We start from the raw sequence: 43,971 nt of genomic DNA, 5'->3' as shown, positions 1-43,971 counted from the left end.
GGGGGGGTTATCCCTTCTTCTCCCCTTCCAGCAGGCCGGGGCCCAGACGCCGGGAGCGCTCATAGCTCTGCTCTATCTCCCAGTCCTTGATTTTGGCTTCGTTGCCGCTGAGCAGGATGTCGGGCACACGCCAGCCTTTGTATTCTGCCGGCCGTGTATAGATAGGCGCTGAGAGCATGTCGTCCTGGAAACAGTCCGACAGAGCGCTCTGCTCGTCGCCCACCACGCCCGGCACGATGCGTACCACGGCATCCGAGATGATGGCAGCAGCCAGTTCGCCACCGGTGAGCACGTAGTCGCCCACCGAGATTTCGCGGGTGATGAGGTGGTCGCGCACGCGCTGGTCTATACCCTTGTAGTGGCCACACAGGATGATGAGGTTCTGCTTGAGCGACAGGTCGTTGGCCACATGCTGGTCAAATTGCTCGCCGTCGGGGGTGGTAAAGATTACCTCGTCATAGTCTCTCTCGGCCTTGAGGGCGCTGATGCAGCGGTCTATGGGCTCTATCTGCATCACCATGCCGGCAAAACCGCCGTAGGGATAGTCGTCCACGCGGCGCCATTTGTCCTTGGTGTAGTCGCGCAGATTGTGCAGATGTATCTCAGCCAGTCCCTTCTTCTGGGCACGTGCCAGGATAGATTCGTGAACAAAGCCCTCGAGCATTTCGGGCAGAACGGTAATGATATCTATTCTCATAGTGTCTATTTCTCTGAATTTCATCTACAAAGTTACGACAATTTTGCCAACCATCTCTTATATTTATGCTCTTTTTCGTACCTTTGCACTATCTTTGGACTATTTTTATAAACATGTATCATATGAAACAGAGATTACTTATGCTTGCAGCCTTCACCGTGGCTGCCGTTTCTGGCTTCGCACAGAATGTCCAGTTGCATTATGATTTGGGTCGCTCGCTTTACAATGACCTTTCCGAGCGTCAGAGTGTAACCACCACTATCGAGTTGTTCAAGCCCGACCGTTGGGGTAGCACCTATTTCTTCACCGACCTCGATTATGAGAGCGACGGAGTGATGGGCGCTTATTGGGAGATTAGCCGCGAGTTCAACCTTTCTGCCAACAAGCAGTGGGCTGCCCATGTAGAGTACGACGGTGGTGTAAGCACCGGCCGTATGGACAACAGTTATTATGGCAACCGTTTCCAGCAGGCGGCTCTCCTTGGTGGTGCGTGGAACTGGCATAGTGCCGACTTCTCCCGCACATTCTCGCTGCAGGCTATGTATAAGTATTATTTCAAGAATGCTCACAAAGACATGCGTGCTTTCAACAGTTTCCAGGCTACAGCAGTTTGGGGCATCAATTTTGCCAAGGGTCTTTGCACCTTCAGCGGTTTTGCCGACCTCTGGTATGACCAGAGCGTGCGGGGTCACTACATTTTCCTGAGCGAACCCCAGTTCTGGGTTAACTTGGACAAGCTCAAGGGATGGGATGATGTCCATCTGAGTCTTGGTAGTGAGGTCGAGCTGTCCAACAACTTCGTGTGGAACAACCAGGGTGAGAACAATAAGTTCTATGCCATCCCCACGGTGGCAGCCAAGTGGACTTTCTAAACTTGGAGACCATATACAGAGAGCGGCTGACGGGTTATATGCCTGTCAGCCGCTCTCTTTTGCTTCATGCAGTGTCTATCCGAAACGCTCGACGAACTCGTCTTCACTGATAATGGGGATGCCCAGCTCCTGGGCTTTCTTGTTCTTGCCCGACTGAGAGGTTACATCGTTGTTGATGAGGTAGTGGGTCGAGCGACTTACGCTACCTGTAACCTTGCCGCCTTGACTCTCGATATAGGCCTTGAGCTCGTTGCGGTTTTTGTAGTGGTGCACATCGCCGGTCACTACGAATGTCATTCCCTCGCAACGGGCGCCGGCTGGCGCGGTGGCATCTGCCTCGATTTCTATCTCGGCGAGCAGACGGGTCACCATCCTGCTGTGCGTGGGATTGTGGAACCACTCCACTACAGCAGCCGATTTCTCGGGGCCTATGCCGTCGATGTGGGCAAAGTGTTCAGGGTTGTCGGTCTGAGAGGACTCGGCTACCAACTCTTCGAAGGTGTATGCGGCGAGTAGACGCTTGCACACGTCGGTGCCGCATAGAGGTATGCTCAGAGCGTATAGCAACTGGCGCGCCTTGATCGTGCGTGCTTTCTCTATGCTGCGCAACAGGTTGCTTACTGACTTGCGCCCGAAGCCTTCCATCATCGACAGCTCCAGCGCATGCTCGTCCATGTGGTAGAGGTCGGCATATTCGCTCACCCAACCCAGGTTGATGAACTTGGCGATGGTCTGTTCGCTCAGTCCGTCGATGTTGGCACCAGCCTTGGAGACAAACCGTGCAAACTTGCGCAGCTGTTTGGCGGCGCAGTCGGCATTGGTACAGTGCAGCGTGCGTGTGCCGCTTGCACTCTCGGTCACCTCGGTGGGTGCGCCGCATACGGGGCAGGTGGCGGGGATGTCGAGTGTGCCCACGGTCTGTATCACCTCTATCACCTTGGGGATAATCTTGTTGGCCTTGATTACCGATAGGGTAGTGCCGGGGCCGCCTATGCCCAGGCGTTCGCACTCGCTGATGTTGCAGAGCGAGGCGCGCTTCACGGTGGTGCCCTCGAGGCTTACGGGAGTGAAGACCGCCACGGGCGAGATGGTCGATGCCGCGCACGACCACTCGATGTGGTCCAGCTGGGCCTGCGCACTCTCGTCCTGCCACTTGAAGGCGTAGCCGGCGCGGGTGGCGTGGTGCCCCGTGACCGAACCGGTAGAGGCATAGACCGTGTCGTCATAGACGATTACCAGGCCGTCTACCGGGAAGGGGCATTCTCCGCTGGTGACCTTGTGGGTCCAGCCATCGATGCTGTGGTCTATGTTGTCGAGGGTGGGCGTGGCTATCAGCTCGCGCTCCACGGTGGTGAAGCCCAATCGGTCCAACAGCACCATGCGGTCGCCCCACGAACCGACAGCCTCGTCGGTATAGACCAGCGTAAAGGCTATCCACTGGATGTGGCGGCGGCTTACCTCGTTGATGTCTTTCAGCGTGAGCGAGCCCGAAGCCAGGTTGCGGGGGTTGGCATACTCTTCGTCGCTCTCCATATTGAATATCTCAAAGTCCTTGTAGGATATTACCGCCTCGCCACGTATCACGAGGTGGCCCTGATGGTCTATGTGCTGGGGGATGCCGCTGATGGCTGGCGCCAGGTGGGTGATGTTGGTGCCGGTATGACCGTTGCCGCGCGTCACGACCTTGCTGAGCAGTCCCTCGTCGTAGGTCACCACGAGGGTGAGGCCGTCGAGTTTCCACGACATCCAGATGGGGCGCTCCTCGGCCCACTTCACCAGGTCGGCAGGACTCTTGGTCTTGGCGAGCGACAGGGCGGCAAACTCATGGTCTTCCTTCTTGCCGGCGATGTTGTCTTCTGACACCTTGGCAGTGGGCGAGCCGTCGAGCGTGATGCCCGTGAGCGTCTCCATAGCCTTGAGCCGGTCGAAGAGAGCATCCCATTCGTAGTCGGTCATCAGCTCTTCCCTGCCATTATAGTAGGCTGCAGACGCCGCATTGAGCTGTTCTATCCACTGGCGCATCTGTGCCACGCGGCTGTCATTATTCTGTTCCATAGTCTTACCTTATTTATATATATAGTAGCTTCCGTCGGTACCGTCGCAGTAGTCGCGCGCCAGCTGGAGGATGTACTCGGCATTGGCGCGCACGTCGGCCTCGCAACCGTCATACCCGTTGATGAGCACCACGAGGTGGGTGGTGTTGTCGTCTATCTTGGTGCGCTCGTTGTCGGAGGTGGGAGTGCCCACGCCACCCACGGCGTCGCGATAGACGGGTAGACCCTCGATGTTGATGGTGCCGCGGCCAATGCCCTCGTAAGGTTCGCCGGCACGGCCCACACCCAGGGTGAGCGTGTCGCCCTCAAACTTGTCGGCGTCGAAACCGCCAATGCTGTAGCCATAGCGTATGCTCGCCAGATTGACAAGGTCTACCAGCGTATTGATTTGGTAGAGCTGCTTGCCTTGGAGGATGCGGCGGATGAGGGCTTCGGCAGCAGGACGGTAGCGCGACGGGTCTTTGCCGCAGGCACGGTAGACCTGTCGGGTGGCTGCTATGCCCGTAATGTCTTTGAGCGTCTCGGTCGTCAGGGTCTGCCTGAACTCCTGGCCCAGTCGGTCTATCTCGCCCCAGAGTCCTGCTGAGTATGGGCTGTTGTGTACGTATATCTCTACATGTGCTCCCACAAACTCGGGGCACACGCTTTCTATCTCGTCAGATACTATTATGCGCATGGTGATACTGTTGGTTACTATGTTGCGAAATTACGAAAAAAATAAGACATAGATGTAATTTGTCGGCAAAAACTTGGCGACATCCCTATGAAGCGGCGCCATCATGGCAGTTGTAGCCAAAGCGCAGGAGCATGAAACGATGTGGAGAACTGTGCCCCACGAAAGCATCGGAATATCCTGATTTCTGCCCGTGATGCAGTGGAAACTGATTGCGAACTGCGAAACGGTAAAATCGAAGTGCGAAATGAAGAAATCATGGTTGGAAATCCAGAAATCAAACCACGCAATTATTTTTAAGTTCATCAGCATGGTTTTCATTCCGCCGACTATCGGTCAGAAGATGCCCCCACGGGAGACCACGTGGGTGAAAAAGGTGGCGTGAATGGCGGCCGATGCAGGCTCGATGTGCTTACAAATCGTAAGTGAAAGGATAAAGTTTGAAAAAAAACGAAGAAAAATGTTTGGAGAATGTGATTATTTATTATATTTGCAGCAATTAATCAATTAAAAACCAATATAATCATGAAAATCGGTATTCCAAAAGAAATCAAGAACAACGAGAACCGAGTGGGTATGACCCCCGATGGCGTGGCCGAACTGGTAAAACACGGGCACGAAGTGTTTGTACAACATACAGCCGGCGATGGCAGTGGCTTTGCCGATGCGGCGTACGAGAAGGTGGGTGCCAAGATACTGCCCACCATCGAAGCGGTGTATGATGTGGCTGAAATGATTATAAAAGTCAAAGAGCCCATCAAGCCCGAATATCCTCTGCTGAAGCATGGACAGTTGGTATTCACCTATTTCCACCTGGCTTGCGATTTGGAATTGACCGAGGCCATGGTCAAGAGCGGTGCGGTGTGTCTGGCCTACGAGACGGTGCAGACAGCAGACAAAAGGTTGCCTCTGCTGGTTCCGATGAGCGAGGTGGCAGGCCGCATGGCGTCAATCAACGGTGCCTACTATCTGCAGAAGACCAAGGGCGGAAAGGGCAAGCTGATGGGTGGTGTGCCCGGCGTGAAGCCCGCCAAGGTGCTGGTACTTGGTGGTGGCATCGTGGGTGAAGCGGCTGCGCGCATGGCTGCCGGAATGGGTGCAGAGGTGTATATCACGGACATCAGTCTGCCTCGTCTGCGCCAGTTGGACGCCGAACTGCCCGCCAATGTGCATACGCTATACTCGACCGAGCACAATATACGCAAGGAGTTGAAGGATGTGGATATCGTAGTAGGTTCGGTACTGGTGCCGGGCGACAAGGCTCCGCACCTCATCACCCGCGACATGCTGAAGGAGATGGAACCTGGAACGGTGCTGGTGGATGTGGCTATAGACCAGGGCGGCTGCTTTGAGACTTCGCATCCCACAACACACAGCGACCCCGTATACGAGGTGGATGGCATCGTACACTATGCCGTGGCAAATATTCCCGGCGCAGTGCCCAATACGTCGACCGCCGCTCTGACCAATGCTACGCTGAAGTATGCCTTGGCTCTGGCAGACAAGGGTTGGAAGAAAGCATGTCGTGAAGACGCGGCTCTGTATAAAGGCCTGAATGTGGTAGAGGGCAAGATAACCTTCAAGGCTGTGGCCGATGTATGGGGTATGCCTTATGAACCGGCTCAGGTAGATTAACTCCTAATGGGTGGCTTGCCACCAAGCAGTCATAGATTTCCGGCCCGCTACGTAACTGTTGGTAGTAGGGTCGGAAATTGTTATTCCGCAGAACGTGGTGACGGGGATGGTGCTTATGCCGCCATTGAACTCGCTCAGGTCGGTATACACGGCATTGGTGTGGGTGTGGTAGGGCACAAGTCGCTTGACCAGATAGTCAAACTGGCTGCGGTCATTGGCATCGCAGAGGTCATCGATGTAGCTCTTCATGTCAAAGAAAATGGTCTGTGCCATACCGTCGAGTTTCTGCAGACGGTCGATATGGGTGGCATCAAAGGTGTAACGGCCGTTGATGTCTTTCATCCACGCAGCCATAGCGTCCATCTGTCGGCAGTCTATCACCGAGAGCGTGCCGTAGGGATAGGTGTGCTGGGTGTAATAGGTATGAAACTCGTTGACAATGGACTGATAATCGGGGCTGTTGGCAGCCAGGTGGCGCCAGATGCGGTAGTAAGGCAGTCCGTCGGCCATAATCTCTGAGGTGGAGGCGATGATATGGTCGGTGGCGTCCTTCAGGTCGTATGCCACTTCGACTCCCGCCATGTAGCAGTCGTCGAAGGCGATGAACTGAAGGGGCATGGCTGCTCGCTTGATGCCTTCGGCAAGGTCGGAGAGCTCGGTCTGATACTTGGCGTCGATTCCGCCAAACGAGCGGCTACGGTAATAGTCCTTGACACCGCTTGGAATCCATCCGTTGCCATGGCATCCGATGACCATGGCATATCGGGGAGCCGGGGCGGCGGTCTTGACATCGCCTAAGAGCGCGGCTATGCCCGAGGCACTGGTGTAGTCGTAGGCATTGTAACGCTTGAGCGTGTCGCGGACGCACTGGTTGCCCTGATACCTGATTTCTACCAATGCAGAGTAGGTAGGCGACTGCGAGATGAAAGTGAGCAGGCGCGTATTGCCCATCCCGCCCTGTTGGCGGATGGCCCTTTCTATATTCTCAATGTTGTTGATAAAGTACGAATATAGATTGCGCTGGTAGGGAGGTTGGCCAGTAGACGACCAAGGGAGGTAAAGAAAAAGCGTTTTCTGGGTCTCTGGCGGTGTCGGAGCATTGTCGTCGCTACAAGCGGTAAACAACAGGGTCACGAAACACACACACAAACCGAGAAAACGCTTCATAATGATTAAGTATTTAATGAGTTCTATTTCTTTCTGAGCTCAGCAATCGACTCCTGGAGTGCTGCAATCTTCTCGAGCGAGTCGCTCTCCTTCTTGCGCTCCATGGCTACGACAGCCTCGGGGGCATTGGCGACGAACTTCTCGTTGGCGAGCTTCTTGCGGATACCCATGAGGAAGCCTTCGAGGTGCTTGAGCTGTGCCTCGGCCTTGGCTATCTCGGCCTCGACGTCGATGAGGTCGCCCAGAGGTACGGCAAACTCGTGAGTGCCCACCATAAAGGCGCTGGCACTGGCATCCTTGTCGCTCACTACATCGATGCTGCTGAGGTTGGCCATCTTGGTGATGACTGCGTTGTAGGCAGCGAAGGCGTTGGTGCCGATGGCCTGCAGAGCCAACTGCTCCTTGGGCGCAATGTTCTTCTGATTGCGTACCATGCGCACACCGCTTACTATCTGCTTCACCTCCTCAATCTGCGAGATGAGGGTAAGTTCGGCCTCGGTGGGAGCGGAAACCTCCAGCGCGTCGCGCATGATGCTCTCGCCATCCTTGCGGTCGTAGATGTGCTGCCACAGCTCTTCGGTGATAAACGGCATGAAGGGGTGCAGCATCTTGAGCAGTGTCTCGAAGAAGCGCAGTGTCTTGTCGTAAGTGGCGCGGTCGATGGGCTGGGCTTCGCCATTGATGTAGGCGGGCTTGACCATCTCGAGGTACCAGCTGGAGAACTCATCCCAGAACAGGCGGTAGATAGCCATCAATGCCTCGGAGATGCGGTACTTGCGGAAGAGGTCGTCGACCTCCTCGTTGGTCTGCTTGAGCTTGGCGTCGAACCACTTGGTGGCTATGCGGCTTGCCTCGGGCTGCTCGCCGTCGGCAACGGTCCATCCCTGAACCAGACGGAAGGCATTCCAAATCTTGTTGTTGAAGTTGCGGCCCTGCTCGCACAGGCTCTCATCGAAGAGGATGTCGTTGCCGGCGGGGGCGGAGAGCATCATGCCCATGCGCACGCCATCGGCGCCGAACTTCTCGATAAGTTCGATGGGGTCGGGAGAGTTGCCGAGACTCTTGGACATCTTTCGGCCCAGCTTGTCGCGTACGATACCGGTGAAGTAGACGTTCTTGAACGGTATCTTGCCGGTGTACTCCTCGCCAGCCATAATCATGCGGGCTACCCAGAAGAAGATAATGTCTGGTCCGGTAACCAGGTCGCTGGTGGGGTAGTAATAATTGAGCTCCTCGTTGCCTGGGTTGTTGATGCCATCAAAGAGGGAGATGGGCCACAACCATGAAGAGAACCATGTATCGAGTGCATCTTCGTCCTGTTTGAGGTCATCAGCGGTCAGAGCGGCATTGCCGGTCTTTGCCTGAGCCATCTTCAGCGCCTCGTCGGCGGTCTCGGCTACCACGAAGTCTTCTTCGCCGTCGCCATAGAAGTAGGCGGGTATGCGGTGACCCCACCACAACTGGCGCGAAATGCACCAATCCTGGATGTTGTCGAGCCAGTTCTTGTATGTAGTCTTGTATTTGGCGGGGTAGAAGTTCATCTCGCCGTCCATAACGGGAGGCAGGGCGATGTCAGCGAAGTGCTGCATGCGAAGGAACCACTGTAAGGAGAGGCGTGGCTCTATCGCCGTGTCGGGGTTTCGCTCTGAATAGCCCACCTTATTATTATAGTCTTCGATGCGTTCCATAAGTCCGGCGGCCTGAAGGTCCTTCGCAATCTGACGACGACAGTCAAAACGGTCCATGCCGACATACAGCGGAGACGCCTCGGAAATGGTGGCGTCGGCATTGAAGATGTCGATGGTCTCGAGATGGTGTGTCTTGCCCAGCATATTGTCGTTGGTGTCGTGTGCAGGGGTAACCTTCAGACATCCTGTACCAAACTCTATGTCTACATAGCGGTCCTCGATGACGGGGATGACACGTCCCACGAGTGGTACGATAACCTTCTTGCCTCTAAGCCATTGGTTCTTGGGGTCTTTGGGGTTGATACACATCGCGGTGTCGCCCATGATGGTCTCAGGGCGCGTGGTGGCTACCACTGCATAGTAACCCTTCTCGTCCTTATGGATGACATTGCCTTCGGCTGCTTGGTCAATATCCGAGCAATCACAGTCAGGAGCAATGTAATATTTAAGATTATAGAGCTTGGACTGCTCATCCTTGTAGATAACCTCCTCATTGCTGAGTGCAGTCTGGGCTTTGGGGTCCCAGTTTACCATGCGTAGTCCGCGGTAGATAAGTCCCTTGTTGTAGAGGTCAACAAAAACTTTGATGACGCTTTGAGAGCGCTTCTCATCCATGGTGAATGCGGTGCGGTCCCAATCGCATGATGCACCCAAACGACGTAGCTGCTTGAGGATAATGCCACCATGTTCGTTGGTCCAGTCCCAAGCATGCTTCAGAAATTCATCGCGGGTGAGGTCATGCTTCTTAATACCTTGTTCAGCAAGTCTCTTCACCACCTTGGCTTCAGTCGCTATCGAGGCGTGGTCGGTTCCAGGTACCCAACAAGCATTCTTGCCTTCCATGCGGGCGCGTCGCACCAGAATATCCTGGATGGTGTTGTTGAGCATGTGACCCATGTGTAACACGCCAGTTACATTGGGAGGTGGGATGACAATGGTGTATGGTTCTCTTCCGTCTGGCTTGCTGCTGAAGAGTTTGTTGTCAAGCCAGTACTTGTACCATTTCGACTCCACTTCACGTGGGTCGTACTTACTTGCTAATTCCATATTTTTCGGATTAATAATATCATGTTAAAAAAATCATTGCAAAGTTACAAGAATTTATTGAAATTTACTTACTTTTGCATAGAAAAAATATAACAATGAATACGAGAGAAGCTAAAATAGAAGCCTTTGGCCACCTGCTTGATGTCCAGGAGCGCCTTCGTAAAGAGTGTCCCTGGGACCGCAAACAGACGTTTCAGAGTCTGCGTCCCAATACCATTGAAGAAACCTTCGAGCTTGCTGACGCATTGATGAACAATGACATGCATAATGTGAAAAAGGAGCTTGGTGATGTCATGGAGCATGTGCTGTTCTATGCCATTCTTGGAGATGAATCCGGCGAATTTGACATCGCTGATGTTTGCAACCAAGAGGCTCGCAAGCTGATGTTCCGTCATCCATTTATAGATTGGACGGGATGGCGGGATGATCCGAAGGCGGACTCGGGCGACATGCCGCACAACAGCGAGGAGGTGGAGCAGACTTGGGAACAAATCAAACAAAAGGAAAAGGACGGCAACAAGACCGTGCTTTCCGGTGTGCCAGCCTCGCTGCCTTCGCTCATCAAAGCCTACCGCATCCAGGACAAGGCCCGCAATGTGGGCTTTGACTGGCAGAAACGTGAAGATGTTTGGGATAAGGTGCGGGAAGAACTCCACGAGCTTGAGGTTGAACTCGCCAAGGACGACGCTATCAACTCTGAAAATGAACTTGGTGATTTCCTCTTCAGCATCATCAATGCTGCTCGCCTCTATCATCTCAATCCCGACAACGCGCTCGAGCAGACCAACCAGAAGTTCATCCGCCGCTTTGGCTACGTAGAGCAGAAGGCCAAAGAGGCTGGAAAAGAGCTCAGAGATATGACTCTCGGGGAGATGGATGACCTCTGGAATGAAGCTAAGTGTCAGGAACGTAAGAATGATAGTCAATACAATAAGAGTGATAACCAATAAAAGATATACAATGAAGAAGGTATGTTTTATCTTGACCATTGGAGTCGTAATGATGATGATGGGATGCGGAGGACAGAAGAACGCGGACAATAATGCCGACGCTGATAGCGTGGAGGTTATGGAGACGCCGGATTCTACGGTCTATGGAGTGTGCGGAAGTGGAACGTCGATGCATTCTCTTGAATTGGTGACCGACGAGGGCGACACCATAACCTATATGTTGGATGCCGACGATGCGGAGATGACCGTCAAAGGCGGAATGTTGGTCGGCGACCGCATGGCAGTTGTCGGCTTCAAGAATAGTGATGGAGAGATGCAAGCCTCGCAGGCCATCAACATCACCACGTTGCTCGGCAGATGGACCAGCATTGACAAGAACTTTGAAATACAGGAAGGTGGAACAGTGGCATCGGCAGTCAAAGCCGAAAGCAACCCTTGGACGGCGTGGAAGATATGCAATTGCAAGCTCATTCTCAATCGTGACACCTTTGGCATTGACGTTCTGGGAGCCGACAGCCTATATCTCGAAAATCATCAGGGCATCTACGCCTTCAAGCGCCAACCTGTGAATAGTAACGATTAACGTTTTGGAATCATTCAAGGTACATATACTCGGGTGTGGCAGTGCGCTGCCCACGCGGCGCCACAATGCATCGGCGCAGGTGGTAGAGCTGCGCGACAAGATGTTCATGATAGACTGCGGAGAGGGCACCCAGATACAGCTCCGTCGTTCGCGCGTGAGTTTCTCGCGCATTGGCCACGTTTTTATTTCCCATCTGCATGGCGACCATTGCTTCGGGCTTATCGGGATGATATCCACATTCGGCATGTTGGGGCGTACAGCACCGCTGCATGTCCATGCTCCGGCGGAGTTGCAACCCATCCTGGAGGTGGAGATGCAAGCTTACTGTCAGGGACTTGAATACAAGGTCGAGTTCCATGCGATTGATACCGCGGCGACTACCGTTATCTATGAAGACCGTAGCCTCACGGTGACTACCATTCCCCTTGAGCATCGTATGCCTTGTTGCGGTTTCCTTTTTTGTGAGAAACCGACACTCCCGCACATACGTCGGGACATGATAGACTTCTATCATATCCCCGTATGTCATATCGCCAACATCAAGAACGGCGCAGACTGGACGACCGAGGATGGCTCTGTAGTCCCCAATTCGCGCCTTACTTTCCCTGCAGACCCACCTCGCAGCTATGCTTACTGTAGTGACACGCGCTATATGCCCAAGTTGCATAAGCTCGTGGAAGGCGCTACCGTGCTTTATCATGAGAGTACCTACGACAAAGCCTGCGCCGACCGCGCCAAGCTCTACTACCACAGCACATCGGAGCAAGCCGCAAAGGTAGCGCGGGCCGCCGGAGTCGGCAAGTTGGTCTTGGGACATTTCAGTGCCCGCTATGAGAACGAGCAGACTATCCTCGACGAGGCCGTTGCCATCTTCCCCAACACCGTCTTGGCCAATGAAGGCATGGTGATAGATGTTAAATAGTTTTAATGATGCTCATTTTGTTCGTGCAAATGATGGATAGTGTGCGATAAATTACCTATTTTTGCATTGAAATACAATATTGAAAGGCTTATGATAAAAAATATACTCGTATCAGTTTTTGCTTTGTTCGTCGCCTTTGCCATGCCATCGTCGGCGATGGCCAACCCAGGCATAGAGATTGTGGAGACCGATTTCCAGCAGATTTCTATATCCTACGCCAACTCCATCCTGCGTGTTACCGGTGCTGAGGGAGAGGTCCTTCAAATCTACAACGTGGCTGGAGTAAGAGTGATGAACGTCAAAGTGGAAGGTGAAGACAAGCGCTTTGAGCTCAGCTTGCCCAAGGGTTGCTATATAGTAAAGGTGGGCAAGTGTGTTCGCAAAATCTCTGTCAAGTAGTCCGTGTCGAGCCTCCTGAAACTATTCTTTATTGCGGTTGCTGCCTTTTCGCTTGTCGCCTGTAGCGAAAAGGATGTCAATCCCAACCGCGACCTTACCTTGGATGATTTTTCCACGATGCGTGTGTCTGACTATGTGGTCAGCCTGTCGCGTCTCAAGCAGCATTTGGACCGCCAAGTGCACGATGACCGAGATACGGTCGCTTCCGATTATTTTCTTCGCAATTATTACCAGCAGGGTGGACGCCTCCTTTGGGTAGACCGTCAGGGCGTCGACCGCCGGGCTGACACTCTCTTGGCCTATCTGCGTCATGTCGACAAGATTGGCTTCAGTCCCAATCGTTTTCGTGTGCCCCAGATAGAGGCCGACCTCCAACGTATGCGCCACCTGCAGTTTGACACGCTCCATACAGCCAGTCGTGTAGTGGCTCGGCTGGAGTACAATCTTACCAAGTCATATCTGCGCTATGTGACGGGCCAACGCTTCGGTTATGTCAACCCCCGCGTGCTTCTCAACCGCATTGACCTCGTTGACACGGCGCGTATAAGCCTCGGCTATCGCACCCTTTTTGATGTTGGGATGGACACCCCTAACCGTGCGTTCTACCAGCGCGCTCTCGCCAAGGTCGAGGCCGACAGCGTAGCCGTCTTCCTGCACGATGTCCAGCCTGTCGACTCTCTGTATCGGCGGTTTGCGCAGATGCTACTGTCCACTCCGCCGCAGACGCCAGCCTACTCGCGGATAATGGCCAATATGGAGCGCCGCCGCTGGCGCACCCACCGACATCCCCAGACTTGCCCCAAATATGTGATGGTCAATGTGCCGGCATTTATGCTGACCGCTGTCGACGGCGAGACCACCATGCAGATGCGTGTAGGACTGGGAGCCGTGTCTACTAAGACCCCTCTGCTCGTCAGCGATATTTCCCGTATGGACCTCAACCCTCAATGGATTATCCCGAGGAGCATTATCCGCAACAGCGTGGTACGCCACATCGGCGACAGTGCCTATTTCGCCCGCAACCATTACATTGTGCGCGAGCGCAGTACGGGTAAGACCGTCTCCTGGCCACATTTCACATCAGAAATGCTGCTTTCGTCCGCCTATTCGGTTGTGCAGAAAGGTGGCGAGGGCAATTCCTTGGGGCGTATAGTATTCCGTTTCCCCAATTCTTTCTCCGTTTATCTCCACGACACTTCATCCCGCGGATTTTTCAGACGTGCTGTGCGCGCAGTCTCTCATGGTTGCGTGCGAGTTGAGCGCCCCTACGACCTGGCAGTTTTCCTTCTTGCCGACAAAGACCCGTCGGTCAAAGCCAAGATACAGTATTCGATGACAGCCATGCTGGCCCGCGACGGCGAAGCCCAAGCTGATACGCTCAAGCGCCGTATGGTTATCCGTTCCAAGAGCCTCGACCCGGTAGTGCCGTTGTTCATTACCTATTACACCCTCTATCCCGACCCTCAAGGTCATATGTGTGAGTATGCCGACATCTATGGTTATGATGCCGTAATCAACCGATATCTGAACAATTACCGATGACAGTCGACGACAACACACTTCTGAAGATGCTCGCGTCGCCCGAGACCAAGCGCAAGGCATTCGGGCTCATCGTCAGCCAGTATAGCGAGATGCTGTATTGGAAGATACGACACTTTGTGCTCTATCACGAAGACGCCGACGATGTGATGCAGAATGTGCTGATGAAGGCGTGGATGAACATCGACAGGTTCAAGGCCGATTCCAAGATTTCCACCTGGCTCTACAGTATTGCCGTCAACGAGTCGCTCGACTTTCTGCGCCGCAAGAAGAACGTGGCCGACGCCGATGCCGACCTCTACGCCGCCCGACACCTGATGGCCGACGAGTATTTCGACGGCGACGCCACCGAGGCCCTCTTGCAGGAAGCCATTGCCCAACTCCCCGACATGCAGCGCACGGTTTTCCTGCTCCGCTATTACGATGAGATGAAATACTCAGAGATGAGCAAGATGCTCGAGCGTACCGAGGGCGCTCTGAAGGCCAATTACCACATTGCAGCCCAGAAAGTTTTGGATTATATTAAACACCGTGATTAAACTATTTGAAGATACAATCGTCAAACGTATAAAGTGAATGAATATGAGCGAAATCAATCTTAATGACATCCAGTCTGGTCACCACCGCAATCCTTTTACGGTGCCTGAAGGATATTTCGACCATTTTGCCGATGACTTTATGGCCCGTCTTGATGACCAGCCTGCCGTTGTCCATCATTCATGGTGGCACCGTTACCGTTATTATGTGGCTTCAGCAGCCTGTCTGGCAGGCCTGTTGCTTACATCTACTGTCTATCTGGCCCATACGCAGCATCAGCAGACCAAGGCTCTTGCCGAGCAGCATGCCATCGATGCTTCTATCGACGAGATGGCCGACTATGCCATGTACGACAAGGGCGATATGTATGCTTCGCTGTCTGAGTATTAATGTATATATAATTAAGGTGTAGCATGAAAAGAATACTGATAATGTCCATCACTCTGCTGCTCGTTGTCGTGGCGGCTGCCGCAGAGCACGATTTCAACCCCCGAAGATTTCAGGCGGATATGGAGACCTTCATTGTCAAGGAAGCAGGTCTCACGCCTGCCCAGATAGATAAGTTCCTGCCTCTTTTCCGTGAGATGCAGACCAAGCAGCGTGCCCTCTTCGATGAGATGCGCCAGTATCGCCGCATGGCCGATTTCGGCGACGACAACGCCTGTGCCCGCGCCATCCATCGCATGGACAACATCGATGTGCAGATACGCCGCATCCAGCAGCAGTATCACCGCAAGTTTCTGGCAGTTCTGCCTGGCCGCGTGGTGATGAAGATTCTTCGTGCCGAAGACTGCTTCCATCGTCAGGCTTTCCGCCGTGCAGCCCGCTGTCCTCGTGCCCCGAGAGAGAAATAGCCCCATCCGTTTATAGAGAGACGGGAAGAATGTCGCAGATGATTATTGCCGACATTCTTCCCGTCTTTTTTGTGTCTATTTTTCGTCCAGATAGTTTCTTAGGGCAGCCGTCATGTTGCGCAGTTGTGCCACTCGGGCTTTGTAGTCAGGGCTTCCCGCCCGTTCGTAGTATATCAGTGCGCTCTCCAGATAGTCCTTTGCCACCCGCATATTGTGTAGATTGATGTAGCAGAAGCCTAAGCGGTAGAGCGCGTCGGCCTTCTCGTTGCCGTGGCGCATCAGGGTGGTGGCTTCGTAGTAGGCTATGGCGCGCTGCCATTGCTCTTGCTTGAACAGACATTCGCCGCAGAGCCAGTTGTAGAGCCCCACCTCTTGGGGCGAGAAGGCTTTCAGCTGCTGGATGGTCGCCTCCAGATATTCTGCTGCCTTGGCGTATTGGCCTTCGTAGTAATAGCACACGCCGAGAAATGCCCTGAAGCGCGGATTGATGGTATATACGCTGTCGAGCCGTGCCAGGATGAGCATGCACTCATGATACTTGGCCGTCTGAAAATACTCTATGGCCCGCCCCAGCTGCTCCTTGTCGGCCTGCTGGGCGTGCAGAGGCAGCGTGGCAGCCACGAGTATGGCTATCGTAGTCAGCGTATGGCGCAGCGGCATGGCTTATTCGGTATAGAAATTGATGAGTCTGACGAGCGCCTGACGGCAAGCCTTGCAGAACTCGGGGTTCTCGTTGGTGCGCATGCGGCAGTCGGGATAGGCGCGATACACGCCCTTGAGGCTGTAGCCCGCTCCCTCGTAGAAACCAGCCTGGCTGTCGGTGCCTATCAGGTTCTCCCACTTGTTGCGGAAGTCCACCTTGGTCGTGATGTTAGGTTCCCATGGCTCCACATCGTGAGGATACATGGGGATGTCCTCGAAATCGTAGGCGTATTCGTCGGCAAGACCGGCGAAACTGTGGCCGAACTCATGGACCACCACTGGGCGGAACTTGGGATGGTGGGTCATGGCGAGGTTGTACGAGTTGAGTATGCCGCCGCCACCATACTGGTCGGTATTCACCAGCACGATGATGTGCTCATACGGAGTGCCAGCCAGCACGTCGTGCAGCGTCTTCAGCCTGAGTGTGGTCAGATAGCGCGAGCTGTAGAATGTGTCGAAGTGGGAGCCCAGCACCGTGTTCTTCCATTCGCCTGTTGCCGGCGACGATGTGCCGCTCTCTGCCGAGACGGCCTTCACTGCCACCACGTTGAACCTGTCGCGCATGCTCTTGAAGGGCTCGTGGGCAAAGATGGCATCCATCGCGGTGCGGGCGTCGGCTACGAACGTCTCCATCTCGCCCTCGGTGTAGCCCTCGGCCACGAAGGCTATGTGGATGCAGCGTGTGGTGTCGCGGGCCTGCCATAGGGTGGTGTAGGGTGTAGGCTTCTTGCCGATGCGGCGTATCAGGATGTCGCTGGGCACCACCGTGTGGGTGTAGCTTGCGATGACCTCCTGGCGGTTGTTGCGCAGGTCTATCGTCACCTCTACCGTGTCTTTGGGCATCGGCATCAGAAACACGTTCTCAAACGAGCGTGCCGCGCCCTCTGCCTCGGGATAGCTGAGCCATTCCTGGAAGAGCGTGGAGAACGAGTTGCGATAGATGGCGGTGCGGGTCTTGTGGTCGCGCACGGTCAGTTGGCCGTTTCCTTGTACCGGCAGTTCGGTCAGTCGCTGTCGTTTGCCATACCATCGGGGGCTCACGTTGAGCTGGTCGAGAGCGATGTGTTGCTGCCGGGCGTTGCCCTCGAAGATGTAGTCGAGCCGCAGCGTGCTGTCGGTGAAATACTTGTCAAAGTCTTGTGCCGTGGCCGTCGCACACAGTGCCAGGGCGAGCAGAGTCGTCATTATATGCTTCATATCCATTGTCTTATTCGTGTTTCCAAGCCGTGATGTATAGCCCCACGCTTATCACTACCGCAGCCAGACCAGCCAGCAGCAGCGAGTTCTTGATCCAGGGGTTGGTTATGACATAGGCTGCCACAAAGCAGACCATGCCCGTCACGAGGGCGTAAGGCGCCCCTTTGCCTATTCGGGTGAAATCTATCTTTTTCATTATTGCAAAGGTAGTGCAAACCGATAGGAGAACAAAATAAAATCATTTATTTTTTATCATGATGGTCATCAAATTGATTGCAGAGTGGGAAATGGAGATTTCAAACCCGGAATTATCCAAATCGCGGCGGGCAACCACTATTTCCAACCACGAATTAATCTTGCCGGCCATCGATGGTACAATCGGCGTTGTCAGAAGAAATTTAGGTTAATGTGTGTTAAATCGGTTGATAAATCGCGTGTTTCCGCGTTTATAGAGTAGCATAGCGAAAATCATGATGAGCGAAAAGGAGTTTACCGATATAGCCGCAGAATTGCGCGTGGCAGCCGTCCGTTCGGCTGCCGCTGCCGGCATCGGTGTCGAGGGCGCAGAAGATGTGGCCCAAGACATAATGCTGAGGCTGTGGACGCTGCGCGACAATATCTCCTCCGCCCGTCATGCCCGTGGACTGGCTGTGGTGGCTGCCCGCAACAGGGCGCTCGACATGCTGCGCCAATCTCACACGGTATCGCTGACGACGGGAGTGACTGTTGTCCAGTCCTCGTCGGCTGCCGATGTCGCTATCGAGGCCGATGAGACCGATGCATGGCTGCAGCGCAGACTCCAGGCTCTGCCGCCCATGCAGCATCAGGTGTTGCGGCTGCGACAGATAGAACTGAAGGACAATGCAGAGATAGCTGCCATACTCGGCATCAAGCTGGCCTCGGTGGCCACGCTGCTCTCAAAGGCACGCAGACAGCTGCTCGCCGATATCAGAAAACGTAATCAACGTACATAAATATAACAATGTATAACGAAAAGCAAATCAGACAACTCCTCACGAGGTTTATGGAAGGCCAGACCACGGTGGAAGAGGAGCAGGAGATAGCCCGGTGGTTTGCCGCCCGTCGCGAGGTGGCTCCCGACTTGGAAGACTATCGGCAGATGTTTGCCTACTTTGATGCCGGCATGCCCGAAGAGGATGTGGCTGTCACTCACGTGGCAGCGGGCAGGTCGTCGTCTGTGGCCCGGAGCATCGCCCTCAGGGTGGCTATGATTGCCGCCGCCTGCGTGGCTGTGGCTGTGGTCATGACGCTCGCTCTCAGCCCGTCGTCGCCGTCGGCAGACAGTGTGCAGATAGCAGCCGTTCCCGTAGACACGGTCTCGGGTGCCGCTGTCCATGCACCCTCAGTCCCCAAGGCAGACAGCGTGAAGAGCGAGAAACCCAAGGCGCGCCGTTATCATAAATATATGTACACGCCGGCGCCTCCCCACCCGCTGTATGCCGAGGCGCGCCGAAAGGAGTTCGTCGACTCGCTCTCCGACGCCATCGATGCCTTTGTGGCACAATGCGTGGAAGAGGCGCAGCGCGACGATGAGCAGCTCTACCAGCAGGCTATGATGGAGGGAGCTAACCGCGAGAATGCCATCGTCAATGAAGCCTTGGCTGTGCTCGAAGAAGAAGTTTATTAAAATATAAAGGAGGAAACTGAATATGAAGAAAATCAAGCGTTTTATCTTGTTGGCTGTGCTCGCTGCCATGGCGGCTGTCGCCTCTGCTGCCTCGCCCAAGCAGTCTATTGATGTAGCATTTGCGCAGCTGGCTCAGACCCTCATAGACATGGGTGCCATCACCAATAGCGAGGCCCAAGAGTATGAAGGCGGTTATCACAAGTTCTACAACTTTGTCATCGACAAGGAGCAAAGAAAGCTGGTCGATGACTTCGAGGCCAAGACTATGCGGCCCAATGTGGCTCTGGCTTACATGTCTAATTTCCGCAAGGCCGGTACGATAGCCAAGTCCAATAATATAGGTTATGGCAAGGACAACGCCCTGACCTATAATCTGGGCGTGTATATCGACCGCAACTACGATATCCTCTACCTGCGCGACCCGCTGAACAAGGAAAAGCGCTATGTCTATGCGTTGGTGTGGTGGATGTCTGGGAAAAAGATGAATGGTTCGCTGCTGAAGTTCTATAACATTGACCCGGTGGTGCAGCGAGAGAAGGCATCGAAGCAGACCGAAGGCCGCAGAGTGCTACGCACCGAGAGCGACAGCATCTTGATGGTTGACGGTAGCGGAAAGCTGGTCTACTCCAATCTGGATATCGCCAACAAGGCCACCAAGTTTACCTCTTCCAGTCTGTTGACGGCAGTAACATCAGTATGTTCGGCCTATACGTCGCTCGCCTTTTCAGATGGCGCAGCAAAGGATGTGGAATACCGCCAGATATTGGCCAACCGACTGGTAACCCTGTGCAATCTGGGTCGCAAGACGTTTGATGCCAACGACAAGAAGGCTTGCATCAAGCTGGTAGAAGGCGTGCGTCGTTGCGAGTCGGATGTGGTCAACAGCACGCTGCTCGACGCTGCGCTCACGCTGCTCAAAAACTGATTATAGAAATCTCTCTCAACTCTGAAAGTCCTCCGGCAACTGTCAACGATGGTTGCCAGGAGGACTTGTCTGATTAAAAAAATAATGAAATAATCCTCGAAATGTTTGTCAGTCAGGAAAAAAAGCAGTACCTTTGCACCGCATTTTGAGGCAGTGGGTTTCGGCTCGGCTGTCGATAGTGCGCAAATATTAATCATTTATTAATTTATAAACAGTATGAATCAATACGAAACCGTTTTCATTTTGACTCCCGTTTTGTCTGATGAACAGATGAAGGAAACGGTCGCTAAATTCAAGAAACTGCTCACTGATAAAGGCGCAGAGATTCTGAACGAGGAGACCTGGGGACTGAAGAAGATGGCTTATGCTATTCAGAAGAAATCTACAGGCTTCTACTGTCTGTTGGAATTCAAGGCTGAGCCAACTATCGTTAACTCTCTCGAGACTGGCTATCGCCGCGACGAGAAGGTTATCCGTTACATGACCGTTAAACTTGACAAGTATGCTGCTCAGTACGCCGAAAAGCGTCGCGCAAAACTTGGTAAAAAAGAGGAGGCTTAATCATGGCAGAGCAGAACAATTCAGAAGTACGTTACTTGACAGCTCCTTCTATCGATGTAAAGAAGAAGAAGTATTGCCGCTTCAAGAAGAGCGGTATTAAGTATATCGACTACAAAGATCCTGAGTTCCTGAAGAAGTTCCTGAACGAACAGGGTAAGATCCTTCCCCGTCGTATTACTGGCACATCTCTGAAGTATCAGCGTCGTGTGGCCCAGGCTGTAAAGCGTGCGCGCCAGATAGCATTACTTCCTTATGTAACTGACTTGATGAAATAAAAAGGAGGAAGCACAATGGAGATTATTTTGAAAGAAGATATCATCGGTCTTGGATACAAGAACGATATCGTGAACGTTAAGAGTGGTTACGGTCGTAACTATCTTATCCCCACAGGCAAGGGTGTTATCGCTTCGCCCAGCGCCAAGAAGGTACTCGCTGAGAACCTTAAGCAGCAGGCTCACAAGCTGGCTGCCCTCAAGGCTGAGGCTGAGAAGAAGGCTGAGGCTCTCAATGGTGTAGAGCTGGTAATCGAAGCTAAGGTTTCTGCAACTGGTGTAACTTACGGTTCGGTAGGCGCTGCTGCTGTAGTAGAGGCTCTCGCTAAGAAGGGTTTCGACATCGACCGCAAGATTGTTACCATGCACGATGCCAAGAAGGTTGGCGACTACGAGGCTACCGTTCACTTCCACAAGGAGGTAGAGGTAAAGGTTCCTGTTAAGGTCGTTGCCGAGAACGCTCCCGTGGAGGCCGTTGAGGCTCCCGTTGAGGAGGCTCCTGTTGCTGAGGCTGCTGCCGAGGCTCCCGCAGCTGAATAAGTTTGCGCTGTAAAGCAAATCTCAATAGAAATCCTAACTGCAATTGCGCGGTTAGGATTTTTTTTGTGCCATAATGTATGGCGGTGCCTCGCGCGTACATAAAAATAAATGTGATTTATTTTGTATTGCGCTCGGTTTTCACTAACTTTGCACTAAAGTAATAAGTATTAAGTAATAAGATAATAATGAAAGCATTTGTATTCCCCGGACAGGGTTCACAGTTTGTCGGCATGGGCAAGGAGCTCTACGACAATAATCCATTGGCAAAAGAATTGTTTGACAAGGCCGACGAAATCCTCGGCTTCAAAATCACTGATATCATGTTTGCAGGCACAGACGAGCAGTTGAAGCAGACTAATGTTACCCAGCCTGCTGTATTCCTGCACAGTGTCATCTCTGCTCTCTGCCTGGGCGACGAGTTCGCTCCAGCAATGGTTGGCGGTCACTCACTCGGTGAGTTCTCTGCTCTTGTAGCAGTAGGTGCGCTCAGCTTTGAGGATGGTCTGAAACTGGTGGCTGCCCGTGCCAATGCCATGCAGAAGGCTTGCGAGGCTAACCCTGGAACTATGGCTGCCATCATCGGTCTGCCCGATGAGAAGGTTGAGGAAATCTGCGCTGAAGTGTCTACCGATGGTAATGTAGTGGTTGCTGCCAACTACAACTGTCCTGGCCAGCTGGTTATCTCTGGCAATGTAGATGCCATCAATGCCGCCTGTGAGAAACTGAAGGAAGCCGGTGCCAAGCGCGCTCTGCCCCTGAAGGTTGGTGGCGCTTTCCACTCTCCTCTGATGCAGCCCGCCAAGGACGAACTTGAGGCCGCCATCGAGAAGACTACATTCGATGCGCCTAAGTGCCCCGTATATCAGAACGTGGATGCCAAGCCCCACACTGAGCCTGAGGTAATCAAGGCCAATCTGATAGCCCAGCTCACCAGCTCGGTTCGCTGGACTGCCAGCGTGCAGGCTATGATTGCCGACGGTGCCGATGACTTCACGGAGTGTGGCCCTGGAAAGGCGCTGCAAGGTATGATAGGTCGTATAGACAAAACCGTAGCTGTGCGCGGGATCGCCTGAACGATATGATAGTTTATCAGATATTTACCAGACTTTTCGGCAATCGTAACACCACTCGTAAAGAGTGGGGTTCGGTTGCCGAAAATGGTTCTGGGAAGATGAATGACATTGATGCGCAGGTGCTGAAGCGCATCAAAGCTATGGGTGTGACCCATGTGTGGTTTACCGGTGTGTTGCGTCATGCCTCGCAGACCGACTACACGGCTTATGGCATTCCGGCTCAGAATGCCGAGGTGGTCAAGGGTCGTGCCGGTTCTCCCTATGCCATTACCGATTATTATGACATTGACCCCGATTTGGCTGTCGACGTCGATAAGCGTGTGCAGGAGTGGGAGAGTCTCATCGCAAGGACGCACAAGGCGGGGATGAAGGTAATCATGGACTTCGTGCCCAACCATGTGGCGCGTCAGTACCACTCTGTATGCAAGCCCAAGGGCGTAAGAGATTTGGGTGAAGACGATGATGTCAACATGCACTTTTCCACCCACAACAACTTCTATTACTGCTGGGGGCAGTCGCTTGACTTGGGCGATGTCACCGATAGTCAGACTTATCACGAGGCTCCTGCCAGAGCTACCGGCAATGACCATTTTGACAATCGTCCTGGTCGCAATGACTGGTATGAGACCGTCAAGCTCAATTATGGTGTTGACTATTGTGATGCAGGTGGTCGCTCTGAGCATTTTGACCCCACTCCCGATACGTGGACCAAGATGACAGACATCCTGATGTACTGGGCAGGCAAGGGAGTGGATGGTTTCAGATGTGATATGGCGGAGATGGTGCCCGCAGCGTTCTGGGCTTACGCCACCAAGGTGGTGAAAACGGCTTATCCGCATATCATCTTTATCGGCGAGGTCTACAATCCTTCGCATTACCGTACTTATATTAGGGCTGGCTTTGACCTCCTATATGATAAGGTGGGCATGTATGACAGCCTGCGTGACATCGTTTGTGGCCGTCGTTGGGCCTCTGACATCACAACGCAATGGCAGCAGACCGACGATATCCGCGACCACATGCTCTATTTCCTGGAAAATCATGACGAGCAGCGTATTGCGAGCGACTTTTTCGCCGGCGAGCCTTGGGCTGCCTATCCCGCCCACATAGTGAGTTGCCTGCTCCACACCAATCCTTATATGCTCTACGCTGGTCAAGAACTCGGCGAGCGTGGTATGGACAAGGAAGGCTTCAGTGGTCGCGATGGTCGTAGCACTATCTTCGACTATTGGAGCATGGACAGTGTCAACCACGGATACTTCGATATTCGCAAGAAAACACCGTCGGAACGCAAACTGATGGATGCCTACAAGCGCGTGATGCTCATTGCTGAGAAAGAGAAGGCGGCAAGCAGAGGTCTGACCTTTGACCTGATGTATGTTAATGGTCATCTGGCACAATCTCAATATGCCTTCCTGCGCAAGAAGGATGACGAGCTGCTTCTGGTGGTTGTCAATTTCGCAGCTGAGGCCATCGATACGGGAGTTATCATTCCTTCGCATGCCTTTGTGTATATGAGTATCGCAGAGGGGGATGCCGACGCTGTTGAGTTGTTGAGTGACGGTAAGGCTAAGTTGCATCTTGCGGTCAACGAGGCTGTCAATGTCGCCGTTCCGGCTCATGGCGGAGTAGTATACAAAATCAAACAATAATATCATGGACGAATTGATTCTGAACGAACACAACAAGGAGGAATTCCCGCCTGCCCATACTGCCGAGCATCTGCTTAATCAGCTGATGGTACGTAAGTATGGGTGTGAGCGAAGTCGTAATGCGCATATCGAGCGCAAGAAGAGCAAGATAACCTATCAGCTCGCCAACAAGCCCACCCGCAAGGAAGAGAAGTTCATCGAAGATGAGATGAACCGCCTCATTGATGAGGACATGCCTGTAACCTATGAGTTTGTAGACCGTGACCATATCCCCGAGGGTGTTCATATCGACCGTTTGCCCGAGGATGCGAGCGAAACCATCAGGCTGGTACGCATCGGCGATTACGACGTCTGCCCATGTATCGGCAAGCATGTGCGCTCTACTGGGCAGATTGGCCATTTTACTCTGCTCGGCACCAATTGGGACGAAGAGAAGCGCAGCTTCCGAATAAGGTTCAAAATCGTACAATAACTTAATCTATATCCATATGTTGAAACTTAAATCATTACCAGTATTGCTCTTTGTTGCCGCAGGGGCATTGTCCGCTTCGGCTCAAGACGCACAGACTTTGTACCAGGACTTCCAGCATCCCGGTCAGCCTTATCGCCCCCGTGTATGGTGGCATTGGATGAACGGAAACATCACCAAGGACGGTATCTACAAGGACCTCACCTGGATGAAGCGTAGTGGCATTGGTGGCTTTCATGTCTTCGATGCCGGTCTATCCACTCCGCAAGTCGTCGAGAAGCGTCTGCCTTACATGACGCCAGAATGGAAAGACGCCTTCCATTATGCCATTCATCTTGCCGATAGTCTCGGGCTCGAGGCGACTATCGCCAGCGCTCCCGGATGGAGCGAGACTGGCGGCCCATGGGTCAAGGACGAAGACGGAATGAAGAAGCTCGTTTGGCGACAGACCGAGGTCAAAGGTACAGGCAAGGCCCTGAAGGTTAAGTTGCCCGGTGGCTTTGATATCACTGGCCCCTATCAGGACTATTGTTATGTCAATCAATCTGTAGCCACAGTCTTCTTGCAGAAGAAGTTCTATCGCGACGTCGCAGTTCTGGCTATGCGCATTCCAGATAACGACAAGTCGATGATGGAGCTCAATCCGACCATCACAACCAGCGGTGGCACAGTTACTGCCGAGCAGCTGGGCAACGACAGTATCTCTGACTATTCTATCATCCAAGCCGAGAAGGACGGCAAGGCATGGGTGCTGATGGACTTTCATCAGCCACAACTCGTACGGTCAGTGACATGGTCGGTATTGAAGATAGAAGAAAGAGTGGAGAACTGCGCTGCGAGTCTCTTCTGCAGTATGGACGGAAAGACATTCACCAAGGTGGTCGACCTGAGTTATCAGGGAGGCTTCGAGCGTGTGGAGGATATTCCTCAGACCACAGCCCGTTATTTTAAGATGGTATTCACAAGTACTGAGAAGAACAATCCCGCTACCGGATTCCGCCTTTCTTCGCTTAAATTGTCGCCCGTAGTACGCGTAAACCTCCTTTCAGACAAGTCGGCATCTTCTTTCTATCGTTATGGAACGTCTGTCAAGACTCCTGCCACTACCGATGTTGTCAACACGGCAGATGTTGTCGATGTTACCTCTTTTGTCAAGGACGGCGTGCTTACCTGGAAAGCTCCCAAGGGCCGTTGGCGTATCATGCGATTCGGCTACGGACTCACAGGAAAGACCAACCATCCCGCTTCGCCTGAAGCTACCGGTCTCGAGGTCGACAAGATAGACCCCGTGGCTATCCGCGATTACTATAAGAATTATCTCCAGACTTATGTCGATGCCAGCAAGGGTCTGCTGGGCAACCGTGGTATTACCTACTTGCTCAATGACAGTTACGAAGCTGGTGCCCAGACGTGGACAGGTAAGATGGTGGAAGAGTTCAAGGCCCGCCGTGGCTACGACTTGCTCCCCTGGCTTCCCGCGCTGGCAGGTATCGTTGTCAACAGTGCTGAGGAAACTGAGCGCTTCCTCTTCGACTGGCGTACCACTATAGGCGACATGATGACAGAGTACCACTACGACCAGCTCACTGACATCCTCAAGCCCTACGGCCTGAAGCGATATACGGAGAGTCATGAGGCGTGGCGCGCCAACGCTACCGACGGCATGGACTGCAAGCGCAGCGCCGATATACCTATGTCTGCTATCTGGATGCGTTACAAGCAGGGACTCGTAACCGTCCCCCAGCACGAGAGCGATATCCGTGAGTCTGCTTCTGTTGCCCATATCTATGGACAGAACGTAGCTGCAGCAGAGTCGTTTACATCCGATGGCTTCCGCGATGGTGCCTTCGTGTATACCCCCGCTGTCCTCAAACCCACCGCCGATGCCGCTATGGCCAGCGGATTGAACCTCTTCGTCATCCACACCTCTCCCCACCAGCCTGTTGATGATAAGGTGCCAGGCATTGGCCTTGGTCTTTGGGGCCAGTGGTTCGACCGCAATGAGACTTGGGCAAGCCAGGCCGGCGCATGGACCGACTACCTCGCCCGCAGCTGTTATCTCTTGCGTCAAGGTAAGTTTGTCGCCGACGTAGCTTACTATTACGGTGAGGATTCCAATGTTACAGCCCGCTACCAGACCCGTATGCCAAAGTTCCCCAATACCTACAACTATGACTTCGTGAGTCCGTCGATAGTTAAGGATGTCCTCAAGGTTGACAATGGTCAGCTGGTAACCGCCACAGGTATGCGCTATCGCGTATTGTGGCTTGACAATGTGAGCATGATATCCATCAAGATGCTGCGCCGCATCAAGCAGCTGGCTGATGCCGGTGTGACCATTGCCGGCGACAAGCCCAAGATCCTCGTGGGACTCGATGGAACCGTCGAAGAGTTTGACAGCCTGGTAAAGGATATCTGGGGCTCTGGCCGCAAGAATGTTACTACCGGAGTGTCTATCGGCAAGGTGCTTGCAAACACTGGAGTCGCTCCCGATGTCACCTTCTCTGACGCCAAGGCCAACATCAAGTTTGTACACCGTCGTCTGAACGATGGCGAGATTTACTGGATAGCCAACCAGACCAAGCAGGCGCGCAAGTTCACTGCCTCCTTCAATGTCACAGGCAAGAAGCCACAGCTGTGGCATGCCGATACCGGCGCCAAGGAAGATGTGAGCTACGAAATGGTCGACGGCCGCACCCGCGTAACCCTTGACATGCCCGCCTATGATGCAGTCTTTGTGGTGTTTGTCGACGATACCGATGTTCCCGCCGTCACTCTCGCCGAGCGCACCCGCACAGCTTTCGCCGAGTTCGCCCAGCCATGGACAGTCAGCTTCCAGGCTCATCGCGGAGCTCCATCCCAGATTGCTTTGGATAGCTTGGCATCGCTTACAGAGTCATCCGAGCAGGGAGTTAAGTACTTCTCAGGTGTTGCAACTTATACCAACAACTTCAAGGTAGCCAAGAAATCACTCAAGAAGAATGCTCCCTCACGCATACTGCTTGACTTGGGCGAGGTCAAGGACTTGGCCGAAGTTACCGTCAATGGTCAGCCCGTGGGCGTGGTATGGCATGCACCTTATATAATAGATATCACCGCTGCCGTCAAGGCTGGTGACAACAAGGTCGAGATTGCTGTAGTCAATCCATGGCACAACCGCATGGTAGGAGATATGCAGCCCGGCGCCGAGACTGTCACCTATTATCCCATCAAGTATTACAAGGCCGACGAGCCTCTGCTCAAGTCAGGCTTGATAGGCACTGCCCGCATTGTCGGTGAAAGATAAAAGCAAGAAGCTACCCTTCGTCAGTCCAAAGGGTAGCTTCTCACAGATTACTACAAGAAAGAGCCTCCCACTTTGCTGAGAGAGGCTCTTTCTTATTTGGTTTCGATTTCTTCCTTCATGTCGATAAACTGCTTCTTTGTATCGTAGAATTCGTATTGTAAGAAAGCAAGTTTCTGCGACGCTATTACATGTACGCCAAAGCCGTACTTTAGCTGCCATTTTCGCTTGAGTGATACCAGTCCTTGGTTGATATATGCCTCAACGTATGGATGTACATGTAGATAGAACTTCTTGATGCCAATCTTGTTGACCAGTCGGTCAATCTTTCTTTCGAGAATGTCAGTAAACAGGATGCTCGACTTGATTTTGCCTGTACCGTTACAGGTGGGGCAGGCCTCTTCAACGTTGACGTCCATGGCTGGCCTAACCCTCTGACGGGTTATCTGCATCAGTCCAAACTTGCTAAGAGGCAGGATGTTGTGTCTGGCTCTGTCCTTTTGCATGTTCTTGCACATACGTTCATAGAGCATCTGCCGGTCTTCGGCGAGGTTCATGTCGATGAAGTCTACGACGATGATACCACCCATGTCCCTTAGTCTGAGTTGGCGTGCCAGTTCGTCGGCAGCGCCAAGATTGGTTTCCAGTGCATTCTGTTCCTGTCCGTTTTCCGATTTAGAACGGTTTCCACTGTTCACGTCAACCACGTGCATTGCCTCAGTGTGCTCGATTATCATGTAGGCACCATGGCGGTAGTTGACCGTTTTGCCGAAACTCGACTTAATCTGTTTGGTTACGTTGAAGTTGTCGAAAATTGGAACTTTACCCGTATAGAGTTTTACGATGTGCGCTTTTTCAGGGGCTATAAGCGACACGTAGTCTTTTACTTCCTGATAAACATCTTCGTCGTTGATGTAGATGTTCTCATAACTTGGGTTGAACAGGTCTCGCAGAAGCGCTACGGCACGGCTGGTTTCTTCAAACACAAGTTGGGGTCTTTTCTGTGTCTTTTGCACCTTTGTTATGGCGTCCTCCCAGCGCTTGGTAAGCACCTTCAGCTCAGTATCCAGTTCAGCCACTCTCTTACCTTCGGCTACCGTTCTCACAATAACTCCACAGTTTTTCGGCTTAATGCTATGTATAAGCTGCTTGAGTCTTGCTCTCTCTTCTCCCGACTTTATTTTGGAAGATACCGAGACCTTATCGCCGAATGGCATAAGCACAAGATATCGTCCGGCAAAAGAGATTTCGCCTGTCAGTCGCGGACCTTTGGTAGAAATGGGTTCTTTTACAATTTGCACCAGCACCTCATCGCCCACTTTGAGCGCAGTCTGTACGCTGCCGTCTTTAGGGATATCGGGCAGACGTGATGCTTTGGCAAAAGGGTAAAGTTTTTTCCGGTCACTCTGTACCTGTCTGAGATATTTCTCGTACGAGTTGAATTGGCTTCCTAAGTCAAGATAATGAAGAAAGGCATCGCGTTCGTAGCCTACATCCACAAAGCTGGCGTTGAGACCAGGCATCAGCTTTTTGACTTTTGCTATGTAGATGTTGCCCACAGAGAAAGAGGCCGAGCGGGGCTCGTTCTGATACTCCACGAGGTTCTTGTCCTCGAGCAGAGCTATCGAGATTTCTTTCTGACGGACGTCAATGATTACTTCGCTTGTCATACTATCTTCACTTATTGCTTAAAAAAATGGGGGCATGTCGCACGACACGCCCCATTAGTCTTTTTGATTAGGCTATAGAGCAATACAATGATTACTTGCTCTTATGTCTGTTCTTGCGTAATCTCTTTTTACGCTTGTGAGTAGCCATCTTGTGGCCCTTCTTCTTTTTACCGTTTGGCATAATTCTTTTAATTTAAATGGTTATGTTTTTGCGTTGTATGCTTAGTTGTTCTTCATCTTCTCCACGAACTCCTTGGCAGGCTTGAAGCTGGGGTAGTCGTGTGCGGGGATGATTACAGTAGTATTCTTCTGTATGTTGCGAGCTGTCTTCTCTGCACGACGCTTGATGATGAAGTTACCGAAACCACGCAGTGAGATGTGCTCTCTCTTGAGCAGGCTTTCCTTTACAGTCTCCATGAGACTTTCCACTACAATGGCTACTTCCTTCTTTGAGATGCCAGTATTCTCTGAAATCTTGTTTACAATTTCTGTCTTTGTCATTGCTGTTTTTATTGTTATTTATATGAATATTTTGACTATGTTTGTTTTTGTGGGTGCAAATATAATAGTTTTTTGTGTGATATGAAAAGATTATCACTCTTTTTTGCGTTTTTGGGGGATATTTTGCCGTATAAGTGGCTCATTTGTAGGTTATTGAAGGGCGAAAAGAGGCTTTTCGCCACCTTTTTGCATGTCTCCATCGTTACTTTCTTGTCACTCGCTTTTCCCCTTGTTTAGACTGCGATTGCCGGAGGTATCGATGGCGTTGCCCCAGATGCTTTTTTACTTATTATTAACTAAAGTTGTTTGGTGGGAATTATGCTTTCTGCTAACTTTGTCTTTTCTAAGTAATATTATATACCATATTAGAATTATGAGAAGACTATTTTTCGTTGCCTCCATCCTCTTGGTATGGATGGGAGGCATTACCGGATGCAAGATGGCTGGCTCTGCCAATGGTTCCGACTCTTTGGCGGTTGACAGTTTCAAGTATGCCTTTGCCGACAGTATGCTCCACTGCAATATCGTGGCCGATGTGCCCCAGGGCGATGACTCCCTCGCTGTCGGAGTGCGCGCTTATGTCAATGCCCAGCTCGACTCGCTCTCCAGTGTTCATGCTTTCGACGCCTCGCGTTCAGCCGGATACGGCGGAGACCTTACCGATGGCCAGGCGCTGGTCGATTTCTATGGCAAGCTCAATGTCGACTCGATGCGCGCCATGCAGTCGCCCGATGGCGGAGCCCCCGAGTTCCAGTGTTCTTACGATGTGGCTATTCGCCTTGCCGCCCAGAACGAGCGTTATGTCACCTATGGCGTAGACCAGTATGTGTATGGCGGTGGCGCCCATGGTTCTGCCGTGTCCTACTGTGTCAACATCCTCAAGTCTTCGGGCCGCGTGCTCGGCGCTACTGTCGATGCCGCTCAGCTTGAAGCCATCCAGCCTCTGCTGCTTCACGGTGTGACCACCTATATCAACGCCCAGGGGCAGAAGGTTACCGAGGACGAAGCCCTGAAGCTCCTCTTCATCGACAAGGGCATCATCCCGTTGCCCGCCCATGCTCCCTATCTTGCTGCCGACGGTCTCCACTTCGTCTATCAGCAGTATGAGATTGGCCCTTATGCTATGGGCATGGTTTCGTTTACATTGCCTTACGACAAAGTAAAGCCTTACATGACTGCCGAGGCACTCCAGCTTCTTGAGACTGGTGCCGCCGATGCTGCCAAATAAGTATAATATAATAAGGTGTAAAAACAATGGCACGCTGTTTGTCTTGACAGAACAGCGTGCCATTTTCATTTTCCGGCAGTTTGTCTAATCCGCTCGTCTTCTTTCAGATGCTGGGCCAGCAGAGCTTCATCTACATAGTAGAGCTTGACCGTGAGCGGGTGCGGATAGTTGTAGAAGAAGGCATCGGTTGTGTAGTACCACTCGATGCTACTCACCTTGTCGCTTTCCATGAGTACTTTCTGGAAGTGGGCCACCCTTGTGCTCGGGGGTAGGGTGATGGCGGTCTTTCCCGACGTCATCCGGCATACCGTCACCAGATTCCACTTCATGCGCACCACCTTGGTCACCTCTCTTTTCATCTTTGTGCTTATGGTGATGTGGCGCCCGAACTCCTTGTTGATTTTTTCCATCACCGCCTTGAATACAGGTCCGTGCGAGCTTGCGTCTTTCAGTTGTTCATGCCATATATGCAGATGTATCATCTCGTGCAGCATGATGTCTTCGGCCTTTCGTTCGTCGATGTCATACTTCACGTTGAGCTTCATCTTGTACATAGCCACGTAGCCCTGCTTGTCGCGCTTGAGCGTACGGTGCATCTGACCCATATACGAGTTTACGTTGACCAGCCAGAAAGCCGGGCGGGGCAGGCGGTCGTTGAAGATTGTCTTATTGAAATGAGCAAAGCGCTCTCTTGCAAATTCCAGCGTATATCTCATGTCTCTGTTATTCTTGGACCGAGTTCCCTCAGTTCCGATTACGTAGATGCAAAAATACTCATCTTTTCCCTTACCGCCAAGCATAGCTTTGTTCTTTTGCGTTATTTTTTTGTTCTTCCCGCGGTCCGGAGTAAAAGAAAAGTGGTAATTTTGCTCTCGATTATGGAGCGCAAGATTATACACATCGACATGGACGCCTTCTTTGCCTCGGTAGAGCAGCGCGACGATGCCTCACTCCGTGGCAAGCCCATTGCCGTGGGCTTCGACGGCGAGCGCGGCGTGGTGAGTACTGCCAGCTACGAGGCACGCCGCTATGGCGTTCACTCTGCCCAGTCGATGGTTGTCGCCCACCGCCTTTGTCCCGAGCTCATCGTGGTGCCATGCCGGCACGACTACTATGCCCAGGTGTCGGCACAGATACATGCCATCTTTGCCGACTATACCGACCTCATCGAGCCCATATCGCTCGACGAGGCATTTCTCGATGTCACCCACAACAAGCGCCACATGGATATGGCGGTCGAGATAGCCCGCGAAATCAAGCAGCGCATTGCCGACGAGCTCCATCTCACTGCCTCGGCAGGCGTGTCCTACAACAAGTTTCTCGCCAAGATAGCCAGCGACTTCCGCAAGCCCGACGGACTCTGCGTCATCCATCCCACGCGTGCCCTCGACTTCATCGCCTCGCTGCGGGTCGAGCAGTTTTGGGGTGTGGGTCCCAAGACCGCCGAGCGCATGCACCGCATAGGCGTCTTTACTGGTGAGCAGCTGCGCGAGGTGTCGCGCCATCATCTCTGCGAGGTCTTTGGCAAGATGGGCAACGTCTATTACGACTTTGCCCGTGGCATCGACCTCCGCCCGGTTGTGGCCGACTATGTGCGCAAGTCGGTTGGCTGCGAGCAGACCTATCTGCGCGACATCAGCCAGCGCTCTGTAGTCATCATCGAGTTCTACCACCTTGTCGTCGAGCTTGTTGCCCGCCTTGCCGACGCCCGTTTCGAGGGTCGCACGCTTACCCTCAAGGTCAAGTATGCCGACTTTACCCAAATCAGCAAGCGCATTACCACCAACCATACACTGTCTACCAAAGCCTCCATACTGCCGCTGGCTAAGCGGTTGCTGGCACAGGTAAGCTACTCGTCATCGCGGCCCATACGCTTGTTGGGGCTGTCGGTCTCCAATCCGCTCGCCGACGATGGTTTGCCCCAGAGCCAATGGGTCGAAGGCGACCTCCCGTTTGAGGAATGGTGACCCTACGCGCCTATGGCTGACGATGCCCCCCCTTTTACCTTGTTTCCACCCATGCCCGATGTTGATAGCAAGCCGGCGGATGCCATATTCCGTTCACGCGTCAGCGCCGACTTGTCCGCTGCCGCTTAATCTTATGTTGCAAACCGTGAAATGGAGAAATCAAGGCGTGAAAACATTAATTCGCGCTTCGCAATAGACATTTCATGCTTTAAAACTCCTCTCGACATCATCTTTGCGGTTTTCGGTCGGTGTGGGCAGATGTTGGGGGTGCTGGCGATGATGGCGGGCACCATAGCCAGGTTCTATGAGCCGGCTCCTGAAAGCCCGGCAGCCGCCGTGGAGCATGTCATGCCAATGGCGGGATGAGGGTGGGGGATCAGCAAATAATCTGGGAAACACTTTGTCACACGCCGCGAAATGAGTACCTTTGAACAACCTAAATCGCAGGCCTTGCTTGTAAGTGTCAATCACCATATATCCTACAGTTATGAGATACGCAGTAATCAGAGATTTTGGCAAGAGAGATATATGCCAGTTGGCAGCCATCGCGCTGCTGTCCATGTCGTTCGCCCTGCAAGCCGCAGCCGCCGTGCCCGGTCGCAAGAAGGCAACGGCGCCCCCAGTACGCGTGGCGTGTGTGGGCAACAGCATCACCTATGGCACCGGCATCCAAGACCGCGCCCGCGACTCCTATCCCGCCCAGCTGGAGCGCATGCTCGGTCCTGGCTATGTCCGTCGGGCCTATATATTAATGTATCGCGCGTGGGTAACTCTCTCGTCGTGCGCTTTGACTATGCCGACGGACTCTCCACGGCCGACGGCAAGGCCCCGTCGACATTTGAGATAGCCGAGGAGGAAGGCCTGTATCATCCTGCCACAGCCGTCATCGCCGGATGCACCGTCGTCCTGACGTCGCCGGAGGTGAAGCATCCCTGCCTCGTACGCTATGGCTGGCAGCCATTCACACGTGCCAATCTCGTCAACGGCGCCTCGTTGCCCGCTTCTACCTTCAGAGGCGAAGTAGGCGCGCACGACTGACGGGCGAGGGAAAACAGAAATATCTCGTTTGTGCTCAATTCTTTTCTGCCGATATATGAAAAAATATCTCAGAATTGTTGTAATTTTGCAACGTAAATAGATATTAGTTCAGGTTAATATGAAAAAATTGTCATTTCTTGTTGTCCTCGTCATGATATCGCTTTCGGCGCTGGCACAGACCACGGTCAAGCTGCCCGCCCCAGACAAGCAGGTGGCGATGACGCTCTACGAGGCTTTGCAGACGCGCCACTCGGTGCGCAGTTATCAGAATAAGGATGTAGACAATGCCACGCTGGCTCAGGTGTTATGGGCGGCGTGTGGCTACAGCCGCGAGGCGGAGAAGAAGATAACCGCCGCTTCGGCGCTCAACCGTCAGGACATTGAAGTATACGTGATTAAGGCTGCTGGCGCTTACCGCTACGATGTCGAAAGTAATGCTCTGGTACAGCTCTCGGGCAAGGACCTGCGCCGCGAGGTGGCTGCCGGGCAGCAGTCGGTGGCTTCGGCTCCCGTCATGCTTGTGCTCGCCAGCAACCAAGGCAAGTTCGGCTCCTTGGGCGACGCTCAGGCAGCCCAGCGTCTGGGCACGCTGGATGCAGGATATGTGTCGCAGAACATCTATCTGGCATGTACGGCGCTGAAGTTGGGCACCGTGGCACGCGCCACCATGAATGTAGAGGTGCTCAAGAAGGAACTCGGACTCGGTGCCGACCATCTCTTGCTGCTCAATCATCCGATAGGGTGGGAGGAAAGCAAATAAAAACTAAACGATAAAACCAATAAAGATGAAAAAGACCAAAATAGTATGCTCGATAAGTGACCGCAGGTGTGAGGTAGACTTCCTGCGCAAGTTGTTTTTTGCCGGTATGAACGTGGTGCGTATGAATACCGCCCACGCCACGCCCGACGGAATACGTACCATCATCCGCAACACGCGTGAAGTGTCGCCCCACCTGGCTCTGCTCATTGATACCAAGGGCCCCGAGGTGCGTACCACCAATGTGGAGCAACCCATAACTTACAAGAAGGGTGACGTGGTAAAGATATTCGGTCGCCCCGAGATGGACACCACCCACGACATCGTCAACGTGTCGTATACCGATTTCACCAAGTGTGTGGGCAAGGGTGCACATATCCTCTTCGACGACGGACTGTTGGATATGCTCGTCATGGAGCAAGTGGGGCCGATGCTCGTGGCCCAGGTGCAGAACGACGGTGTGCTGGGCGCTCACAAGAGTGTGAATGTGCCTGGTGTACACATCGATCTGCCCGCGCTCACGGAAAAGGACAAGAAGAACATCAACCTCGCCATCGACGAGGATATAGACTTCATCGCCCACTCGTTTGTGCGTAGTGCCGACGACGTGATGGCGGTGCAGAAGATGCTTGACGAGCGTGGCAGCGACATCAAGATTATCTCCAAGATAGAGAACCAGGAGGGCGTGGACAATATCGATGAAATCATCGACGCATCGTATGGTATCATGATTGCCCGCGGCGACTTGGGAATCGAAGTTCCTCTCGAGCAGATACCCGGTATACAGCGTACAATCATGCACAAGTGTGAGCAGAAGAAGAAACCCGTGATAGTGGCGACACAGATGCTGCACACCATGATTGACAACCCGCGCCCCACGCGCGCCGAGGTGACCGACATAGCCAATGCCATCTACTCACGCACGGATGCGCTGATGCTCAGTGGTGAGACGGCGTCGGGCAAGTATCCTCTGGAGGCTGTACAGACCATGGCTGCCATCGCCGAACAGGCTGAGCAGGACCGCATGAACAGTGACGACTTTGACATCCCATTGAGCTCGACCTGCTCGCAGCGTGAATTCCTGGCTCATACAGCCATCGAGTCGACCCGCAAGTTGGGCGTTGCCGGTATCATTGCCGCCAGCGAGAGCGGACAGACTGCGCGCGACATTGCCGCCTTCCGCGGTCCTACTCCCGTGCTCGCCATCTGCTACAACAACGAAAAGACCATGCGCTGGCTCAACCTCAGTTATGGCGTAATACCCATTTATCAGAAGAAACACTTGAGCTCGCTCTTCCTGTTTGTGGCTGCGCTGCGTATGCTGTTGCAGAAAGGCTATATCAAAAAAGATGACAAGATAGCTTACCTCGGTGGTAGTATCGGCGGACGTGGCGGCGCCACCTTCCTGGAGATAAACCGCGTAAGCCAGGTATTCGACAAGTCTTACGAATTCCACTTGCCTGACTGATAAGTGTAGAAGAAAACGATGGAATATAAAAACGAGGGGGATATTGACAGTCATGTCGATATCCCCCTCGTCTTCAGTTATTTCTTGTGTCGTCGGAATCTTGGTATCAAGGACTTGCCGCTGAACTTGCGGTACAGTTTCCATCCCAGGAGCGCTGCGTCAAACATTCCGATGCCCGTGCTCATGAGCCGTTGCAATCGCTTTGACGGTGTCTCATATCTCGGCGCTTCCTCCTTGGCAAAGAGCGTCTGCCAGAGGTCGGCTATCTTGTCTTCGCTGGCGTCAATCTCCTTGGCAAGAGCCTCGCGACGGGCCTGAATGTCTTCAAGCGAATTGTAAGTGTTCTCGTTGTTGACCATAGCTTATTTCTCCATTAATATACTTGCCAATAATCTGACCAGCGGGCGCTCTATCCACCTCTTGCGGTTGGCCACGCACAGCAACAGTATGATGAAATAGGTTGCAGCCACGGTGCCAAAGGCAAGCGCGTGACCCATAAGTGGGGCAAGCGCATAGGCCACGGCGAAGGAGAAGTAGATAAGGGTGAGCATGAGGAGTATGGCTATAATCACGCTGATGGTGGCAATCGTAAGGATACGCACCACCTTGTCAACGAGATTGAGCTTGATGTACTCTCCACGCTGCCCGATGTACTGCTTGATGGCTTCAACCAGCTGACCTATGGTCTCGATGTTTTTGTCGTTGGAGAACATCTGCAGAGGTCATTAATCCAATGCGTCTTCGGCAGCATCCTTGATGTCATCAACAAGGTCAGCAACCTGCTTGCGACTCAATTTGATGTCATGCTTGTTGCAGAAGTCGTCAACTGCGTCAGATATCTTCTTACGTGTGTCCTCACCTTTCTCAGGAGCCATGATGAGACCCAGTGCTGCTCCAGCAAGGGCGCCTCCGAGGAATGCTCCAATGTAACCTAATGCTTTCATATCGTTACTCTTTATAAGTTAATAATTCTCTTTGTCGGCAAATTGTCTGCCGATATCTGTCGCAAATGTAAGAAAAGAAAATAGATTGACCATAAAAAGTTAGTAATTTTTTGTTAAAACGCTTGGAATTCTCATATTTAACAAACTTTATGCACGAATGCACCCTCCCTTTGCGATATATTTTGTAATTTCGCAAACAAAAGTGAACATAAATAATCAAACAATATCTTAACAGACAATGAAGAAAAGTATAGTAATGTGCGCAGGTGTTTGTGCCGCTCTCGTGCTGGCCAGCTGCGGTTCAAGTAAGGATAGTGCTTTCAAGAAGGCATACGACAAGGCTAAGGCCCAGGAGCAGGTGGCTACCCAGCCAGAGACTCCCGCTCCAGTAGTGGCTCCCATCGTGGAGAAGCCTGCCACCCAGTCCACTGTAATCGACAATGTGGACAACGCCAACGTTCGCACAGAGGATGTAACCCTCGTAAGCGGTGCCGGTTTGCAGAACTTCAGCGTAGTTGTAGGTTCGTTCTCTCTCAAGGCCAATGCCGAGGGTCTGCAGAGCACTCTGAAGGCTGCTGGATATGATGCACAGATTGTGCTCAACTCTGCCCGTGGCATGTATCGCGTGGTTGCCAGCACTCATGCAGACAAGGCTGCTGCCGTACAGAGCCGCAATCAGTTCCGCGCAGGCAACTATCCTGACGCTTGGTTACTTTTCAAGAAGTAAAGGTTAATGCGTGTTCTTTCTATAGACTATGGTAAGAAGCGCACAGGAATAGCAGTGACCGACCCCTTGCAGATAATTGCAAACGGGTTGGCCACTGTTTCTACATCCCAGCTTTTCGATTTTCTGAACGACTACATTGCTCGCGAGCAGGTGGAGCGTATCGTGATAGGCAAGCCCGTCCAACCCAATGGAGAGCCCAGTGAGAATCTTGCGAGGGTAGAGCAGTTTGTCAATCGTTGGCGCAAGGCTCACCCGGAATTGCCCATCGAGTATTATGATGAGCGTTTCACTTCCGTCTTGGCCCATCGCGCCTTGATAGATAGTGGTGTAGGTAAGAAAACGCGTAGAGAAAACAAGGGACTAGTTGACGAAATCAGCGCAACCATCATTCTTCAGGACTGGATGGGTTCTAAGAAGTTTTGATACATACCAACATACAGTTTATGATATTACCTATTTATATATATGGCCAGCCTGTACTGAGAAAGGTGGCCGAGGATATCACCCCCGATTACCCCAATCTGTCGGAAATCATCGCCAATATGTATGAGACCCTCGATGCTGCAGAGGGCATTGGTCTCGCGGCTCCTCAGATAGGCATGGCTATCCGTCTGGTGGTCATCGACCTCGATGTGCTCAAAGAAGATTTGCCCGAGTATGCCGACTTCCGTCATGTGTTCATCAATCCGCATATTGTGGAAATCGACGAAGACTCCAAGAAGGAAACCATGGAAGAAGGATGCCTCAGTATTCCGGGTATCCATGAGTCTGTGGCTCGCCACACACGCATTCATGTCACCTACCTTGACGAGAATATGGCTGAGCATGACGAATGGGTCGAGGGATACCTTGCCCGCGTGATGCAGCATGAGTTTGACCATCTGGAGGGTACCATGTTTGTAGACCGCCTTACTCCCCTGCGCAAGCAGTTGATACGCAGTAAGCTCAAACAGCTTACTCAGGGAAAATATCGTTGCAGTTACCGCACAAAACCGGTAAGACGATAACTTGTAAAGGTTGTCCATGGCTGTTCCGCATGGGCGACTGAATGAATGGGAACAACAAACAGCTATAGGATAATGAAGAGTATAATATCACAGGATAACCCGAAGCGAACAGTCTCTAACGCCAGTATGCGCATGAAGGCGTGGATTACATCTGCGATAGTGCTCTTCATTGTCTTTTTTGTTCCGGGCAAGGCCATTGCCCAGTATAATACCAACAGGCTTATGCTTAGTGGAGAGATAGCCCTGCACTATGAGGACTACGTGCTCACCATACAGTATTTCAATCAGGTTATCGTTCTCAAACCTTACCTCTATCGCCCCTGGCAGTATCGTGGTATCGCCAAGTTCTACCTTGAGGACTATAGCGGTGCTGAGTATGACGTGACCCAAGCCCTCAAACTCAATCCCTATATCGACGGACTGTACGATTTGCGTGCCATTGCCTACGTGCGTCAGGATAAATACAAGGAAGCCATTGACGATTACACTCATGCCATCCGCCTCAATCCCGACCAGCGTAACTATTGGTTCAACCGAGCCCTCTGCCAGATGAATCTCAAGGAGTATGCCAAGGCCCATAATGACCTTGACACCATCATAAGCAAGTGGTCGGGCTTCGCCAATGCTTATTCGCTCAATGCGGAGATATGTCTGCAAGAGAAGGACACTGTGACGGCCGCCAAGTGGCTGGACAAGAGTCTGGAGATAGACCCCTTTGACGGCAACGCATGGACCACGAGAGCGTTTATATCCCTTGCCCGCAAGGAGTGGAAGGACGCTGACAAGTTCTTGAGCAAGGCCATCCACCTCAAGCCCAAGGTTGTGTCCAACTATGTCAACCGTGCCTTGGCGCGATACAATTACAACAACCTGAGGGGTGCTATGGAAGATTATGACCGTGCTATAGACTTCGATCCCAATAACTTCCTGGCACATTACAACCGTGGACAGCTGCGTATGCAGTTGGGCGATGACAACCGGGCTATTGCCGACTTCGATTATGTCATCCATATGGAGCCTGAGAATTATCTTGCCATCTTCAATCGTGCCCTTCTGCATGACCGCACGGGAGACCTGAAGTCTGCCATCCGTGACTACAGCACCGTAATCAGTCAGTTCCCCAACTTCTGGACTGGCCTGTCTTATCGTGCAAAGGCTTACCGCCGTCTGGGCATGACCGCCAAGGCCGAAATGGATGAATTCCGTATCCTGAAGGCTCAGATGGACAAGCATCTGGGCATTCAGCCACGCTGGAGCAAGAACAAGAGACGCGAGATGCGTAAGCGTAGTGAGATAGACCCTGAGAAGTACAATCGTATGGTGGTGGCCGACGAGAACGTGGCCAACCAGGAGTACAAGAGTGCGTTCAGAGGAAAGGTGCAGAACCGCTCGGTAGAGGTGGAGTTCATGCCTATGTACACCCTCTCGTTCTTCAAGTATAATAATGGCGTCACCTCTTATCAGGCGTTCGACCGCGATGTAGAGAAGTTCAATGCCCTTCAGACCAAGAGCAAGATTGACTATAAACTCTACGTGACCTGCAATCCTCCTCAGCTCACCGAAGGTCAGTCGCAGGCATTCTTCCAACTTGCAGACTCACTTTCGTCATTCATTGAGAAGGCTCCCCACGTTACAGATGTCAAGCGTCAACTGATGATGCGTGCTGTGGTGTATGGCGTCGTACAGGATTTTGATGCCGCCATCAACGACCTGACCGTCCTTGTCCATACCGATTCTCTCTCGACGATGGCCTACTGGCAGCGAGCCGTTTGCCAGCATCTTGTCAATGAGTTTGACCGCACCCATGGTGTCCAGACCTCCGACGCCCCCGCTCGTGTGATGCGAGTGCGTACCGACCTTGACCGCGCCATCGCCCTTGCGCCTCAGAATGCCTACCTATATTATAATAGAGGTAATCTGCACGCCTCCAATGGTGAATATTCCAACGCCATCGATGACTACACGCGCGCTCTTCAGATAGATGCATATCTCGCCGAGGCTTATTACAATCGTGGCTTGGCCTATGTCAAGAATGGTAAGAAGGCCGACGGTATTCGCGACCTGAGCCGTGCTGGCGAACTGGGCATCTATGATGCTTATAGCGTAATCAAGCAGATTAGCAATGACAAATAAACTCTTCCCTATGGTGTAGATTGGGTGAAAAAGTACTTGAGAGAGGTGATTTTTATGCTTTTTGTAAAAATTACCTCTCTTTTCTTATCTTATGTCGTAACAAAGTAGTACTTTTGCAACGATTAAAATAAAACTAATTTGTATTATGGTTAAAATCACATTTCCTGATGGCTCCGTGCGTGAATACGAGAGCGGAGTTACAGGGTTACAAATCGCCGAGAGCATTTCACCGGCTCTCGCTCGCAACGTTGTATCTTGCGGTATCAATGGTGAAACTGTAGAGTTAAACCGTCCCATCACTGCCGATTCTACCATCGCGCTTTACAAGTTTGAGGACGAAGAGGGTAAGCACACCTTCTGGCACACCTCTGCCCACTTGCTCGCCGAGGCGCTCCAAGAGCTCTATCCCGGCATCCAGTTCGGCTTCGGTCCTGCCGTAGAGAATGGATTCTTCTATGACGTTATGCCCGCCGAGGGTCAGGTGATTTCAGAGAACGACTTCCCCAAGATTGAGGAAAAGATGCGCGAGCTGGCCAAGAAGAACGAGGCAGTTGTGCGCCGTGAAGTGTCTAAGGCCGAAGCGCTCAAGGAGTTCAAGGCCGATGGTCAGAACTACAAGTGCGAGCACATTGAGCAGGACCTCGAGGATGGTACCATCACCACTTATACCCAGGGCAACTTTACCGACCTTTGCCGTGGTCCGCACCTTCTCTCTACAGGTGAAATCAAGGCAGTCAAGATTACCAGTGTGGCTGGTGCTTTCTGGCGTGGTGACGCCAAGCGCGAGCAGATGACACGTATCTATGGTATATCATTCCCCAAGAAGAAGATGCTTGATGAGTATCTCGTTATGCTTGAAGAGGCCAAGAAGCGCGACCACCGCAAGATTGGTAAGGAGATGGAGCTCTTTTTCTTCTCCGACCGTGTGGGCAAGGGACTTCCCATGTGGCTCCCCAAGGGTACCGACCTGCGTCTGCGCTTGCAGGATATGCTCCGCAAGATACAGAAACGTTTCGGTTATCAGGAGGTTATCACTCCCCACATTGGTTCCAAGAATCTTTATGTGACCTCTGGACACTACGCCCATTATGGTAAGGACAGCTTCCAGCCTATCCACACTCCCGAGGAGGATGAAGAGTACATGCTCAAGCCTATGAACTGTCCTCATCACTGTGAGGTTTTTGCCAGCAAACCACGCTCTTACAAGGACTTGCCACTGCGTATAGCTGAGTTCGGTACCGTTTATCGTTATGAGAAGAGCGGTGAGTTGCACGGACTTACCCGTGTACGCTCGTTTACTCAGGACGATGCCCATATCTTCTGCCGTCCCGACCAGGTCAAAGGCGAGTTCCTGCGCGTGATGGATATCATCCAGGCCGTGTTCGAAATCTTCCAGTTTGATAACTTCGAGGCCCAGATTAGTCTCCGTGACCCTAACGACAAGGAGAAGTACATTGGCTCTGACGAAGTTTGGGAAGAGAGTGAAACCGCTATCAAGGAGGCTTGCGCCGAGAAGGGCCTCGATGCCAAGATTGAGTATGGCGAGGCTGCGTTCTATGGTCCTAAGCTTGACTTCATGGTCAAGGATGCCATCGGCCGCCGTTGGCAGCTGGGCACTATCCAGGTCGACTATAACCTGCCCGCCCGCTTCAAGCTCGAATACACTGCCGAGGACAACACCAAGAAGGTGCCCGTAATGGTTCACCGCGCTCCTTTCGGTTCGCTCGAGCGCTTTACCGCTGTGCTCATCGAGCATACAGCAGGCCACTTCCCACTCTGGCTCACTCCTGATCAGGTGGCTATCCTGCCCATCTCAGAGAAGTACAATGACTATGCACGCAAGGTGAGCAAGTATTTCGCCAACCAGGGTGTGCGCGCCGTCATCGACGACCGCAACGAGAAGATTGGCCGTAAGATTCGCGACACCGAGTTGAAGCGTACTCCTTATATGGTCATCGTTGGCGAGAAAGAGATGGAGGAAGGTCTTGTAAGTATGCGTAAGCAGGGTGGTGGCGAGCAGGCTACCATGTCTATGGAAGACTTTGCCAAGCGCATCAATGATGAGGTGGCAACCCAATTGAAGGCTACCGAAATCGAGCCTCAAGACTAAAACTTAGAAGTCAATTTTAGCATAGAGCAGCATTGCGGTGTCTATCCGCGGTGCTGCTTTTTTTGAAGAAGTGATGCGTTTGGGACGAAAAGGCATTACCTCCGTGCGCCTTTTGGGGTCAATTATAGCACCTTTGGATAAAAAAGATGAAAATTTAATTTGATATTTAACGATTATTTTGTACCTTTGCAGCCGCTAATTATAAGATAGTTGAATGAAAAATGACAAAATGAAGAATCAGTACCGCGTGAACGAACAGATTCATGTCCGGGAAGTTCGTGTGGTAAGTGAGGATGGTTCCGAGGTGATGCCTACTCGTAAAGCGATGGATTTGGCTCGTCAGCAAGGCGTCGATCTCGTCGAAATATCACCCAATGCCCAGCCTCCTGTTTGTCGTCTCATCGACTACTCTAAGTTCCTCTATCAGCAGAAGAAGCGTCAGAAGGAAATGAAGCAGAAGCAGGTGAAGGTCGAGGTTAAGG

General features: G+C 52.4%; 47 protein-coding genes and 1 pseudogene (1 of these 48 only partly in view). 33 read left to right on the top strand and 15 right to left on the bottom strand.

Annotated features, from left to right (window positions below; genetic code table 11):
- Positions 1 to 7: 7 nt before the first annotated feature.
- Entirely contained in the window at positions 8 to 697 is a 690-nt protein-coding gene (trmD, locus tag CIK94_RS07490; RefSeq protein WP_094422352.1) for a tRNA (guanosine(37)-N1)-methyltransferase TrmD, read from the bottom strand.
- A 122-nt stretch (positions 698 to 819) separates the two neighbouring features.
- On the opposite strand from trmD, the gene CIK94_RS07485 reads away from it, so the two are divergent.
- Entirely contained in the window at positions 820 to 1,569 is a 750-nt protein-coding gene (locus CIK94_RS07485; protein ID WP_094422350.1) for a DUF5020 family protein, read from the top strand.
- A 75-nt stretch (positions 1,570 to 1,644) separates the two neighbouring features.
- On the opposite strand, the gene ligA is transcribed toward CIK94_RS07485, so the two are convergent.
- The 3 genes from ligA to CIK94_RS14050 are packed head-to-tail and all read right to left on the bottom strand — an operon-like array spanning position 1,645 to position 4,617.
- On the bottom strand, positions 1,645 to 3,624 hold the full coding sequence (ligA, locus tag CIK94_RS07480) for an NAD-dependent DNA ligase LigA (protein WP_254046162.1): 1,980 nt from the start codon (positions 3,622 to 3,624) through the stop codon (positions 1,645 to 1,647).
- Positions 3,625 to 3,633: 9 nt separating this feature from the next.
- Positions 3,634 to 4,299: a B3/4 domain-containing protein gene (locus tag CIK94_RS07475; RefSeq protein WP_094422289.1), complete on the bottom strand. Its 666-nt coding sequence runs from the start codon at positions 4,297 to 4,299 to the stop codon at positions 3,634 to 3,636.
- Between the two features lie 30 nt (positions 4,300 to 4,329).
- The gene (locus CIK94_RS14050; protein ID WP_144008124.1) at positions 4,330 to 4,617 is read right to left on the bottom strand and encodes a hypothetical protein; all 288 of its coding nucleotides are present in this window, start codon (positions 4,615 to 4,617) and stop codon (positions 4,330 to 4,332) included.
- Between the two features lie 204 nt (positions 4,618 to 4,821).
- Here CIK94_RS14050 and ald point away from each other — a divergent pair, with 204 nt between their 5' ends.
- Complete coding sequence (ald, locus tag CIK94_RS07465; RefSeq protein WP_094422287.1) at positions 4,822 to 5,931, top strand: alanine dehydrogenase; 1,110 nt, start codon at positions 4,822 to 4,824, stop codon at positions 5,929 to 5,931.
- A 3-nt stretch (positions 5,932 to 5,934) separates the two neighbouring features.
- On the opposite strand, the gene CIK94_RS07460 is transcribed toward ald, so the two are convergent.
- Together CIK94_RS07460 and CIK94_RS07455 are read right to left on the bottom strand one after the other, a co-directional pair.
- Positions 5,935 to 7,098, bottom strand: a complete 1,164-nt coding sequence (locus tag CIK94_RS07460; RefSeq protein ID WP_094422285.1) for a clostripain-related cysteine peptidase — start codon at positions 7,096 to 7,098, stop codon at positions 5,935 to 5,937.
- Positions 7,099 to 7,121: 23 nt separating this feature from the next.
- Positions 7,122 to 9,833, bottom strand: a complete 2,712-nt coding sequence (locus CIK94_RS07455) for a valine--tRNA ligase (protein ID WP_094422283.1) — start codon at positions 9,831 to 9,833, stop codon at positions 7,122 to 7,124.
- Positions 9,834 to 9,928: 95 nt separating this feature from the next.
- Between CIK94_RS07455 and mazG the strand changes: the two genes are divergently transcribed.
- From mazG to CIK94_RS07415, 8 genes are all read left to right on the top strand, one after another.
- A complete protein-coding gene (gene mazG, locus CIK94_RS07450; RefSeq protein ID WP_094422281.1) occupies positions 9,929 to 10,783 on the top strand; it encodes a nucleoside triphosphate pyrophosphohydrolase in 855 nt (284 codons plus the stop codon).
- A gap of 10 nt (positions 10,784 to 10,793) precedes the next feature.
- Positions 10,794 to 11,366 (top strand): hypothetical protein, encoded by a 573-nt coding sequence (locus CIK94_RS07445; RefSeq protein WP_022310296.1) that lies wholly within the window; start codon positions 10,794 to 10,796, stop codon positions 11,364 to 11,366.
- 4 nt (positions 11,367 to 11,370) lie between these two features.
- Positions 11,371 to 12,288: a ribonuclease Z gene (locus tag CIK94_RS07440; protein ID WP_094422279.1), complete on the top strand. Its 918-nt coding sequence runs from the start codon at positions 11,371 to 11,373 to the stop codon at positions 12,286 to 12,288.
- A gap of 90 nt (positions 12,289 to 12,378) precedes the next feature.
- Entirely contained in the window at positions 12,379 to 12,687 is a 309-nt protein-coding gene (locus tag CIK94_RS07435) for a T9SS type A sorting domain-containing protein (RefSeq protein WP_022310298.1), read from the top strand.
- Positions 12,688 to 12,690: 3 nt separating this feature from the next.
- A complete protein-coding gene (locus CIK94_RS07430; protein WP_254046161.1) occupies positions 12,691 to 14,229 on the top strand; it encodes a L,D-transpeptidase family protein in 1,539 nt (512 codons plus the stop codon).
- The gene (locus CIK94_RS07425) at positions 14,226 to 14,765 is read left to right on the top strand and encodes an RNA polymerase sigma factor (RefSeq protein WP_094422275.1); all 540 of its coding nucleotides are present in this window, start codon (positions 14,226 to 14,228) and stop codon (positions 14,763 to 14,765) included. The genes CIK94_RS07430 and CIK94_RS07425 overlap by 4 nt, the downstream gene beginning before the upstream one ends.
- A gap of 43 nt (positions 14,766 to 14,808) precedes the next feature.
- A complete protein-coding gene (locus CIK94_RS07420) occupies positions 14,809 to 15,153 on the top strand; it encodes a hypothetical protein (protein WP_144008338.1) in 345 nt (114 codons plus the stop codon).
- Between the two features lie 23 nt (positions 15,154 to 15,176).
- Positions 15,177 to 15,617, top strand: a complete 441-nt coding sequence (locus CIK94_RS07415; RefSeq protein WP_094422271.1) for a hypothetical protein — start codon at positions 15,177 to 15,179, stop codon at positions 15,615 to 15,617.
- A gap of 75 nt (positions 15,618 to 15,692) precedes the next feature.
- Here CIK94_RS07415 and CIK94_RS07410 read toward each other — a convergent pair whose 3' ends face one another.
- The 3 genes from CIK94_RS07410 to CIK94_RS07400 are packed head-to-tail and all read right to left on the bottom strand — an operon-like array spanning position 15,693 to position 17,712.
- Positions 15,693 to 16,277: a lipopolysaccharide assembly protein LapB gene (locus CIK94_RS07410; RefSeq protein ID WP_094422269.1), complete on the bottom strand. Its 585-nt coding sequence runs from the start codon at positions 16,275 to 16,277 to the stop codon at positions 15,693 to 15,695.
- A 3-nt stretch (positions 16,278 to 16,280) separates the two neighbouring features.
- Positions 16,281 to 17,516: a M64 family metallopeptidase gene (locus CIK94_RS07405; RefSeq protein ID WP_094422345.1), complete on the bottom strand. Its 1,236-nt coding sequence runs from the start codon at positions 17,514 to 17,516 to the stop codon at positions 16,281 to 16,283.
- A 10-nt stretch (positions 17,517 to 17,526) separates the two neighbouring features.
- Positions 17,527 to 17,712: a hypothetical protein gene (locus tag CIK94_RS07400; RefSeq protein ID WP_022310305.1), complete on the bottom strand. Its 186-nt coding sequence runs from the start codon at positions 17,710 to 17,712 to the stop codon at positions 17,527 to 17,529.
- A gap of 58 nt (positions 17,713 to 17,770) precedes the next feature.
- Here CIK94_RS07400 and CIK94_RS14390 point away from each other — a divergent pair, with 58 nt between their 5' ends.
- From CIK94_RS14390 to CIK94_RS07350, 10 genes and pseudogenes are all read left to right on the top strand, one after another.
- Positions 17,771 to 17,923 carry a hypothetical protein gene (locus CIK94_RS14390; protein WP_158216211.1) on the top strand — a complete coding sequence of 51 codons (153 nt, stop codon included), beginning with the start codon at positions 17,771 to 17,773 and terminating at the stop codon, positions 17,921 to 17,923.
- Positions 17,924 to 17,986: 63 nt separating this feature from the next.
- Entirely contained in the window at positions 17,987 to 18,490 is a 504-nt protein-coding gene (locus CIK94_RS07395; RefSeq protein WP_094422267.1) for an RNA polymerase sigma factor, read from the top strand.
- Positions 18,491 to 18,498: 8 nt separating this feature from the next.
- Positions 18,499 to 19,164 carry a hypothetical protein gene (locus CIK94_RS07390; protein ID WP_144008337.1) on the top strand — a complete coding sequence of 222 codons (666 nt, stop codon included), beginning with the start codon at positions 18,499 to 18,501 and terminating at the stop codon, positions 19,162 to 19,164.
- Positions 19,165 to 19,186: 22 nt separating this feature from the next.
- Positions 19,187 to 20,089, top strand: a complete 903-nt coding sequence (locus CIK94_RS07385; protein ID WP_094386185.1) for a hypothetical protein — start codon at positions 19,187 to 19,189, stop codon at positions 20,087 to 20,089.
- Positions 20,090 to 20,305: 216 nt separating this feature from the next.
- Positions 20,306 to 20,650, top strand: coding sequence for a 30S ribosomal protein S6 (rpsF, locus tag CIK94_RS07380; protein ID WP_022310308.1), 345 nt, complete (start codon positions 20,306 to 20,308; stop codon positions 20,648 to 20,650).
- 2 nt (positions 20,651 to 20,652) lie between these two features.
- A complete protein-coding gene (rpsR, locus tag CIK94_RS07375; protein WP_094388205.1) occupies positions 20,653 to 20,925 on the top strand; it encodes a 30S ribosomal protein S18 in 273 nt (90 codons plus the stop codon).
- A 15-nt stretch (positions 20,926 to 20,940) separates the two neighbouring features.
- Positions 20,941 to 21,462, top strand: a complete 522-nt coding sequence (rplI, locus tag CIK94_RS07370) for a 50S ribosomal protein L9 (RefSeq protein ID WP_094386181.1) — start codon at positions 20,941 to 20,943, stop codon at positions 21,460 to 21,462.
- A 185-nt stretch (positions 21,463 to 21,647) separates the two neighbouring features.
- The gene (gene fabD / locus CIK94_RS07365; RefSeq protein WP_094422263.1) at positions 21,648 to 22,535 is read left to right on the top strand and encodes an ACP S-malonyltransferase; all 888 of its coding nucleotides are present in this window, start codon (positions 21,648 to 21,650) and stop codon (positions 22,533 to 22,535) included.
- Positions 22,536 to 22,540: 5 nt separating this feature from the next.
- Positions 22,541 to 24,659 (top strand): annotated as a pseudogene (locus CIK94_RS07360) (alpha-amylase family glycosyl hydrolase).
- 16 nt (positions 24,660 to 24,675) lie between these two features.
- On the top strand, positions 24,676 to 27,942 hold the full coding sequence (locus tag CIK94_RS07350; protein ID WP_094422258.1) for a glycosyl hydrolase: 3,267 nt from the start codon (positions 24,676 to 24,678) through the stop codon (positions 27,940 to 27,942).
- Positions 27,943 to 28,034: 92 nt separating this feature from the next.
- Here CIK94_RS07350 and CIK94_RS07345 read toward each other — a convergent pair whose 3' ends face one another.
- Together CIK94_RS07345 and CIK94_RS07340 are read right to left on the bottom strand one after the other, a co-directional pair.
- Positions 28,035 to 29,609 carry an Rne/Rng family ribonuclease gene (locus CIK94_RS07345; RefSeq protein ID WP_022311163.1) on the bottom strand — a complete coding sequence of 525 codons (1,575 nt, stop codon included), beginning with the start codon at positions 29,607 to 29,609 and terminating at the stop codon, positions 28,035 to 28,037.
- 222 nt (positions 29,610 to 29,831) lie between these two features.
- Complete coding sequence (locus CIK94_RS07340; protein ID WP_022311162.1) at positions 29,832 to 30,110, bottom strand: HU family DNA-binding protein; 279 nt, start codon at positions 30,108 to 30,110, stop codon at positions 29,832 to 29,834.
- Between the two features lie 373 nt (positions 30,111 to 30,483).
- Between CIK94_RS07340 and CIK94_RS07335 the strand changes: the two genes are divergently transcribed.
- A complete protein-coding gene (locus CIK94_RS07335; protein WP_158214801.1) occupies positions 30,484 to 31,338 on the top strand; it encodes an RsiV family protein in 855 nt (284 codons plus the stop codon).
- A 65-nt stretch (positions 31,339 to 31,403) separates the two neighbouring features.
- Here CIK94_RS07335 and CIK94_RS07330 read toward each other — a convergent pair whose 3' ends face one another.
- Positions 31,404 to 32,054 (bottom strand): SprT-like domain-containing protein, encoded by a 651-nt coding sequence (locus tag CIK94_RS07330; protein ID WP_158216535.1) that lies wholly within the window; start codon positions 32,052 to 32,054, stop codon positions 31,404 to 31,406.
- Between the two features lie 162 nt (positions 32,055 to 32,216).
- Between CIK94_RS07330 and dinB the strand changes: the two genes are divergently transcribed.
- From dinB to pyk, 6 genes are all read left to right on the top strand, one after another.
- Positions 32,217 to 33,305: a DNA polymerase IV gene (dinB, locus tag CIK94_RS07325; RefSeq protein ID WP_094389325.1), complete on the top strand. Its 1,089-nt coding sequence runs from the start codon at positions 32,217 to 32,219 to the stop codon at positions 33,303 to 33,305.
- Between the two features lie 150 nt (positions 33,306 to 33,455).
- Positions 33,456 to 33,671: a hypothetical protein gene (locus CIK94_RS07320; protein WP_094422252.1), complete on the top strand. Its 216-nt coding sequence runs from the start codon at positions 33,456 to 33,458 to the stop codon at positions 33,669 to 33,671.
- A gap of 121 nt (positions 33,672 to 33,792) precedes the next feature.
- Positions 33,793 to 34,152: a hypothetical protein gene (locus tag CIK94_RS07315; RefSeq protein WP_144008336.1), complete on the top strand. Its 360-nt coding sequence runs from the start codon at positions 33,793 to 33,795 to the stop codon at positions 34,150 to 34,152.
- Positions 34,086 to 34,343 (top strand): hypothetical protein, encoded by a 258-nt coding sequence (locus tag CIK94_RS14045; protein WP_158216534.1) that lies wholly within the window; start codon positions 34,086 to 34,088, stop codon positions 34,341 to 34,343. The genes CIK94_RS07315 and CIK94_RS14045 overlap by 67 nt, the downstream gene beginning before the upstream one ends.
- A gap of 118 nt (positions 34,344 to 34,461) precedes the next feature.
- Complete coding sequence (locus CIK94_RS07310; RefSeq protein WP_094422248.1) at positions 34,462 to 35,103, top strand: SagB/ThcOx family dehydrogenase; 642 nt, start codon at positions 34,462 to 34,464, stop codon at positions 35,101 to 35,103.
- A 25-nt stretch (positions 35,104 to 35,128) separates the two neighbouring features.
- The gene (gene pyk, locus CIK94_RS07305; RefSeq protein WP_022311155.1) at positions 35,129 to 36,568 is read left to right on the top strand and encodes a pyruvate kinase; all 1,440 of its coding nucleotides are present in this window, start codon (positions 35,129 to 35,131) and stop codon (positions 36,566 to 36,568) included.
- Positions 36,569 to 36,645: 77 nt separating this feature from the next.
- Here the strand turns inward: pyk and CIK94_RS07300 are convergent, their stop codons facing one another.
- Genes CIK94_RS07300 through CIK94_RS07290 form a run of 3 tightly spaced genes read right to left on the bottom strand, consistent with a single transcriptional unit; the run spans position 36,646 to position 37,512 of the window.
- Positions 36,646 to 36,927: a hypothetical protein gene (locus CIK94_RS07300; protein WP_022311154.1), complete on the bottom strand. Its 282-nt coding sequence runs from the start codon at positions 36,925 to 36,927 to the stop codon at positions 36,646 to 36,648.
- 3 nt (positions 36,928 to 36,930) lie between these two features.
- Positions 36,931 to 37,281: a phage holin family protein gene (locus CIK94_RS07295; protein ID WP_094422246.1), complete on the bottom strand. Its 351-nt coding sequence runs from the start codon at positions 37,279 to 37,281 to the stop codon at positions 36,931 to 36,933.
- A 12-nt stretch (positions 37,282 to 37,293) separates the two neighbouring features.
- A complete protein-coding gene (locus CIK94_RS07290; protein ID WP_022311152.1) occupies positions 37,294 to 37,512 on the bottom strand; it encodes a YtxH domain-containing protein in 219 nt (72 codons plus the stop codon).
- Between the two features lie 238 nt (positions 37,513 to 37,750).
- Here CIK94_RS07290 and CIK94_RS07285 point away from each other — a divergent pair, with 238 nt between their 5' ends.
- The 6 genes from CIK94_RS07285 to infC form a co-directional block, all read left to right on the top strand.
- A complete protein-coding gene (locus CIK94_RS07285; RefSeq protein WP_022311151.1) occupies positions 37,751 to 38,239 on the top strand; it encodes an SPOR domain-containing protein in 489 nt (162 codons plus the stop codon).
- A 6-nt stretch (positions 38,240 to 38,245) separates the two neighbouring features.
- Positions 38,246 to 38,662, top strand: coding sequence for a Holliday junction resolvase RuvX (gene ruvX, locus CIK94_RS07280; protein ID WP_022311150.1), 417 nt, complete (start codon positions 38,246 to 38,248; stop codon positions 38,660 to 38,662).
- Between the two features lie 20 nt (positions 38,663 to 38,682).
- The gene (gene def, locus CIK94_RS07275) at positions 38,683 to 39,246 is read left to right on the top strand and encodes a peptide deformylase (protein WP_094422343.1); all 564 of its coding nucleotides are present in this window, start codon (positions 38,683 to 38,685) and stop codon (positions 39,244 to 39,246) included.
- Positions 39,247 to 39,378: 132 nt separating this feature from the next.
- The gene (locus tag CIK94_RS07270; protein WP_094422341.1) at positions 39,379 to 41,379 is read left to right on the top strand and encodes a tetratricopeptide repeat protein; all 2,001 of its coding nucleotides are present in this window, start codon (positions 39,379 to 39,381) and stop codon (positions 41,377 to 41,379) included.
- Between the two features lie 145 nt (positions 41,380 to 41,524).
- The gene (gene thrS / locus CIK94_RS07265; protein WP_094422244.1) at positions 41,525 to 43,489 is read left to right on the top strand and encodes a threonine--tRNA ligase; all 1,965 of its coding nucleotides are present in this window, start codon (positions 41,525 to 41,527) and stop codon (positions 43,487 to 43,489) included.
- A 214-nt stretch (positions 43,490 to 43,703) separates the two neighbouring features.
- On the top strand, positions 43,704 to 43,971 hold the 5' end (the start) of the coding sequence (gene infC, locus CIK94_RS07260) for a translation initiation factor IF-3 (protein ID WP_094422242.1). Its footprint extends 413 nt past the window's final position; only the first 268 of its 681 coding nucleotides appear in the window; the start codon lies at positions 43,704 to 43,706; its stop codon lies beyond the right edge, outside the window.

Origin of the sequence: Prevotella sp. P4-51 (assembly GCF_002251455.1) — a bacterium.
GTDB lineage: Bacteria > Bacteroidota > Bacteroidia > Bacteroidales > Bacteroidaceae > Prevotella.
Note: the sequence above shows the minus strand (reverse complement) of the source record. Positions and strands in the feature narration are given on the sequence as shown.

Excerpts from the sequence above, each read along its gene's own strand:
- trmD (WP_094422352.1), bottom strand. The coding sequence starts at position 697 with ATGAGAATAGATATCATTACCGTTCTGCCCGAAATGCTCGAGGGCTTT.
- CIK94_RS07485 (WP_094422350.1), top strand. The coding sequence starts at position 820 with ATGAAACAGAGATTACTTATGCTTGCAGCCTTCACCGTGGCTGCCGTT.
- ligA (WP_254046162.1), bottom strand. The coding sequence starts at position 3,624 with ATGGAACAGAATAATGACAGCCGCGTGGCACAGATGCGCCAGTGGATA.
- CIK94_RS07475 (WP_094422289.1), bottom strand. The coding sequence starts at position 4,299 with ATGCGCATAATAGTATCTGACGAGATAGAAAGCGTGTGCCCCGAGTTT.
- CIK94_RS14050 (WP_144008124.1), bottom strand. The coding sequence starts at position 4,617 with ATGAAAACCATGCTGATGAACTTAAAAATAATTGCGTGGTTTGATTTC.
- ald (WP_094422287.1), top strand. The coding sequence starts at position 4,822 with ATGAAAATCGGTATTCCAAAAGAAATCAAGAACAACGAGAACCGAGTG.
- CIK94_RS07460 (WP_094422285.1), bottom strand. The coding sequence starts at position 7,098 with ATGAAGCGTTTTCTCGGTTTGTGTGTGTGTTTCGTGACCCTGTTGTTT.
- CIK94_RS07455 (WP_094422283.1), bottom strand. The coding sequence starts at position 9,833 with ATGGAATTAGCAAGTAAGTACGACCCACGTGAAGTGGAGTCGAAATGG.
- mazG (WP_094422281.1), top strand. The coding sequence starts at position 9,929 with ATGAATACGAGAGAAGCTAAAATAGAAGCCTTTGGCCACCTGCTTGAT.
- CIK94_RS07445 (WP_022310296.1), top strand. The coding sequence starts at position 10,794 with ATGAAGAAGGTATGTTTTATCTTGACCATTGGAGTCGTAATGATGATG.
- CIK94_RS07435 (WP_022310298.1), top strand. The coding sequence starts at position 12,379 with ATGATAAAAAATATACTCGTATCAGTTTTTGCTTTGTTCGTCGCCTTT.
- CIK94_RS07425 (WP_094422275.1), top strand. The coding sequence starts at position 14,226 with ATGACAGTCGACGACAACACACTTCTGAAGATGCTCGCGTCGCCCGAG.
- CIK94_RS07420 (WP_144008338.1), top strand. The coding sequence starts at position 14,809 with ATGAGCGAAATCAATCTTAATGACATCCAGTCTGGTCACCACCGCAAT.
- CIK94_RS07415 (WP_094422271.1), top strand. The coding sequence starts at position 15,177 with ATGAAAAGAATACTGATAATGTCCATCACTCTGCTGCTCGTTGTCGTG.
- CIK94_RS07410 (WP_094422269.1), bottom strand. The coding sequence starts at position 16,277 with ATGCCGCTGCGCCATACGCTGACTACGATAGCCATACTCGTGGCTGCC.
- CIK94_RS07405 (WP_094422345.1), bottom strand. The coding sequence starts at position 17,516 with ATGAAGCATATAATGACGACTCTGCTCGCCCTGGCACTGTGTGCGACG.
- CIK94_RS07400 (WP_022310305.1), bottom strand. The coding sequence starts at position 17,712 with ATGAAAAAGATAGATTTCACCCGAATAGGCAAAGGGGCGCCTTACGCC.
- CIK94_RS14390 (WP_158216211.1), top strand. The coding sequence starts at position 17,771 with ATGATGGTCATCAAATTGATTGCAGAGTGGGAAATGGAGATTTCAAAC.
- CIK94_RS07395 (WP_094422267.1), top strand. The coding sequence starts at position 17,987 with ATGATGAGCGAAAAGGAGTTTACCGATATAGCCGCAGAATTGCGCGTG.
- CIK94_RS07390 (WP_144008337.1), top strand. The coding sequence starts at position 18,499 with ATGTATAACGAAAAGCAAATCAGACAACTCCTCACGAGGTTTATGGAA.
- CIK94_RS07385 (WP_094386185.1), top strand. The coding sequence starts at position 19,187 with ATGAAGAAAATCAAGCGTTTTATCTTGTTGGCTGTGCTCGCTGCCATG.
- rpsF (WP_022310308.1), top strand. The coding sequence starts at position 20,306 with ATGAATCAATACGAAACCGTTTTCATTTTGACTCCCGTTTTGTCTGAT.
- rpsR (WP_094388205.1), top strand. The coding sequence starts at position 20,653 with ATGGCAGAGCAGAACAATTCAGAAGTACGTTACTTGACAGCTCCTTCT.
- rplI (WP_094386181.1), top strand. The coding sequence starts at position 20,941 with ATGGAGATTATTTTGAAAGAAGATATCATCGGTCTTGGATACAAGAAC.
- fabD (WP_094422263.1), top strand. The coding sequence starts at position 21,648 with ATGAAAGCATTTGTATTCCCCGGACAGGGTTCACAGTTTGTCGGCATG.
- CIK94_RS07350 (WP_094422258.1), top strand. The coding sequence starts at position 24,676 with ATGTTGAAACTTAAATCATTACCAGTATTGCTCTTTGTTGCCGCAGGG.
- CIK94_RS07345 (WP_022311163.1), bottom strand. The coding sequence starts at position 29,609 with ATGACAAGCGAAGTAATCATTGACGTCCGTCAGAAAGAAATCTCGATA.
- CIK94_RS07340 (WP_022311162.1), bottom strand. The coding sequence starts at position 30,110 with ATGACAAAGACAGAAATTGTAAACAAGATTTCAGAGAATACTGGCATC.
- CIK94_RS07335 (WP_158214801.1), top strand. The coding sequence starts at position 30,484 with ATGAGAAGACTATTTTTCGTTGCCTCCATCCTCTTGGTATGGATGGGA.
- CIK94_RS07330 (WP_158216535.1), bottom strand. The coding sequence starts at position 32,054 with ATGAGATATACGCTGGAATTTGCAAGAGAGCGCTTTGCTCATTTCAAT.
- dinB (WP_094389325.1), top strand. The coding sequence starts at position 32,217 with ATGGAGCGCAAGATTATACACATCGACATGGACGCCTTCTTTGCCTCG.
- CIK94_RS07320 (WP_094422252.1), top strand. The coding sequence starts at position 33,456 with ATGGAGAAATCAAGGCGTGAAAACATTAATTCGCGCTTCGCAATAGAC.
- CIK94_RS07315 (WP_144008336.1), top strand. The coding sequence starts at position 33,793 with ATGAGATACGCAGTAATCAGAGATTTTGGCAAGAGAGATATATGCCAG.
- CIK94_RS07310 (WP_094422248.1), top strand. The coding sequence starts at position 34,462 with ATGAAAAAATTGTCATTTCTTGTTGTCCTCGTCATGATATCGCTTTCG.
- pyk (WP_022311155.1), top strand. The coding sequence starts at position 35,129 with ATGAAAAAGACCAAAATAGTATGCTCGATAAGTGACCGCAGGTGTGAG.
- CIK94_RS07300 (WP_022311154.1), bottom strand. The coding sequence starts at position 36,927 with ATGGTCAACAACGAGAACACTTACAATTCGCTTGAAGACATTCAGGCC.
- CIK94_RS07295 (WP_094422246.1), bottom strand. The coding sequence starts at position 37,281 with ATGTTCTCCAACGACAAAAACATCGAGACCATAGGTCAGCTGGTTGAA.
- CIK94_RS07290 (WP_022311152.1), bottom strand. The coding sequence starts at position 37,512 with ATGAAAGCATTAGGTTACATTGGAGCATTCCTCGGAGGCGCCCTTGCT.
- CIK94_RS07285 (WP_022311151.1), top strand. The coding sequence starts at position 37,751 with ATGAAGAAAAGTATAGTAATGTGCGCAGGTGTTTGTGCCGCTCTCGTG.
- ruvX (WP_022311150.1), top strand. The coding sequence starts at position 38,246 with ATGCGTGTTCTTTCTATAGACTATGGTAAGAAGCGCACAGGAATAGCA.
- def (WP_094422343.1), top strand. The coding sequence starts at position 38,683 with ATGATATTACCTATTTATATATATGGCCAGCCTGTACTGAGAAAGGTG.
- CIK94_RS07270 (WP_094422341.1), top strand. The coding sequence starts at position 39,379 with ATGAAGGCGTGGATTACATCTGCGATAGTGCTCTTCATTGTCTTTTTT.
- thrS (WP_094422244.1), top strand. The coding sequence starts at position 41,525 with ATGGTTAAAATCACATTTCCTGATGGCTCCGTGCGTGAATACGAGAGC.